At 64.4% G+C, this 41,868-nt stretch carries 34 protein-coding genes, 4 pseudogenes and 1 riboswitch; of the genes and pseudogenes, 20 read left to right on the top strand and 18 right to left on the bottom strand.

The window, feature by feature from the left end:
- Window positions 1-111 precede the first annotated feature (111 nt).
- Together ACREBX_RS11560 and ACREBX_RS11555 are read right to left on the bottom strand one after the other, a co-directional pair.
- Complete coding sequence (locus ACREBX_RS11560) at window positions 112-816, bottom strand: glutathione S-transferase family protein (RefSeq protein WP_431561893.1); 705 nt, start codon at window positions 814-816, stop codon at window positions 112-114.
- Window positions 813-1,985, bottom strand: a complete 1,173-nt coding sequence (locus tag ACREBX_RS11555) for a CaiB/BaiF CoA transferase family protein (RefSeq protein ID WP_431561892.1) — start codon at window positions 1,983-1,985, stop codon at window positions 813-815. The genes ACREBX_RS11560 and ACREBX_RS11555 overlap by 4 nt, the downstream gene beginning before the upstream one ends.
- A gap of 119 nt (window positions 1,986-2,104) precedes the next feature.
- Between ACREBX_RS11555 and ACREBX_RS11550 the strand changes: the two genes are divergently transcribed.
- The gene (locus tag ACREBX_RS11550) at window positions 2,105-3,007 is read left to right on the top strand and encodes a hydroxymethylglutaryl-CoA lyase (RefSeq protein ID WP_431561891.1); all 903 of its coding nucleotides are present in this window, start codon (window positions 2,105-2,107) and stop codon (window positions 3,005-3,007) included.
- On the opposite strand, the gene ACREBX_RS11545 is transcribed toward ACREBX_RS11550, so the two are convergent.
- Window positions 3,004-3,915, bottom strand: coding sequence for an EamA family transporter (locus ACREBX_RS11545; RefSeq protein WP_431561890.1), 912 nt, complete (start codon window positions 3,913-3,915; stop codon window positions 3,004-3,006). The two genes, ACREBX_RS11550 and ACREBX_RS11545, sit on opposite strands and share 4 nt — an antisense overlap.
- A 258-nt stretch (window positions 3,916-4,173) precedes the next feature.
- Between ACREBX_RS11545 and ACREBX_RS11540 the strand changes: the two genes are divergently transcribed.
- Window positions 4,174-5,196 carry an acyl-CoA dehydrogenase family protein gene (locus ACREBX_RS11540; RefSeq protein ID WP_431561889.1) on the top strand — a complete coding sequence of 341 codons (1,023 nt, stop codon included), beginning with the start codon at window positions 4,174-4,176 and terminating at the stop codon, window positions 5,194-5,196.
- On the opposite strand, the gene ACREBX_RS11535 is transcribed toward ACREBX_RS11540, so the two are convergent.
- Both ACREBX_RS11535 and ACREBX_RS11530 read right to left on the bottom strand, forming a co-directional pair.
- On the bottom strand, window positions 5,193-6,323 hold the full coding sequence (locus ACREBX_RS11535) for an acyl-CoA dehydrogenase family protein (RefSeq protein ID WP_431561888.1): 1,131 nt from the start codon (window positions 6,321-6,323) through the stop codon (window positions 5,193-5,195). The genes ACREBX_RS11540 and ACREBX_RS11535 overlap by 4 nt on opposite strands.
- Window positions 6,324-6,372: 49 nt before the next feature.
- Window positions 6,373-7,119, bottom strand: coding sequence for a helix-turn-helix transcriptional regulator (locus tag ACREBX_RS11530; protein ID WP_431561887.1), 747 nt, complete (start codon window positions 7,117-7,119; stop codon window positions 6,373-6,375).
- A gap of 142 nt (window positions 7,120-7,261) precedes the next feature.
- Here ACREBX_RS11530 and ACREBX_RS11525 point away from each other — a divergent pair, with 142 nt between their 5' ends.
- The gene (locus ACREBX_RS11525; protein ID WP_431561886.1) at window positions 7,262-9,712 is read left to right on the top strand and encodes a TonB-dependent receptor; all 2,451 of its coding nucleotides are present in this window, start codon (window positions 7,262-7,264) and stop codon (window positions 9,710-9,712) included.
- A 14-nt stretch (window positions 9,713-9,726) separates the two neighbouring features.
- The gene (locus ACREBX_RS11520; protein ID WP_431561885.1) at window positions 9,727-10,623 is read left to right on the top strand and encodes an oxygenase MpaB family protein; all 897 of its coding nucleotides are present in this window, start codon (window positions 9,727-9,729) and stop codon (window positions 10,621-10,623) included.
- On the opposite strand, the gene ACREBX_RS11515 is transcribed toward ACREBX_RS11520, so the two are convergent.
- Together ACREBX_RS11515 and ACREBX_RS11510 are read right to left on the bottom strand one after the other, a co-directional pair.
- Window positions 10,620-12,314: an N-acyl-D-amino-acid deacylase family protein gene (locus tag ACREBX_RS11515; protein ID WP_431561884.1), complete on the bottom strand. Its 1,695-nt coding sequence runs from the start codon at window positions 12,312-12,314 to the stop codon at window positions 10,620-10,622. The genes ACREBX_RS11520 and ACREBX_RS11515 overlap by 4 nt on opposite strands.
- A 22-nt stretch (window positions 12,315-12,336) precedes the next feature.
- Window positions 12,337-12,960, bottom strand: coding sequence for a helix-turn-helix domain-containing protein (locus tag ACREBX_RS11510; protein ID WP_431561883.1), 624 nt, complete (start codon window positions 12,958-12,960; stop codon window positions 12,337-12,339).
- A 142-nt stretch (window positions 12,961-13,102) separates the two neighbouring features.
- Here ACREBX_RS11510 and ACREBX_RS11505 point away from each other — a divergent pair, with 142 nt between their 5' ends.
- From ACREBX_RS11505 to ACREBX_RS11475, 7 genes are all read left to right on the top strand, one after another.
- Window positions 13,103-15,082: a serine hydrolase domain-containing protein gene (locus tag ACREBX_RS11505; RefSeq protein ID WP_431561882.1), complete on the top strand. Its 1,980-nt coding sequence runs from the start codon at window positions 13,103-13,105 to the stop codon at window positions 15,080-15,082.
- Window positions 15,083-15,405: 323 nt separating this feature from the next.
- Window positions 15,406-16,548: a dipeptidase gene (locus ACREBX_RS11500; RefSeq protein WP_431561881.1), complete on the top strand. Its 1,143-nt coding sequence runs from the start codon at window positions 15,406-15,408 to the stop codon at window positions 16,546-16,548.
- A 34-nt stretch (window positions 16,549-16,582) separates the two neighbouring features.
- Complete coding sequence (locus tag ACREBX_RS11495; RefSeq protein WP_431561880.1) at window positions 16,583-18,727, top strand: TonB-dependent receptor; 2,145 nt, start codon at window positions 16,583-16,585, stop codon at window positions 18,725-18,727.
- Between the two features lie 20 nt (window positions 18,728-18,747).
- Complete coding sequence (locus ACREBX_RS11490; RefSeq protein ID WP_431561879.1) at window positions 18,748-19,788, top strand: DUF1611 domain-containing protein; 1,041 nt, start codon at window positions 18,748-18,750, stop codon at window positions 19,786-19,788.
- Window positions 19,785-20,924 (top strand): YkvI family membrane protein, encoded by a 1,140-nt coding sequence (locus ACREBX_RS11485; protein ID WP_431561878.1) that lies wholly within the window; start codon window positions 19,785-19,787, stop codon window positions 20,922-20,924. Before ACREBX_RS11490 ends, ACREBX_RS11485 begins: the two co-directional genes overlap by 4 nt.
- Window positions 20,921-22,498 carry a serine hydrolase gene (locus ACREBX_RS11480; RefSeq protein WP_431561877.1) on the top strand — a complete coding sequence of 526 codons (1,578 nt, stop codon included), beginning with the start codon at window positions 20,921-20,923 and terminating at the stop codon, window positions 22,496-22,498. The genes ACREBX_RS11485 and ACREBX_RS11480 overlap by 4 nt, the downstream gene beginning before the upstream one ends.
- Window positions 22,495-23,685, top strand: a complete 1,191-nt coding sequence (locus ACREBX_RS11475) for a dipeptidase (RefSeq protein WP_431561876.1) — start codon at window positions 22,495-22,497, stop codon at window positions 23,683-23,685. The genes ACREBX_RS11480 and ACREBX_RS11475 overlap by 4 nt, the downstream gene beginning before the upstream one ends.
- A 12-nt stretch (window positions 23,686-23,697) precedes the next feature.
- Here ACREBX_RS11475 and ACREBX_RS11470 read toward each other — a convergent pair.
- A protein-coding gene (locus ACREBX_RS11470) for an IS630 family transposase (RefSeq protein WP_431561875.1) occupies window positions 23,698-24,640 on the bottom strand; the annotation gives its coding sequence in 2 pieces (ribosomal slippage) (window positions 23,698-24,303 and window positions 24,305-24,640; 942 coding nt in all).
- Window positions 24,641-24,730: 90 nt separating this feature from the next.
- Window positions 24,731-25,714, bottom strand: coding sequence for an NAD(P)H-dependent flavin oxidoreductase (locus ACREBX_RS11465; RefSeq protein WP_431561874.1), 984 nt, complete (start codon window positions 25,712-25,714; stop codon window positions 24,731-24,733).
- A 355-nt stretch (window positions 25,715-26,069) separates the two neighbouring features.
- On the opposite strand from ACREBX_RS11465, the gene ACREBX_RS11460 reads away from it, so the two are divergent.
- Window positions 26,070-26,948, top strand: a complete 879-nt coding sequence (locus ACREBX_RS11460) for an OmpA family protein (protein ID WP_431561873.1) — start codon at window positions 26,070-26,072, stop codon at window positions 26,946-26,948.
- 100 nt (window positions 26,949-27,048) lie between these two features.
- Here the strand turns inward: ACREBX_RS11460 and ACREBX_RS11455 are convergent, their stop codons facing one another.
- Window positions 27,049-27,543, bottom strand: a complete 495-nt coding sequence (locus tag ACREBX_RS11455) for a hypothetical protein (RefSeq protein ID WP_431561872.1) — start codon at window positions 27,541-27,543, stop codon at window positions 27,049-27,051.
- A gap of 56 nt (window positions 27,544-27,599) precedes the next feature.
- The gene (locus tag ACREBX_RS11450) at window positions 27,600-28,427 is read right to left on the bottom strand and encodes an alpha/beta fold hydrolase (protein ID WP_431561871.1); all 828 of its coding nucleotides are present in this window, start codon (window positions 28,425-28,427) and stop codon (window positions 27,600-27,602) included.
- 127 nt (window positions 28,428-28,554) lie between these two features.
- Here ACREBX_RS11450 and ACREBX_RS11445 point away from each other — a divergent pair.
- From ACREBX_RS11445 to ACREBX_RS11420, 6 genes and pseudogenes are all read left to right on the top strand, one after another.
- Window positions 28,555-29,052 (top strand): annotated as a pseudogene (locus tag ACREBX_RS11445) (GlxA family transcriptional regulator); the annotation flags it as partial.
- A 296-nt stretch (window positions 29,053-29,348) separates the two neighbouring features.
- A pseudogene (locus tag ACREBX_RS11440) lies at window positions 29,349-29,564 on the top strand (helix-turn-helix domain-containing protein); the annotation flags it as partial.
- A gap of 89 nt (window positions 29,565-29,653) precedes the next feature.
- Window positions 29,654-30,004, top strand: a pseudogene (locus ACREBX_RS11435) (YciI family protein); the annotation flags it as partial.
- Window positions 30,005-30,100: 96 nt separating this feature from the next.
- Entirely contained in the window at window positions 30,101-31,402 is a 1,302-nt protein-coding gene (locus tag ACREBX_RS11430; protein ID WP_431561870.1) for an RNA polymerase sigma factor, read from the top strand.
- A complete protein-coding gene (locus tag ACREBX_RS11425; protein ID WP_431561869.1) occupies window positions 31,390-32,070 on the top strand; it encodes a DUF6445 family protein in 681 nt (226 codons plus the stop codon). The genes ACREBX_RS11430 and ACREBX_RS11425 overlap by 13 nt, the downstream gene beginning before the upstream one ends.
- Window positions 32,071-32,223: 153 nt before the next feature.
- Window positions 32,224-33,285: a choice-of-anchor A family protein gene (locus ACREBX_RS11420; protein ID WP_431561868.1), complete on the top strand. Its 1,062-nt coding sequence runs from the start codon at window positions 32,224-32,226 to the stop codon at window positions 33,283-33,285.
- On the opposite strand, the gene ACREBX_RS11415 is transcribed toward ACREBX_RS11420, so the two are convergent.
- The 4 genes and pseudogenes from ACREBX_RS11415 to metE form a co-directional block, all read right to left on the bottom strand.
- Window positions 33,282-33,503, bottom strand: coding sequence for a hypothetical protein (locus ACREBX_RS11415; RefSeq protein ID WP_431561867.1), 222 nt, complete (start codon window positions 33,501-33,503; stop codon window positions 33,282-33,284). The two genes, ACREBX_RS11420 and ACREBX_RS11415, sit on opposite strands and share 4 nt — an antisense overlap.
- A gap of 8 nt (window positions 33,504-33,511) precedes the next feature.
- Window positions 33,512-33,823 carry a hypothetical protein gene (locus ACREBX_RS11410; protein ID WP_431561866.1) on the bottom strand — a complete coding sequence of 104 codons (312 nt, stop codon included), beginning with the start codon at window positions 33,821-33,823 and terminating at the stop codon, window positions 33,512-33,514.
- Between the two features lie 151 nt (window positions 33,824-33,974).
- Window positions 33,975-34,379 (bottom strand): acyl-CoA thioesterase, encoded by a 405-nt coding sequence (locus ACREBX_RS11405; RefSeq protein WP_431561865.1) that lies wholly within the window; start codon window positions 34,377-34,379, stop codon window positions 33,975-33,977.
- A pseudogene (gene metE, locus ACREBX_RS11400) lies at window positions 34,369-36,669 on the bottom strand (5-methyltetrahydropteroyltriglutamate--homocysteine S-methyltransferase). The gene ACREBX_RS11405 and the pseudogene metE overlap by 11 nt, the downstream one beginning before the upstream one ends.
- A 119-nt stretch (window positions 36,670-36,788) precedes the next feature.
- Window positions 36,789-36,992: riboswitch (cobalamin riboswitch) on the bottom strand.
- Between the two features lie 346 nt (window positions 36,993-37,338).
- Here metE and ACREBX_RS11395 point away from each other — a divergent pair.
- A complete protein-coding gene (locus tag ACREBX_RS11395; RefSeq protein ID WP_431561864.1) occupies window positions 37,339-37,635 on the top strand; it encodes a hypothetical protein in 297 nt (98 codons plus the stop codon).
- Window positions 37,636-37,687: 52 nt separating this feature from the next.
- Here the strand turns inward: ACREBX_RS11395 and ACREBX_RS11390 are convergent, their stop codons facing one another.
- The gene (locus tag ACREBX_RS11390; RefSeq protein WP_431561863.1) at window positions 37,688-38,650 is read right to left on the bottom strand and encodes an SDR family NAD(P)-dependent oxidoreductase; all 963 of its coding nucleotides are present in this window, start codon (window positions 38,648-38,650) and stop codon (window positions 37,688-37,690) included.
- A gap of 248 nt (window positions 38,651-38,898) precedes the next feature.
- Here ACREBX_RS11390 and ACREBX_RS11385 point away from each other — a divergent pair, with 248 nt between their 5' ends.
- The gene (locus ACREBX_RS11385) at window positions 38,899-39,735 is read left to right on the top strand and encodes an AraC family transcriptional regulator N-terminal domain-containing protein (protein WP_431561862.1); all 837 of its coding nucleotides are present in this window, start codon (window positions 38,899-38,901) and stop codon (window positions 39,733-39,735) included.
- Window positions 39,736-39,906: 171 nt separating this feature from the next.
- Here ACREBX_RS11385 and ACREBX_RS11380 read toward each other — a convergent pair whose 3' ends face one another.
- A complete protein-coding gene (locus tag ACREBX_RS11380) occupies window positions 39,907-40,854 on the bottom strand; it encodes a hypothetical protein (protein ID WP_431561861.1) in 948 nt (315 codons plus the stop codon).
- A gap of 73 nt (window positions 40,855-40,927) precedes the next feature.
- A partial coding sequence (locus tag ACREBX_RS11375) for a hypothetical protein (RefSeq protein WP_431561860.1) occupies window positions 40,928-41,868 on the bottom strand: 941 nt, incomplete at its 5' end.

Here is a 41,868-nt window from a genome sequence, read left to right as displayed (position 1 = left end):
GCCTGTCTTGAAGAAAAAGGCGGGTCCCGGGTCAAGCCCGGGATGACGGAAAGCAACGGCAGCTTCCCACCCCAAAGCTGCCACGCATACGCGCCACTTTGGCGGCAAGCATCAGCGCGCGGCGTGCTGGCGATCGCCCCACAGGATCGCGCGATGTTCGTCGGTGAAGCCGGTGAGTCCGCCTTCGATCGTCTCGGCGCGCGCGACGCCGACCTGCATCCCTTCGGCGACCGCGGGGCGTTCGAGCATCGCGGCGCCCCAGCGATCGACGTTCGGGAAGCGTCCCGCCTTTTCGATCAGTTGGCGGCGCAGATAGGGCAGGGTGGCCATGTCGGCGATCGTATAATCGTCGCCCGCGAGCCACGCGGCCTCGCCGAGGCGCTTGTCGATCACCATCATCAACCGGTCGACCTCGCGCGAATAGCGCTCGATCGCATAATCGTGCCGATCCTTGGCATAATGGGTGAAATGCGCTTCCTGCCCGAACATCGGGCCGACGCCCGACACCTGAAACATCAGCCATTGCCAGCAGATCGCGCGCTTGGCCGGGTCGATCGGCAAGAAGCGCCCGGTCTTTTCGGCGAGATAGAGCAGGATCGCGCCGGTTTCCCACAGAATGAATCCGGGCCCATCCGGCCCCTCGTCATCGACGATCACCGGGGTCTTGTTGTTCGGGTTAAGCGCGAGGAATTCGGGCGTCAGCTGATCGCCCGCAAGGATGTCGATATATTCGAGCCGCCATTCGAGCCCCATTTCGAGCAGCGCGATCGCGATCTTGCGCGCGTTGGGGGTGGGACCGCCGTAGAGCGTGATCATGCCGCGTCTCCGGTCCGGCCCAGCCAGCGTTCGAGCACTTCGGCACCATCCTGCCCGACCGTCAGCGGAGCGGGGCGACGGACGCTTCCCGGCGTTGCCGACAGCTTGGGGAAGACGCCCTGCATCGTGACTTCGCCGAATTCCTCATCGGGGACCGTCACTAGCGCCTCACGCGCGGCGAAATGCGGATCGGCCAGCATATCCTCGGCATCGAAAACACGGCCCGCCGGAACCCCCGCCTCGACCATCTTTGCCTCGAGTTCGGCGATCGTCAGCGTCGCCGTCCATTCGCCGATCAGCGCATCGAGTTCCTCCTGCCGCAACCCGCGCGCGCGATGCGTAGCATAACGCTCGTCGCTCGCGAGTTCGGGGCGCCCCATTGCGACCGCGAGGCGCGCGAAGACACCGTCCTGATTGGCGCCAATCAGATATTCGCCGTCGCGGCACGGATAGACATTCGACGGCGCAATAGCGGGCAGCGTCGATCCGGTCCGCCGACGCTTCGTGCCGCTCGCCGAATAGTCGGACACGGTCGATTCCATCACCTGCAGCACCGCCTCATAGAGCGCGGAATCGACGATCTGGCCTTCGCCGGTCTTGCTGCGATGGTGAAGCGCGGCGAGCGCGCCCATGCAGCCGTACGTCGCGGCGAGCGTGTCGCCGATCGATACGCCCATGCGCGCCGGCGGCAAATCGGGATAGCCGACGATGCCGCGCCAGCCGCCCATTGCCTCGCCGATGCCGCCAAAACCGGCGCGCGCGGAGTAAGGACCGGTCTGGCCGTAACCCGAGACACGCACGACGATCAGCCCGGGGTTGGTTCTGCGCAGCTCCGCGGGGTCGAGGTTCCATTTCTCGAGCGTGCCGGGACGGAAATTCTCGATCAATATGTCGGCCTTCGCGATCAGCTCGCGTGCCAACTGCTGCCCCTCCGCCGAACGCAAATCGGCGGCCACCGAATATTTGTTGCGCGCGATCACGCGCCACCAGCTGGGCTTGTCGCCCTGACCCCAGTTGCGCATCTGGTCGCCGGTCTCCGGCGGTTCGAGCTTGACGATCTCGGCGCCCATGTCACCGAGCAGCTGGCCGCAGAAGGGCCCCGCGATCAGCTGTCCCATCTCGACGACCCTGATGCCTTCCAGCGCGCCCCCGCTGCCCGTCTCGCTCATATCATTCCTTTCGCGGCCGACTCTGATAGAGACGACCTGCCTCGCCCATGGCCTTTGTATACTTAGAATGCTATGTAATTTTCAACCTGCTAAATGACTCGGAAAATTCAGGACGCAAGATGTTGAAAAATCGTGCCGTGGAAATTGTCGACGTCGGCCCGCGCGACGGGCTGCAGAATGAAGCGGCGATCGTGTCGACCGCCGACAAGCTCATGCTTGTCCGCCGCGCGATTGACTATGGCGTCCGCCGTATCGAGGTGACGAGCTTCGTCAATCCGAAGAAGGTGCCGCAACTCGCCGACGCTGAGAAACTGGTGGCGATGCTGCCCGAATGCAACGATGTGACCTATATCGGCCTCGTCCTCAATCGCCGCGGCGCCGAGCGCGCGCTTGCCGCCGGCCGGATCGACGAACTTGGCGCGGTGTGCGTGACGAGTGATACGTTCGGCATCCGCAATCAAGGCCAAACCTCGGATGAATCGCTTGCCGCCGCGATGGAGATCGTCGCGTTGGCAAAGACGGCGGGGTGCAACGGCCAGATCACGATCGCAACGGCCTTCGGTTGCCCGTTCGAGGGCAGGGTGGTGATCGACCGCGTCGTCGAAATGGCGAAGCGCGCTGCAGACGCCGCTCCGCGCGAAATAGCGCTCGCCGATACGATCGGTGTCGGTGTCCCGGCACAAGTGTCCGAGATGGTCGGGCGCGTGCGCGAGGCGGTGGGCGACCTGCCGGTGCGTGTCCATTTCCACAACACGCGCGGCACCGGCATCGCCAACGTCTGGGCGGCGGTGAACGAAGGCGCGGCGACGGTCGACGCATCGCTTGGCGGGCTCGGCGGCTGCCCCTTCGCTCCCGGCGCCGCGGGCAATGTCGCGATCGAGGACGTGATCTACATGCTCGAACGCAGCGGCGTAAAAACCGGCCTGATGTTGCCGCAGGTTGTGGAGGCGGCCGAGTGGCTTACCGGCGTCATGGGCCGCCCGTTGCCGGCAATGGTCAGCAAGGCGCCCGCCTTTCCCTAGAAAGTTGCGAGCAGCGCCATCATCACACCGCCGACAACGAGGAGCAGTCCGACGATTTCGTGCCAGCGCACCGGCTCGTGCAGATAGAAATGCGCAAAGCCGATTGTGAAGACGACCTCGACCTGTCCGACGATCCGGACCAATGCCGCCGGCGCCGCCGCGAAGCCGATGTACCAGCAGGCCGAACCCAGCGCGGACAGCAGCCCGACCTGGCTCGAGTTGCGCCATGTGCGGCAAACTGCGCGCGCGGTATCGCGGTCGCGCAGCAAGACCCACGCGAGGTGCAGCCCGGTCTGGATCGCCATCACGACGACGAGTGTGACGAGCGCCGACCCGATCAGGTCGACATCTTCGAGTTCAGCGGTCGCGAGCTTGACCGCAATTGCCGCGAACGCGAACATCGACCCCGCGCCGAGCCCGCAAAGCGCGGCGGGTTGACCCAGCGCACGCCATATCTCGCGGGCCGAAACGCCACGGCCAGCCAGCGCGAGCACCAGCACTCCGACAACGCCCGCAACGATCCCGATCCACGCGAGCAGCGGCAGCCGCTCGCCGAGGAACAGCGCGGTGACGAGCGCCGCCTGCACCGCTTCGGTCTTCGAAAAGGCGGTGCCGACCACGAACCCGCGATGCCCGAACGCCATGATGAGCAGGATCGTCCCCGCCATCTGCGTGATAGCCCCGGCAACCGCGAACCCGGCGAAGGCCATCCCGAAAACCGGGAACGCATCGCTTTGGATCGTCAGCCAGATCGCGGCGAAACAGAGCGCAAAGGGCACGCCATAAAGATAGCGCACCAACCCGGCACCGCTGACGCTGAGCTCCGCCCTCAGGCGTTGCTGCAACGCGGTCCGCCATGCCTGGAACAAGCCGCCGAACAGCGAGGCGGGAAGCCAGATTGGATTCATGCCGTCCTCCGCCCGCGCATTTGATTTTCGAGTCGTATCGCACTCTGCATGCGGCCCCATGCAATAGTTTTATTACTAAGTATATGGAGCCTCATCGGCCGCCGTTGCGATGTCCGCTTTCGACCTGACACACCAATCAGCTAGACCCCAGGAAAGGGATGCCGCAGGAAAGGTGCGGGAGAGCCGAAGTGACCTATGATTTTCCAGAACCGGGATGGAGCGTGCCGATGCGTCCGGCCCGCGCGTTGGTGAACCGGCATGGCTGAACTGGACCTGCCGCTTCGCGAAGAACAACGGATGCTGCGCGACAGCGTGCAGCGTTTCCTCGTCGACAACACACGTCCGGGCTGGCGCGACCTCTCGGAGTCGCTCGGTCTTGCGGGCATCGCATTGCCGGAGAGTGTCGGTGGTTTCGGCGGCGGCGCGATCGACATCGCGCTTGTCATGGCCGAACTCGGACCTGCGCTAGCCGGCGCCGACTGGCTCTCGCACGCCGCAGCTACGACGCTGCTTGCGCGCGTGGCGCTCGACCATCCTGCCCTGCGAGACCTCGCCGCGGGCAGCAAGCGCATCGCGATCGTCTGCGCCGCATCGACGGCGGCAATGCCGATCATCGATGCCGGGACGGTGCACGGCAGCGCGGCACTGGTGGCGGGGGGCGCCGAAGCCGACCTGTTCCTGCTCGCAGACCGCGATCTGCTGGTCCTCTTTGCCGCCGATGGCGCAAAGGTCGAGCAACGCCATCGCATCATGCACGACGGCAGCGTGTCGGCCGACCTCGGCTTCACCTTGAAAGCGGGCGATGGCGAGGTGCTGGCGATGGGGGGCGAAGCGCGCGGATACGCCGGCTATGCGAACGACCTGATCCTCGCGGGGCGCTGCGTCGAAGCGGTCGGCCTGATGCAGCGCATGATCGCCGACAGCATCGACTATCTTGGCCAGCGCAAGCAGTTCGGTACGGCGATCGGCCGTTTCCAATCACTGCGCCACCGCGCCGCCGACATGCAGCTCGCGGCGATGAAGGCGGCGGTGCTCACCGAAGCCGCGATCCTTGCGGTCGATGAGGGGCGCGCGGACCGCGCGCAGGCGGTCAGCGCCGCCTGCATCGAAGTCGGCGACGCGGTGCGCCTCGTCGGCGAGAGCGCAGTGCAGATCCACGGCGCGATGGGGCTGACCGAGGAGCTCAGCCTTGGCGGGCATTTCAAGCGCGCACTGGCGATCGCCGCAGCATTCGGACCGCGCGCCGATCATCTCGCGCGTTTTGCCGAGGCGGCCGCTTAACCCAGCATCATGCGCGCGATCAGGTCGCGCTGGATCTCGTTCGATCCCGCATAAATAGTCGCCGCGCGGTCGTTGAGATACCGCGGCACTGCGACCGCGAGGTCGGCGGGCGTCTGACCGTCGGCGTCGGCCCATGCGGCGTGACCCGCGACCTCGCACGCCAGCGTGTCGATGCGTTGCGCGGTTTCGGTCCCCAATACCTTCAGCGCCGACGCATATAGTGCGGCGCTGCCGCCGACGCCGCGCATCGCCTTGAGCTCGAGCGCCTGCAACGCCTTCAGCGTCACCGCCTCACGGTCGAGCTGCGCGCGCAGCACCGGTTCGATGTCATCTCGGGCGCGCAGCCGTTCGAGCCGCCCGATCAGCGTCGGCGCATATTTCCCGCCGCGCTCGAAGGTCAGCAGATGCTTTGCGACCGACCAGCCTCCGTTTTCATCGCCGAGCCGGTTCGCCTGCGGCACGCGAACATCGTCGAAAAACACCTGGTTGAATTCATGGTCGCCCGCGAGCGTGCGGATCGGCTCGACGCTGATGCCGGGAGTCGCCATGTCGAGCAGCAGGAAGCTGATCCCAGCCTGCGGCTTTCCTTCGTTCGACGTGCGGACAAGCGCGAACATGCGGTTGGCAAAATGGGCATGGGTGGTCCAGATCTTCGATCCGTTGAGCACATAATCGTCGCTGTCGGGAACAGCGCGAAGTTGCAGCGCGGCAAGGTCGGACCCGGCGCCGGGCTCCGAAAAGCCCTGGCACCAATAATCCTCGCCCGACAAAATCCGCGGCAGATAATGCGCGCGTTGTTCGGAGCTGCCATAATGCATGATAACCGGCGCGACCATCTTGAGACCCATCGGCGCCAGGTTGGGCGCGCCGGCCTGCGCGCATTCGGCGGCAAAGATATAGCGTTCGATCTCGCTCCATCCCGGCCCGCCAAATTCGGCCGGCCAGTCGGGCGCCGCCCAGCCTTGGGCATGGAGAATGCGCTGCCAAGGAAGCGACACATCGGGATCGATAAAGACACTCGTCGCGCGCGCTGCGGCGCGGCGAATGTCGCCGGGCAGATGCGCGGTCAGGAAGGCGCGAATCTCTTCGCGAAAGGCGGTGAGCGCCGGATCGTTCAGCATGTCCATGCGTCGGATTTGTACGTCGCCGCTGTGCAAGGCCAAGCTGGCACCTGCATCAGGCCGCGCGCGCACCGACGAAACCGAGCCCCGCCGCGATCTGGATCGACTGCGCGCGCCCCGTCGCACCGAGCTTCGCCGACGCGTTGCGCAGGTGAAAGCGCACCGTCGACACCGACAGCGACAGGATGATCCCGATCTCGCCATCGGTCTTGCCTGCGGCCGCCCAGCGCAGGCACTGCACCTCGCGGCGGGTCAGCGTCTGCGGCACGGTGGCGTTGCGCGGACGCCCGCGTGCTTCATTGTGCGTCGCGATCAGCCTGACCGCGAGGTTGTGCAGATGGCCAGCTTGCTCGGCGAAAATCGCCTCGACGCCGACGGGCTCGCGCGAACACCAGAAGACCGCGCCGACCAGCCCCCGCGGCAGGTGAACCGGCGCAATGATCGCCTCGCCGAAATTGGCGGTGTTCCGCGCCTGCGAACAGTCCACCTCGTCCAGCAGATGCGTCGAGCGCCATGTGCCGAGCCGTCCGTCGCTATAATAGAAGGGCTCGGCGACGAGCCGCGCGGCGGTCAGGAAAGCGAGTTGCAGCGCGAGTTTGCGGTCGCGCCAGTAAGCATAGCTGGGATCGACCCAGTGAAAGCTGGTTTCGGCATAGGGACGGCCCGCCTCGTCGCTCATCGGTTCGGGGTCGCCAAGGTCGCCTTGCGCCGCGACATAGGGCAGGCCGATCTTGTCGCCCATTGCCTGCACGGCTGCGATCAGCGCCGGCATTTCGGTCCAAGATTCGCGCTGATGATCCATCGCCGGCTTTTTTCTCCGCTATCCTGACACAGGTGTCAGCTTGTTCGCCCGCCCAATATTCTCTGTTCTGGCACGGTCCAGCTTCGCGCGATGCTCGCACAAAGACGAGCCCGGCGACAAGCTGTTTGAGGGAGGATGAGTGATGAAGGCAATGCGTATTTTCCTGGGCACGGGTTCCGCGATGGGTCTCGCCCTGGCGGCGCCGGCGTTCGCCGCCGAGGAAGCGCCGGCCGATGCGGTTGCCGCCGAAGGCGACATCATCGTCACCGCGCAGCGCCGCGCCGAATCGATGAACGACGTCGGCATGGCGATCCAGGCGGTCGACGGCGCGACGCTTGAAAATCTGCGCGTCACCGACATGCGCGACCTGACCACGGTGGCGCCGAGTTTCACGGTCTCGCAAAGCTATCAGGGCGTGCCGACCTATACGCTGCGCGGGATCGGCTTCAACACGATCAACCTCTCCTCGACCTCGACCGTCGGCACCTATGTCGATGAGGTCGCCTATGCCTATCCGATTATGAACACCGGGCCGGTGATGGATCTGGAGCGTGTCGAGGTGCTCAAGGGGCCGCAGGGCACGCTCTACGGCCGCAACACGACCGCGGGCCTGATCAACTTCATCACCGCCAAACCGACCGACAGTTTCGAGGGCAGTATCAAGGCCGACCTCGGCAATTATCAGACCTACAATATCGGCGGCCATATCTCGGGCCCGCTCGGCGAAGGCATCGCGGCGCGCATCGCGTTCCGCAGCGAGAATAGCGACAAGGGCTGGCAGGCCAGCAATACCCGCGACGAACGGCTCGGCGAGGTCGAGAAATATAGCGTGCGCGGGGCGCTCGCGATCGATCCCGCGCCTGGCACGCATTTCGACCTGTCCGTCACCTATTGGCGCAACAAGTCGGACACGGTGGCGGGGCAGGGGATCGGCTTCACGCCGGCGACCAACCCGGCAACGGGCACGAGCAATTCGCGCTTCTTCAACGCGCCGGGACTCGCGACCTATCTTGCGAACAATTTTCCGACCAAGGCGAACCAGGCCGATTGGGCGCCCGAGGCGAACCGTTCGGCCGATATCGGCACGGGCCTCGGCCTCGAGGGCCCGCTCGCCGAAGACAATCGCTTCTGGGGCCTGAAACTGCGCTGGGATCAGGACCTCGGCGATACGATGAAGCTCGTCTCGCTGACCAGCTACAACGACTTCAAGCGCAACGCGCTCTCCGACTGGAGCGGTGCGCCCTTTGAAATCCTGCTCCAGAACACCGTCGGGCGGATCAAGAGCTTTGCGCAGGAACTGCATGTCGAGGGCGAGGCGGGCGCGGTGAACTGGCTCGTCGGCGCTTACTACGCGAACGACCGGATCATTGATTCCAACCGCACTTTGCTCGGCCAGAACGCCAACGTCGGCCTGATCCGCGCGGCGGGGGCGCCGCTGCTCGCGAGTCCGATCTTCAATTCGGGCGGCTACACTCCGCTTCAGCTTTCGCAGGCTTTCCGTACCTATGAGGATTTCGGCCGCATCCGCACCAAGACGTGGAGCGTCTTCGCCAACGCCGATGCCGAACTCACCGACCAGCTCAAGCTGACCGCCGGCGTACGCTACACCGAGGACAAGCAGCGTTACAATGGCTGCTCGCGCGACTTCAACGGCAATATGCTGCCTAACGTCAACGTCGTGAACCGCGCGCTCTACCTGCAAACCTATGGCGTGCTCGCACCGCAGATTTCGCAGGGGCAGTGCAACACGTTCGACCCCGCGACGGGCACATTCGGGGAGGTGCAGGCGCTTCTCAAGGAAGACAATGTCGCCTGGCGTGTCGCGCTCGACTGGTCGCCGAACGATGACACCCTGCTCTACGCCTCGGTCTCGCGCGGCTATAAATCGGGGACGACGCCGATCAACGCCGCGAACCTCGCGCGTCAGAATGCGCCGGTGAAACAGGAAAAGCTCACCGCTTACGAAATCGGCGTGAAAGCGACGCTCGCCGACCGGCTGGTGCAGGCCAATCTCTCGGCCTTCTACTACGACTATCGTGACAAGCAGATCAGCACCTATTTCGCCGATCCGATCTACACCGCGCTCTCGCGCCTCGATAACGTCCCCGACAGCGAAGCCTATGGCGTCGAGGGCGAACTTACGATCCGGCCGGCGACGGGGTTCACGATCGCCGCCAACGCGCTCTACCTGAAAACGCGGATCAACGATTACAATGGCACCAACGCCGCGGGGCAGCCCGAGAATTTCGACGGCGCCGAATTCATCTATAGCCCGAAATTCCAGGGCAGTTTGACGCTCGCCTATGACACGCCGGTGAGTGACACGATCAACCTGACGGGCGCGGTCAGCGCGCGTTACCAGAGCAAGTCGAACACGATTTTCGAGGATCTCGATCTCTACAAGGTCGATGCCTATGGCACGGTCAACGCAAGCCTCGGCCTGAAGGACGAAAGCGGCTGGTCGGTCTCGTTGTGGGCGAAAAACCTGTTCGACAAATATTATTGGTCGGCGGTCGCGAGCAATGCCAACGTCGTCGTGCGTTTCGCCAACCAGCCGCGAACCTATGGCCTGACCGTGGGTTACGACTTCTGAAGGAGGCAGCCAGCGTGGTGCGCCCGCCGATGCAGGATGAATATCTGGGGACGGCGATCGATTTCGCCGCGCCCCTCGGCGAGCCCGCGCTGCTCGCGCCCGACAGCGTCCAGTGGCGCGTCTACAAGAACCCGATCGCGCTCGGCATTGGCGGGATCGCCGCGGTGCTGCTCGAATTCGCCGAGCCGCGCATCCGGTCGGGGGTATGGGATCACTCGACCTACAAGGCCGACCCGATCGGCCGCTCGCGCCGCACCGGGCTCGTCGCGATGCTTGCCTGCTATGGCCCGGCGAGCAGCGCGAAAGCGGTCATCGGTCAGGTCAACCGGATGCACGGCAAGGTAAAGGGTGAAACTCCCGGCGGCACCAAATATCGTGCCCTCGATCCCGTGCTGCTCGATTGGGTCGCGGCGACCGCATCCTACGGTTTCCTGATGGCGTACGACCGCTTCGTCCATCGGCTCAGCGTAGCCGACAAGGACCGCTTCATGGCCGACGGCGACGCGATCGGGCGCGAGTTCGGGGCGCGGCATACGCCGCCGACGGTAGACGCCTTCATGGCGATGATGGACGAACTCGAACCGCGTTTCGAGCCACACCCGATCATCTTCGAATTCCTCGACATTATCCAGTCGGGTCGCGCTGCGCCCGGCGTGCCGCGCTTCCTCCACCGTGCGATTGCGCGCGCGTCGGTGTCGCTGCTTCCGGCTCATATCCGGCGCAAGCTGGAGCTTGGCTCCCGCCACGACCTGACTCGGCTCGACCGCACCGCGCTACGCATCGCCGGCCGACTTGCCGACCGCCATATCGACCGCGCGGCGCCGCATTGTCGGGCCAGCGTCCGGCTCGGACTTCCGCATGATTTCCTGTTCAAATCACCAGCCGAGCAGCAACGCTTGCTCGCCGCCTAGTTGCAACGATTAAAGCCCGCGCCGCGCACGGCGCGTCCCGGCGTTGCGCCGCTATGCTCGCCGTTCCGCAACACGCCAACGCCGTTGACGAAAACGTCGCGCATCCCGACCGAATATTGATGCGGCTTTTCGAACGTCGAGCGGTCGCCGATCGTTGCGGGGTCGAAAACGACCACATCGGCATAATAGCCGGGCCTCAGCGCCCCGCGGTCCTTGATACCAAGGTTGGTCGCGGGCAGGGTGGTGAGCCGGTAGACTGCCTGTTCGAGCGGAATCAGCTTCTCGTCGCGGACATAGCGGCCGAGCAGTCGCGCGAAATTGCCATAGGTGCGCGGATGTGCGCCCGATTTCAGAAAGACGCCCTCGGCCGCCTGCGACGCGGCGTCCGAACCGAAGCTCATCCACGGCAACTGGACCTGCTTGCGGACATTGTCCTCGGACATCAGGAAATAGACGGTGCCGACGCGCGAGCCGTCCTCGACGACGAGGTCCATCGCGGTTTCCTCGGGTGACTTGCCGCGCATCGCTGCGACCTCGGCGAGCGTCTTGCCGGTCAGCGGTTTGAGCGCGTCATTCTTGAATCCCGAGAGGATCATCTTGTCGGCACCCGCACCGAAATAGAGATTTTCCCAGTCTCCGCCCGGCTTCTTCATTTCTTCGGCGACACGCGCGCGGATCGCGGGGTCCTTCAGCCGCTCCATCCATTCCTCGAGCCCGCCGGCCTGCACCCACGTCGGCATCGCGGCGTCGAGCCCGGTCGCGCCTGCGGTATAGGTGTACATGTCGGTCGTGATCTTCAGCCCCTCGGCGCGCGCATCCTCGATCTTCTTCACGATCGTGTCGAGCTTTCCCCAGTTGCTGCGCCCCGCCATTTTGAGGTGATAGATTTCGGCCGGCGCGCCCGATCGGCGCGATATGTCGATCAGTTCGTCGACGGCTTCCTCGATCCGGTCGCCTTCGGACCGCATATGGCTGATGTACATGCCGCCGCATGTCGCGGCCTCGCTCGTCAGCGCGACCAGTTCGTCGGTCTCTGCATAGGAGCCGGGCGCGTAGATGATCGAACTGCCGACCCCCATCGCGCCTTCGTTCATCGCCTGCTTCACCAGCATACGCATGCGGGTAAGCTGATCGGACGTCGGATCGACGTCGCCTTCGCCCAGTTCATGGACGCGCACGGTCGCCGCGCCGACAAAGCTCGCGACATTGGTCGAGACGCCGCGCTTTTCGAGCCAGCCGAGATAGTCGCCGAGGCTCGTCCACTCGATCGGATATTTGATGTCGCCCTGGCGCTCGGTTTCCCGTGCCTTCATCGTGGCGTTCATCGGCCCCATCGACCAGCCTTCGCCCATCACCTCCAGCGTCACACCTTGCCTTATGTCGCTCTGGCTCTTGCGATCGGCGATCAGTGACTCGGTCGCCCAGCTCAGCATGTTTATGAAGCCCGGCGCGACCGCCATGCCCTTTGCCGACACCTCGGTCTTCGCGGTGCCGTCGACCTTGCCGACCGCGACGATGAGGTCGTCCTTGATTGCGACATCGCCGACGACCGGCGCCTTGCCCGACCCGTCGTAGATCGTCCCGCCGCGGATGATCAGATCGTAGGCAGGCTCCTGTGCGGCCGCCGGCACGGGTGCCAGCATCGAACTGCAAAGCAGCATGAGGCAAGGTGCGAAGCGCCGGTGGGCCATCTGTTTCTCCGTGATCGGGGGGTCAGCCGTGCAAGCTCATCAATGAGTCCATCAGCCCGTCATCGGCGCTCGAACAGACGCCGAGCACCAGCGCCTCGTCAAATCCGTCGGCGACGACATAGGCGTGGCCCATCGACGAATCGATGTAGATGCCCTGGCCGACCTCAAGCGTGACGGGGTCGTAAAATTCGCTGTGCACCTCGATCCGGCCTTCGAGGACATAGATGAACTCTTCGCCCTGATGGTGGACGAGTTCACCGAACTCGCGCGCGCTATGGGCACGGATGCGCGTGATGATCGGGATCATCCGTTTCTGGCGCAAATCGGTGCAGAGATAATGATAGTCGTAATTGTCGGTCGTCACGCGCGCGGCGCGTTCGATCGTCGCGATGCTCCGGCGCCCCGTCACGCGCGGCGTCGTATCTTCCTCGTCCTCGGCGAACAGGTCGGACATGCGGATGTTCAGCCGCTGGCTGAGCTGCTGCAATTTGTCATAGCTCAGCGTCAGCCTGTCATGTTCGACCTTCGACAGCGTCGATACCGGGATCCCCGATTTCGCGCTCATTTCCTTGAGCGTCCAGCCGTTGCGGCCCCTAATGCCCTTCATCACCGCGCCTAGCGTCGGCGGGGTTGCCCCATCCGCCATCAATTTTTCCATTCCATGTTTGACAATTTTCTAATCAGGATCATTATGTCCCTATCGGGCCAACAGATGTTGGTCCCTTGGTAAGGGGTCGCGCGGCTTGCTGCAAGGTGCGACAGACCGCGAAATGGAAAAGGGGAAAGCGATGCGTTTCATCCGCAAGGCGATGATCGGGCTGGCGGCTTTTGCCGCGCTGCCGCTGGCGGCGCAGGGGCCGGTGCCGGCGCCCACCGTGAAGAAAGTCGAAACTGCCGCCGTTCCGGCTGCAAAAACCGCCGCAGCGCCGGTCGCGCTCGACGCCAGGGATCTCGAAGCCTGGCTCGACGGCTATCTACCCTATGCGCTCGAACGCGCGCGCATCCCGGGCGCGGTGGTCGTCGTCGTGCGCGGCGATCAGGTCGTGCTCGAAAAGGGCTATGGCTTTTCGGACGTCGCCAGGCGCGCGCCCGTCCTGCCCGAAACCACGCTGTTCCGGCCGGGATCGGTGTCCAAGCTCTTCACCTGGACCGCGGTGATGCAGCAGGTCGAAGCGGGCAAGATCGACCTCGACAAGGACGTCAACGCCTACCTCGATTTCAAGATTCCGGCTTATCAGGGCAAGCCGATCACGATGCGCAACATCATGACGCACACCGCGGGCTTTCAGGAATCGATCCGCTATCTGATCAGCAGCGACCCCAAGGCCGTGATGACGCTGAAGAAGCAGATGCCGCTCGCGCTGCCCGACCGCGTCTTCGCGCCGGGTACGACGCCCGCCTATTCGAACTACGCTACCGCGCTGGCGGGTTACATTATCGAGCGGGTCAGCGGCGAGTCGTTTGACAATTATATCGAAAATCACATTTTCACGCCGCTCGGCATGGCGCACTCGTCATTCCGCCAGCCGCTTCCCGCCAATCTCGCGCCGCACATGTCGAAGGGCTATCCCAACGTCATGCAAAAGGCCAAGCCGTTCGAGATCGTCCTTCCCGCTCCCGCGGGCAGTTTGTCGGCAAGCGGCGCCGACATGGGCAAGTTCATGATGGCGCACCTCAGCGATGGGGGCCTATTGCTCAAGCCCGAAACCGCGAAGCAGATGCATGATTTCAAGGCGCCCGGCGTCGGGCCGCTCAACAGCATGGCGCTCGGTTTCTACGAACAATGGGTCAACGGCCATCGCGCCATCGCGCATGGCGGCGACACCGTGTGGTTCCATTCCTATCTGTGGCTGTTCCCCGATGCCGACATCGGCGTCTACATCTCGATGAACAGCGCCGGGAAACAGGGCGACGCGGGCGCGATCCGCAGTGCGCTGTTCCACAAATTCGCCGACCGCTACCTGCCGGGCGAAGAAAAGCCGGGCACCGTCGATGTCAAAACCGCTGCTGAACATGCGCAGATGATGGTCGGCAATTATGTCAGCAGCCGCGGTTCCTTCACCAATTTCGCGAGCCTGTTCGGGCTGTTGGGGCAAGCGACCATCTCGCTCACTGCGGATGGCAAGATTGCCTTGGCTGCGATGGAAGGGTCGAGCGCCATCGCGCCTGACTGGGTCGAGGTTGAGCCTTTCGTATGGCGCGACAAGGGGACGGGCGAACGCCTTGCCGCCGAGGTCAAGGACGGCCGTGTCACGCGTTGGAGCCTTGACGCCGGCTCGCCCTTCATGGTGTTCGAGCCGGCTCCTGCCAGCGTGAATGCCGCCTTGCTCAATCCGGCGCTGATCTTCGCTTTCGGCATCAGCATACTGACGGCGCTGGCGTGGCCGGTGCGTGCGCTGGTCCGGCGGAGCTTCAAGGCGGACTTCGCGCTTGAGGGCAAGGCGCGGCGTGCGTATCGCCTGTCGCGTATCTTCGCCTGGGCAGCGATTGCGGCACTGGCCGGCTGGATCGGTCTGATCGCGACCTTCTCGGCCGATATCGGAGCGCTTGGCGGTCCGCTCGACTGGCTGATCTACCCGCTGCGCATCCTAACGCCGGTCGCCGCGTTCGGTTTGCTCGCCACGGCAGGCTGGCACCTGTGGCTCAGCATCAAGGACAAGCGCCGCTGGACGATGAAGCTCGGCGCGGTGCTGCTGATCCTCGCTGCCTTGGTGCTGGTCTGGGTGACGCTCGCCTTCCATCTCTATGGCTTCGGGATGGTCTATTGATGGCGACGCAGCGCATGCGGGAATTGACGCTCGACCTTCGGGTCGAGCGTTTTCCCTATCACCAGCCATTTCGCATTTCGGGGCACCAGCCTGTCGATGGCACCCTCCTTCATCCTGGGCCAGCTTTGCGACATCGTTGATCTCGATGGGCCGACCTTTCTCGCGCGCGATCGCGACCCGGGCGTCGGCTATCGCGGCGGGAGGATCCACTGTCCGGCGGAGATTTGGGGATAGTTACAAATACATGTCCTAAATGGGTTGACAATTTTCTGATTAGGACAATAGTCTTCAAATCGGGAGTTCAATAATAAAGGGAGGATGGGATGACCAAGTCATACCCAATGACGCGCCGCGCGGCTATCGCGGGTGCGATCGGGACTGCATTGTCTGCACCAATGATCGTCAAGGGCAGCTATGCCTTTGCCGCGGCCCCCGGCAAAAACTATTCGCGCCGTGCGGTCGATCTCGTCGCCTCGTCGCTCGTCATCGACATGCTCGCGCCGCTCAAGATCACGATGTCCGAGGATTATGTCGCGCACCGGCTGACCGACGCCGAAGCCGCGGAATTCCGGGCATCGGGCATCACCGGCTTCCATAACGCATACGGCCTCGGCGGTCCCGATGCGAAGGAGCAGGCGCTCGCCTTCCTCGCCGGCTGGCAGGGCTTTGCCGGGCGCAACAGCCATGTCTTCGCGCTCGTCGACGGCGTCGCCGATCTCGACCGCGCCAAGGCCGACAAGAAATGCGCAGTCATCATGGGCATCCAGAATGCCGAGCATTTCGAAAAGATCGAGGATGTCGCGCTGTTCCGCCGCCTTGGGCTGCGCTGCGCACAGCTCACCTATAATAGCCAGAATATGATCGGATCGGGCAGCACCGAACGCGTCGACGGCGGCGTCAGCGACTATGGCGCCGCGATCATCGCCGAGATGGAAAAGCAGCGCATGCTCGTCGATGTCTCACACTGCGGCGACAAGACGACACTCGATGCGATCGAGATCGCCAAGGGTCCGATCGCGATCACGCACAGCAACGCGCGCGCGTTGGTCGACCACCCGCGCGTCAAGACCGATGCGGCGATCAAGGCACTCGCGGCGAAGGGCGGCGTGATGGGCATCACCGGGGTACGCATGTTCGTGCGCACGACCGATCCGACCAATGTCGGGCATATGGCCGACCATATCGACCATGTCGCCAAGCTGGTCGGCATCGACCACGTCGGCATTGGCTCGGACGCCGACCTGCACGGTTATGACGATATGAAGCCCGACGAATATGCCGCGCTCAAGAACAGCTACAAGGGCAGCTACGCCTTCCGCGACAAGATCGACATCGACGGCTTCGACCATCCGCTCAAGACCTTCGATCTCACCGAAGAACTCATTCGCCGGGGCTATTCCAACGAAAACATCCGGGCCGTGCTCGGTGGCAATTTCCGCCGCCTGCTCGCCCAAGTCTGGGGGTAAGACGATGAAACAGGGACTCTTTATTGCAGCAAGCATGGCCGCGTTGATGGCCGCGATGCCGGCACAGGCGCAGGAAGCCGTAATCGAGTCGGAGGGAGAGATTGTCGTCACGGCGCAAAAGCGCGTCGAGGCGCTTCAGGACGTTCCGATCTCGATCACCGTGGTCAATGGCGACGCCCTGCGCGAGCAGGGCGCCGGCTCCTTGGTCGATTATGCCGGCTATGTCCCTGGAATGACCGTGATCAGCACGCAGCCGGGTACGTCGATCATTTCGCTTCGCGGTATCGCGCCGGTCGGATCGGCGCAGGCTGTCGGCATCTACCTGGATGACGCACCGGTGGGATCGAGCAGCCTGTACGCCCGCAGCGCGACCTATTCGCTCGACCTGATGCCCTATGACATCGCAGGGCTCGAAATTCTGCGCGGACCGCAGGGGACGCTTTACGGCGCAAGCTCGATCGGGGGCTTGCTGAAGTACCGGACCGTCGCGCCGAGCACGACGAATTTCAGCGTCAAGGCGGGCGGCGAATTGTTCACGATCGACGAGGCGGGCAATCCGGGCTGGGCCGCGCAGGTCATGGTCAATGCGCCGATCATTCAGGACAAGCTTGGCATCACCGGCAGCTTCGCATGGCGCAAAACGCCGGGCTATGTGAGTTCGGTGAACAACCCGGCGCTGAACGACGCGAATGACGTCGAGCAACGGGGCGGGCGGGTGAGCCTGTTGTGGAATGCGACAGAGGATTTCACGGTGCGCCTCGGCGGCATCTGGCAGACGATCGACGCCAACGGCACCAATGGCGTCGTCTCGACCGCGGCGGGCGTCCCGCTCGATGACGGCTGGTCTTACAACGCCTTTCTGCCCGAGCCCTTCCGCAAGAGCATCGACTATTATTCGGCGGTGCTGGATTATGATCTCGGCTTTGCAACGCTGACGTCGGTCTCAACCTATAGCGAGACCAGCACGGTCAGCGTGCAGGATGCGTCGCTGATCTTCGGGATTGCGTTCCCGGCGCTGACCGGCGGCGCGGTGCCCGCGGGACTCGCTCCCTTCAGCGTGGCGCTCGACCTGCAGAAGTTCACCCAGGAAGTCCGTCTCGCTTCGCCCAACAACGATCGCTTCGAGTGGTTGGTCGGCGCCTTCTATACGAAGGAAGAGAGCGAGAATCATCAGCTGGTGCGCACATTCGACTTCTCCGGTCAGCCAAACGCGCTCGACCCCGGCGCCGTCGTCTCCCTGCCTTCGACGTTCAAGGAAATGGCGGTATTCGCCAACGCGACAGCCTATTTCGGCGACATGTTCGCCTTGTCCGGCGGCGTTCGCTACGCGAAGAACAAGCAGAACTTCCAGCAGATCAGCAGCGGCCCGTTCATCGGCGTCGCCAACTTCACCGGGAAGTCGGACGAGGATGTGTTCATCTACAGCATCAGCCCGCAATTCCACATCAGCGAGGACGCGATGCTCTATGCCCGCGTCGCCAACGGTTACCGTCCCGGTGGCCCGAACGTGGTGTTCCCTGGGGTCCCGCCGCAGGTCAAGGCGGATACGCTGGTCAATTACGAAGTCGGCTTCAAGGGCAATCTGGGCCGTGCGCTCGCGGTCGAAGTGTCCGGTTTCTACATGGACTGGACCGACATCCAGGTCATCCAGCCATTCGGCGGCGTGACGGGCCAGGCCAATGGTCCGTCCGCGGTCAGCAAGGGCGTCGAAGGCAGCGTGACATGGCGCCCCGTGCCCGGACTGTCGTTGGTCGCGGGCGCGGCCTATGCCGATGCGAAACTAACCGCCGATGCCCCGGAAATCTCCGGCGTCGACGGGGCACGCCTGCCCAGCGTTCCCAAGTTTACCGGATCGTTGCAGGCCGACTACAGCTTCGCGATCGGCGGCAATTCGACCGGGAAAGTCGGCGTCGGTGTGCGACATTCGTCGAAGCTGGCGTCGTTGCCCTCGAGCAGCCCGGATAATTTGTGGTCCGACGCCTATACGGCTGTCGACGCCAACGCCGCCGTTACCTTCGACGATCATTGGACCGTCCGCGTCTATGCCCGTAACCTGACGAACGAGCGGGCGTCGACGCAGCGGTCCTATACCCTCGACGCGTTCGGCACGCAGGCTTATCAGTCGAACATTCCGCTGCAACCCCGGACCATCGGCGTCGCACTCGACATGGCCTTCTGAGCACGTTGGAGTTGAAAAAGATGAACGCGCCCATCGGCAGGCTAGAAGGCAGCCTGACCCTGCCGCAGCCCTATTTGCTGTTCCTCGGCGACACGACCAATGCGGCCTATGCCAAGACCGCCTTCGGTCTCGCCGACTGGGCGGGTGATCGCTGCGCGGGTGAATGGGCGATCGACGGCTGTACCGTTTCGACCGGCCTGCCGCGCCTGTCGCCCGCCGACGCGCGGGCGGCGGGCGCGCGGTCGCTGGTGATCGGCGTCGCCAATCAGGGCGGCATCATCGGCGCAGCCTGGGTCGCGGTGCTTGTCGAAGCGATGGAGGCGGGGCTCGACATCGTCAGCGGGCTCCATACCAGGCTGACGAGCGTTCCCGCGCTCGTCGAGGCGGCTGCGCGCACGGGGCAGCGGTTGATCGACATCCGCACCCCGCCGCCCGCGATCCCGGTAGGCACCGGGCGCAAGCGCACCGGCAAACGGCTGCTCACCGTCGGCACCGACTGCGCGCTCGGCAAGAAATATACCGCGCTCGCGCTGCACCGCGACTTCGTGGCGCGCGGCCTCGATGCCGATTTTCGCGCGACCGGCCAGACCGGCATCATGATCGCGGGCGGCGGCATGCCGATGGATGCGGTGGTTTCGGACTTCGAGGCGGGGGCGGCGGAAATGCTGAGCCCCGACGCCGCCGATACGCATTGGGATGTGGTCGAGGGACAGGGGTCGATCTTCAACCCCGCCTACGCCCCAGTGTCGCTCGGTCTGCTTCACGGTAGCCAGCCCGACGTCTTCGTCGTCTGTCACGACCCGACGCGCACGGTGATTCTCGGCATGGAAAGCTTCGCCTTGCCGTCGGTCGAGGAGGTTATCGACATGACGATCCGCCTCGGCAGCCGGACCAATCCGGCGATCCGCTGCGGCGGGGTGAGCTTCAACACGTCGAGCTATGATGCCGATGAAGCCGAAGCGGTGATGGCGGCCGAACGGCAGCGATTAGGGCTTCCGGTCGCCGATCCGATCCGCGGCGGCGCCGGCTTCGACGCGCTCGTCGAAAAGTGTCTCGCGTGAGTGTGGGCGAGACGGGCGGCAGGTCGAGCTGGTTCCAGCGCTTCCTGCTGCCCGGATTTGCGCTGAAGGCCGTGATCATCGGCGGCGGCTATGCGACGGGGCGCGAACTGGCCGAATATTTCGTGCCGTCGGGGCCGTGGGGCGGGCTGGCCGCGATGCTGCTCGCGACGCTGATCTGGAGCGTCGTCGCGGCGCTGACCTTTGCGCTGGCGCGCGCGATGCGTGCCTATGACTATCGCAGCTTTTTCGAGGGGTTGCTCGGACCGGCGTGGATCGCCTTCGAAATTGCCTATCTGATCTTTGTCATCCTGATCCTCGCGGTATTCGGCGCCGCTGCCGGGGCCATCGGCGCGGCGACTTTCGGCTGGCCCGAACTGGCGGGATCGGTGTTGCTTGCGGTCAGTATCGTCGCTTTTACCGCCTTCGGCACCCGCATCGTCGAGCAATTGTTCAAATATGCCTCGATGCTGATCTATGCCGTCTATGCGCTGTTCCTCGTCTTTGCGTTGACAAGCTTTGGCGACCTGATCGCGCAGGGTTTCGCCGCGGCGCCGCCGCCTTCGGGCAATTGGATCGCGGGCGGCATTACCTATGCCAGTTATAATATCGTCGGCGCGGTCGTCATCCTGCCGATCCTGCGCCATCTGACCAGCCAGCGCGACGCGGTGATCGCGGGAGTGATCGCTGGGCCGCTGACGATGCTGCCGGCAATCCTCTTCTTCGTCGCGATGATGGCATTCTACCCGGCAATCGGGACCGAAACCCTGCCTTCCGACTTCCTGCTGCGACAGATGGCGGTTCCGGGCTTTCACGTCCTTTTCCAGATGATGATCTTTGCCGCCCTGCTCGAAAGCGGTGTCGGCGCGATCCATGCCATCAATGAACGTGTTTCGGGCGTCGTCGAGGCTCGCGGGCGGCCGCCGCTCGGCACCGGCCCGCGGGCTCTGATCGGTGCCGTCGTGCTCACAGGATGCATGTTCGTCGCGGCGCACATCGGTCTCGTCGACTTGATCGCCAGCGGATACCGCTTCCTCGCCTGGCTGTTCCTTGCGGTGTTCGTCGTGCCGCTCCTCACCATCGGTGTTTACCGGCTGCTGCGAACAGCCCCCATTGCTCAAACGGAGACCGCGCCATGAAATCGGTTCGCTTGCTCGCCCTGTCGTTGATGCTTTCTGTCGCCGTGCCGGCGTGGGCCGAACCGCCCGCCGATATTGGCGAAAGCGTCGAGGCGCTGCGCAAGAAGGTCGGCGCGGCTGGCGTGTCGATCGCGATCGTCGAGGATGGCAAGACCACACTTTCGCGCGGCTGGGGCGTGCGCAAGCTTGGCGAACGCGCGCCGGTCGATGGACAGACGATTTTCCAGACCGGATCGACCGGCAAGGCGATGACCGCCGCCGCGCTCGCGATCCTCGTCGACGAGGGCAAGATCGCGTGGGACGATCCCGTCATCAAGCATATGCCCTGGTTCCGCATGTACGACGCATGGGTCACGCGCGAAATCACGATCCGCGACCTGCTCGTCCACCGCAGCGGGCTTGGGCTGGGGCAGGGCGACCTGATGTTCGTGCCGCGCACCCATCTGACGCGCAAGCAGACGGTCGAGCGCGTCGCCTGGCTCAAGCCCGTGACCAGTTTCCGCTCGGCCTATGCCTATGACAATATCCTCTACGCCGTCGCCGGCCAGTTGATCGAAGAAGTCACCGGGCAGACGTGGGAGGATTTCATCCGTGCGCGCGTGCTGCGCGCGGGCGGCATGAAGAATGCGACGAGCGACAGCGAAGACCGCTTCCGCATTCCTAACCGTAGCTGGCCGCACGCGCGGCTGTCGGGCGCGCTGCGCGGTCTCGGTCCGCAGGCGGCGCTCAACGAGCGCGACGAACTCGGACGCAATGGTGCGCCGGCGGGCGGGCTCGCGCTCAGCGCCGATGACATGGCGGCGTGGCTGAATATCCAGCTCGCACACGGCGCTCTTCCGAACGGCAAGCGCCTGTTCAGCGAAGCCCAGGCGGCCGAGATGTGGAAGCAGGTCACCCCGATGCCGATCACCCCGCTTCCCGACCAGCTCAAGCCCGCGCAGCCAACCCAGCAAGCTTATGCGCTCGGCTGGCAGGTGCAGGATTATCGCGGCCACCGCATCATCCAGCATGGCGGCGGGGTCTTCGGCTCGATCACACGCGTCGTAATGATTCCCGACAAGAATGTCGGCTTCGCGATCATGATGAACAGCGAGGACAGCGGCATGCTGCTTGGCCTCACCTATGACCTGCTCGACCATTATCTTGATCAGCCGGATTATGGCTGGATCGCGAAATGGGAGGATTGGTATCAGGCGCGGCTCGCGGGCGGCGAGGCGTTCCTGAAACAGGCAAAGGCGTCGCCGACGCAGAGCGGTCCCTCGCTCGCGCTGGCGGGCTATGCGGGCCGCTACCGCGATCCCTGGTATGGCGATATCGTGATCGGGCAGGCAGCGATCGGCCTGACGATCGATTTCACCTCGACACCGCGGATGGCGGGGCGGCTCAAACATTGGCAATATGACAGCTTCGTCACCGATTTCGACGACCCGGCGATCGAACCCGCCCATGTGACCTTCGCGCTCGACGCCGAGGGCAAGATAACCGGCGTGACGATGAAGGCGGTGAGCAAGATTGCCGACTTCAGCTGGGACTATCATGATCTCGACCTGAAGCCCGTGGAGGACAAGAAGTGAAGCGTTTCGCCATCCTGCTGACCGCAACCGCGCTCACCGCCTGTTCGCCGGGCGCCGACAAGCCGAAGGCGCCCGAAGCGCCGCTGCACAGCCGGATGCTCGTGCTCGACACCCACCTCGACACGCCGCTCCATTTCGAGCGCACGGGCTGGAGCTTTGCCGATCGCCACGCGCTCGCCGACGACATGGCACAGCTCGACATTCCGCGGATGAAGGACGGCCATCTCGATGGCGGCTTCTTCGCCATCTATACCGACCAGGGGCCGCTGACGCCGAAAGGCTATGCCGATGCGCTCGCCTTCGCACGCAAGCGATCGGACCTGATCGACAAGACCATCGCCGCCAATTCGGGCACGATCGCGCCCGCGCTGACCGCGGCCGATGCGCTGCGGTTGAACAAGGAAGGCAAGCTGATCGCCTTCAAGTCGATGGAGAACAGCTATCCGCTGGGTGAAGACCTGTCGCTTCTGCAGTTATTCTACAACAAGGGCCTCCGTCTCGCCGGGCCGGTCCATTCGAAGGACAACCAGTTCGCCGACAGCGCGACGGGCGAGGGGCGCTGGAAGGGGCTGAGCCCGCTCGGCAAGCAATGGGTGGCCGAGATGAACCGCCTCGGCATTGTCATCGACGCGAGCCATTCGTCCGACGCGGCGTTCGACCAGATCCTCGCACAGTCAAAATATCCGATCCTGCTCTCGCACTCGAGCCTGCGCTCGGCATATGATCATCCGCGCAATCTCGACGAGGGACGATTGAAGACGCTCGCCGCCAAGGGCGGGGCGATGTGCATCTCGACGATCTTCATGTCGGAGATGAACATGTCGCCCGCGCGCGCCGAACTGTTCGGCAAATATGAGCATATCGGCGGCATGGCGGCCGCCGATCAGGCCGACCTCAACCGCCGCTGGCGCGAACTCGACAAGACCGAGAAGCTATGGGCCGCCGATTTCGACGCCTATATGAAGATGGTGCTGCGCGCGATCGAGGTTGGCGGCGTCGACCATATCTGCTTTGGCGCCGACTGGGACGGCGGCGGCGGATTGCCGGGCATCGAGGATATTTCGGCGCTGCCCAAGGTCACCGAGCGGCTGAAGGCCGCGGGTTATTCGGACGCCGATATCGAAAAGATGTGGAGCGGCAATATCCTGCGCGTCCTCGCGGCGCAGGGAAAGCCGGCGGCGCGCTAGAGCGTGATCGTCTTAGATTGAAGCATAGCCGGAGTTTCTGAGGTAATTTGCGCACTCAAAGGGTTGGAAGGCGTCGAGGAGGGTGCCGATGCGTTTCCATGTTGCTTCGACGGATCGCTCGCCGGCTCGGCGCAGCAGTGTTTTGAGCTTGGCGAAGACCTGCTCGATGGGATTGAGGTCTGGACTGTAGGGCGGAAGGAACAGGAGCTTTGCGCCTGCGGCGCGGATGGCTTGGCGCACGGCCTGGCCTTTATGGCTGCCGAGGTTGTTCATGATGACGATGTCGCCGGGTGCGAGGGTGGGGACGAGGAACTGCTCGACATAGGCGGTGAAGAGTTGGCCGTTGATGGGGCCGTCGAGCACGCAGGGCGCGTCGATCCGGTCATGACGCAGAGCGGCGAGGAAGGTCAGCGTATGCCACTTGCCGAACGGCGCCTTGGCATGGAGCCGCTCGCCTCGCCGGGCCCGGCCGTGGGTGCGCGTCATATTGGTCTTGGCCCAGGTTTCGTCGATGAAGACGAGGCGCTTGGGATCAAGTCGGCCCTGATATTTCTTCCACTGCGCCCGCCGTCTGGCGATCTGGGGCCGATCCTGCTCGCTGGCGAACAGGCTTTTTTTTGAACGACAGTCCCTCGCGTGCGAGGAACAGCCACAGCGCGCCATAGCTCGCCCTGACCCCGCGCTCGGCCAGTTCGGCCAGCAACCCGCGCAAGGTCAGGTCCGGCTCGGCGGCGACACGCGCCAAAAGCCACGCGCGTTCCGGCAACAGCACCGGCTTCCTGTGACCACCAAGCTTGCCCGGCGCGACCCCGCCCGTCCGCCTCTGACGCTGCGACCAGCGCACCGCGCTCGCCACGCTCACACCAAAGCGCGCCGCCGCAGACCGCGACGAAAGACCCCCCGCCATCGCCGCAACCACCCGCTCTCGCAAATCTATCGAATAGGCTCGGCTCATCCCTGCTGACCTCCGTACCAGCCAGCAGCTTGAATCAGAAAATCGCCCGCGCGGGAATCCCCTTTCGATTCATTCAAACAAGATCACGCTCTAGGCACTTGGATTAAGCCGTACCTTGGCTTCGAGTTCGCGGCGCGCGGCGAGATATTGCGCTTCGAGCTCGGTGACATATTCGGCGACCGGGCGGACCGCGGTGACCGGGCCGATGCCTTGGCCCGAGCCCCAGATGTCCTTCCACGCCTTGACCTTGGTGTTGCCGCCCGAGCCGAAGTTCATCGTCTTGAGATCGCCTTCGGGGAGATTGTCGGGGTCCATGCCCGCGGAGACGATCGACTGGCGAAGGTAATTGCCATGCACGCCGGTGAAGAGGTTCGAATAGACGATGTCGCCGGCCCGGCCCTCGACGATGCCGTCCTTGTACCCATCGGGCGCATTGGCTTCTTCGGTCGCGATGAAGGCGCTGCCGATATAGGCAAGGTCGGCGCCGCACGCCTGCGCGGCGAGAACCGAGCGGCCATGGCCGATGGCACCCGACAGCGCGATCGGGCCGTCGAACCATTCGCGAATTTCCTGAACCAGCGCGAAAGGCGACTGGACGCCGGCATGGCCGCCGGCACCCGCGGCGACAGGAATCAGACCGTCGGCACCCTTCTCGATCGCCTTGCGCGCAAAGCGGTCGTTGATGATGTCGTGGAGCGTGATTCCGCCCCAGCCGTGGACCGCTTGGTTGAGTTCCTCGCGCGCGCCGAGCGAGGTGATCGTGATCGGCACTTTCCATTTCTCGCACGTCGCAATGTCGTCGAGCAGCCGGTCGTTCGACTTATGGACGATCTGGTTGACGGCGTAAGGCGCCGACAGCCGGTCGGGATTGGCGCGGTCCCACGCGGCAAGTTCTTCGGTAATCTGGTGCAACCACTCGTCAAGCACGGACTGCGGGCGAGCGTTGAGTGCCGGGAAGCTGCCGACGACGCCCGCCTTGCACTGCGCGATGACAAGTTCGGGTCCCGACACGATAAACAACGGCGAGCCGATCACGGGCAGGCGCAGGCGGTCGAAAATCGGGGGAAGGGCCATGAATCACTCTCCGGTTGCAGTTTGAAACTAACCTTAACGTAAACGGAAAGCTGCGCAAGCCGGTATCAGGCTAGGCGGGCGTGGCGGATGATCGTCGTGCGGAACGGGCATTCGATCGCGTCCGTAAGCGCCGCTTTCCAGAATGCCGACTGTTGGCGATTACAGCTGAATTTCTACCTCGTAAATTTACGAACGAAAAAAATTACGCTTTTGCGACACGGCCTTATCGGCCCGCCGCCCCATATGCCCGATGACCTGCGCAACCTTCGCCTCTGTCACGAGTAATCTTGTCCCAGAACGGACCACGCGAACACGCGGGACCATCTGCGCGGGCGGCTGTTTAAAGGAGAAGTATATGGGCGCCGTTTCCAAGAGTCCGAGAATTTTATTGGCGCTGGCCTTACTGGCCGGCACCGCAACGGGGAGCCTCGCTGCGCAGGAGCAGGATGCGAACGATGGCGAAGTCATGGCGACCGTCGTCGGCACGCTGCCTTCGCCCGACCAGATGACCAAGGGACCCAAGGTCGAGGGCATCATCGCCGCGCGCACCGATGGCCGGATCAAGGTCGTGACCGCCGATGGCAGCAGCACGAGCGTCGCGATCGCCGACTACACCAAGATCAAGAGCAGCGGTGGCTTCCTGGGCCTAAACCGCGACAAGCTTGGCGCGACTCAGCTGCTCAACGGCCTGCCTGTCACCATCGACACGTTGCAGTGGGACGGCGGGCTGGTGGCAAGCCAGGTCGAGCTGAAGAGCAAGGACCTGCGGACCGCATCGATGATCCACACCGGCACCGACCAGCGCTTTGCCGAACAGACGGCGGCGACCGAAGCGCTGCGCAGCCGCGTGGGCGATATCGACCAATATAATGTCAAGGGCACGACCAACGTGAACTTCGACACCGGCAAGGCCGTGCTGTCCGAGCAGGGGAAAGCCGACCTCTGCAGCGCGGCAAGCCAGGCCGGTGGGATGGACAATGCCCTGCTGCTCGTCGTCGGTTATACCGATTCGACGGGAAGCCAGGAGTTGAACCAGGAGCTCAGCGAAAAGCGCGCAAGCCGTGTCGTCAATCATCTTCAGCAGGCGTGCGGCTGGAAGCCCTATCGTATGCTGACCCCCACCGGGATGGCTGAAGCCGACCCGGCGGCAGACAATGGCACAGTTGAAGGCAAGGCACAGAATCGCCGCGTTGCGGTGAATATTCTGGTCAGCAAGGGCCTCGACGGTATGTAAGATGCGCGGGGTGGGCGGCGCCCACCCCGGCATTCCCGACCGGGAAATGCGAGCGAGACAAGGGCGGCCGTGAGGCCGCCCTTCGTCGTTTCCGGGTGGGTCAGGTTGCGATCGGGCGGCGGCTGGCCTTGACGGCAAGATAGCCGAACAGGATCGCGGTAAGGAGGAGTGCGCCTTGTGCCGCGACGAAGGGGCCTTCGGTTCCGTTCGGGGCGAGCGCGTTGAGCGCGGGGACCTTCAGGAAGGACTGCACGACCAGTACGAAAAGGTTGAGGTAGAGCGCCGCTGTCGCGGTGATCGCATAAAGCGTGACGGCACGGCCGGCGAGCTTGCGGCCGTACCAGGCCCAGAAGGCGGCCGCGAGCACCAGCGTCGAGACGATCCCCGTGCCGAGTGCCGGGGTGAAAGCAAGGATCGGGAAGAGAAAGCCCGTCAGGCTGGTGAGCAAGGTCGTCCAGAGGAAGACGCCATTCGTGCGGGGCAGGATGCGGCCGCGGGCGAAGGCGGGAAGGGCGATGAGACCGGCACCGATGCCGACGAAGCTGATCGCGACATGGAGGGCGGTGAACTGCGGGATGGTCAAACCGAGGATCATGACACGTCTCCTTAAAAAGCGAGGAGGCGCGGTCGGGGGCCCGCGCCTCTTCCTTATCAGCTGTTGATGAAGTCGAGAAGGTCCGTGTTGAAGCGGTCCTGCTCGGTGATCGTCAGGCCGTGCGCGCCGCCTTCATAGACCTTGAGCACCGCCTGCTTGACGATCTTGACCGTCGAGAGCGCCGCGGCGCCGATCGGCACGATCTGGTCGTCGTCGCCGTGGAGGACAAGCGTCGGCTTGTCGAATTTCTTCAAATCTTCGTTGAAGTCGCTTTCCGAAAAGGCGCGAATGCTGTCGAGCAGGCCCTTGAGGCCGCCGTTCATGCCCTGGCGGACAAATTCGTCGCGCACCCCTTCGCTGACCACCGCCCCGTCGCGGTTATAGCCGTAGAAGGGCAGAGTCAGATCCTTGAAGAATTGCGGGCGGTTGTCGAAGGTGCCCTTGCGGATGCCGTCGAAGACGTCGAGCGGCAGGCCGCCGGGATTGGCTTCGGTTTTGAGCATCAGCGGGGGAACCGCGCCGATCAGGGCGACCTTGGCGACGCGGCTGGTGCCGTGACGGCCGATATAGCGGGTGACTTCGCCGCCGCCGGTCGAGTGGCCGACGAGGATGACGTCTTTGAGGCCCAGCTGTTCGATCAGTTCGGCGAGGTCGTCGGCATACTGGTCCATATTGTTATTGTCCCAGACCTGATCCGAGCGGCCGTGGCTGCGGCGGTCGTGGGCGATGGTGCGGAAGCCGTGATTGGCGAAGAAGACCATCTGGGCGTCCCAGGCGTCGGCGCTGAGCGGCCAGCCGTGCGAGAAGACGATCGGCTGCGCGTCCTTCGGACCCCAATCCTTGAAGAAGATGTTCGTACCGTCCTTGGTGGTGATCGTGGTCATGATATGGTTCCTTTCCGTTCGAAGGGCGGGGTGTCCGTCCCGGTGAAACAACAGATACGGCGATGCGCGCTTGATCGGGATTGGCGGACGCGACATTATCCGGGCCGATTCCGACAAAGGAGCCGATATGGCCAAGCTGAAGGTGCCGGACGCTACCAACCTGCCGCTCGTCGAGGTCGGGATGATGACCTATCCCGACTGTCAGATGGGCATGGTGCATGGGATTACCGACTTGTTCGATGTCGCGGGGCGCTTTGCGGTGGATCACGGCCGGCGCCCGATCCGGGTCAGCCATTGGCGGCTGCAGGAGGCCGGCGGCTTCGCGCGCTGGTACGACAGCCATCCGGCCGAGGCGGCGGGCAATTCGCCCGCGGTGCTGATCGCGCCGGGGAGCCTGCACAAATTGCTCGAGCCGGGAGAGGTTGAGCCCTATGCGCGCTGGCTGCTCGACCGGCATGCGCAAGGCACGGTGCTGGCATCAAATTGCGGTGGGGCGTTCGCGCTGGCGGCGACGGGATTGCTCGCGGGGCGGCCGGCGACGACGCACTGGTTCTTCGCCGAGGAGTTCCGGAACCGCTTTCCCGACGTGCGGATGGAAGCCGACCGGATGGTGATCGACGATGGCGACATCGTCACCGCCGGCGGATTGATGGCGTGGACCGATCTCGGGCTGCGCATCGTCGAACGCTTGCTGGGGCCGACGGTGATGATGGAGACCGCGCGCTTCCTGCTGATCGACCCGTCGGGGCGCGAGCAGAAACATTATGCGAGTTTCGCACCGAAGCTGACGCACGGCGATGAAGCGATCCTGAAGGTGCAGCACTGCAGGCGCGCGGCGCTGGGCCGGTCGCCGTCGCGGAGATGGCGGGCGAAGCGGGGATGGAGGAGCGGACCTTCCAGCGCCGCTTCAAGGCGGCGACGGGGATGACGCCCGTCGAATATGTCCAGCATATCCGCGTCGGCAAGGCGCGCGAGCTGCTCGAATTTACCAAGCGGACGGTCGATCAGATCGCATGGTCGGTGGGCTATGAAGATGCGGCGGCGTTCCGCAAATTGTTCCACCGCCTGATCGGCCTGTCACCGAACGAATATCGGCAGCGTTTTTCGACGCCGCAGTCGCTGGCGGAGGTCGCCTGAAATTTTTTCGCGCTCGTGTCGATTTGGCGACGGCTCGTTCGTCGTCTGGGTAGGAGCCGCTGTTGGCCCGATGAAAAAGGAGATGGACGATGCGTGTAATGGTCTTTGTCAAAGCGACCGAGGACAGCGAAAAGGGCCTGCTGCCGACCGAGGACATGACCGAAATGTTCGAGGCGATGGGCAAGTTCAACGAAGAGCTGGTGAACGCCGGGGTGATGGTCGACGGCGATGGGTTGAAACCCTCGTCGGCCGGCAAGCGCATCGCGTTCGATGGCGCGAGCCGGACGGTGATCGACGGACCCTTCGCCGAGACGCGCGAACTCGTCGCGGGCTATTGGGTCTGGGAGGTCAAGGATATGGACGAAGCGGTCGCGTGGGCGAAGCGCTGCCCGAACCCGATGCCGGGGCCGAGCGAACTCGAAATCCGCCCTTTTTATGAAATGGAGGATTTCGGCGAAGCGATGACGCCCGAGTTTGCCGAACGCGAACAGCGTCTCCGCGAAAAGCTGGGCGGCGATTAAGTCGTGCAGGCCGCCATGCTTGCCTCTCCGGCCGCGTTGGTCGAGAAGGCCGGCATGGCAGCCGAGGAAACCCACCGTGCGATCGAAGCGGTGTTCCGGATCGAGCGGGCGCGGCTCATCGCCGCGCTCGCGCGGATGACGCGCGACGTCGACCGGGCCGAGGAACTGGCGCAGGAGGCGCTGCTGATCGCGTTGACCGAATGGCCGAAGTCGGGAGTGCCCGATAATCCGGGCGCCTGGCTGACCGCGACGGCGAAACGGCGGGTGATCGATGGCGCCCGGCACCATATGATGCGGGAGCGGAAACATGCCGAAATCGCCCGCGAACTCGATGAGGAGCGCGATATGAGCGTGGAGGCCGTCGAGGCGGCACTCGACGATCCGCTCGGCGACGAGCTGCTCGGGCTGATCTTCGCCGCCTGTCATCCGGTGATTTCGCCCGAGGCGCGCGCTGCGCTGACGTTGCGGCTCGTCGGCGGGCTCACTGTCGAAGAGATTGGGCGCGCGTTCCTGTCTAACGAAGCCACGATCGCGGCGCGGATCACGCGCGCCAAGAAGGCGATCGGCAAGGCGGGGGTGGCGTTCGAGGTGCCGCGCGGGTCGGAACTGACGGCCCGGCTGGGGTCGGTGCTCGAGGTCGTGTATCTGATCTTCAACGAAGGCTATGCGGCCACCACGGGGCCATCCCTCGTCCGACCGCCGCTGTGCGGCGAGGCGCAGCGATTAGGGCGCATTTTGGCTGGGTTGATGCCCGAACAGCCCGAGGTTCTGGGGTTGCTCGCGCTGATGGAAATTCAGGCGTCGCGGCTGACGGCGCGGGCGGGGCCGGGTGGACGGTTTGTCCCGCTGACCGAGCAGAACCGGGCACGGTGGGACCAGTTGTTGATCCGCCGTGGGCTCAATGCGCTCGATCGGGCCGAGGCGCTTGGCGGGGCTGATGGGCCTTATGCGCTGCAGGCTGCGCTTGCGGCATGCCATGCCCGGGCGCGTTCGGCGGAGGCAACCGACTGGCAGCGTATTGCGGGCCTCTACGACCGGCTGGGGCAGGTGACGCCGTCGCCGGTGGTCGAACTCAATCGCGCGGTCGCATACAGCATGGCGTTCGGCCCCGAGGCCGGATTGCGGCTGGTCGACGAAATCGCCGGGGAGGCGGCGCTGCGCAATTATGCGCCCCTGCCCGCCGCCCGCGGCGATTTCCTGTTCCGCGCAGGACGGACGGGCGAAGCCAGGACGCAGTTCGAAGCAGCGGCGGCTCTGTCGACTAACGAGCGCGAACGCGAATTCCTGCTGGCGCGCGCCGCGGCATGCGCCGAATGACCTTGGTGCGCATCGAAAGCATCGGCGCCGAGGCGCAGCCGCTTGTCATCCTCGACGATTTCGCACGCGATCCCGATGGCTTGCGGAGCTTTGCACAGGCGGTCGATTTTACCCCGGCGCTCAACCATTTTCCGGGCGTGCGTGCGGTACTCCCCGCTGACTATCTCGCGATGCAGCTCCCCATCATCGCCGCCGCCGCCGCCGAAGCGTTTGGACGGACCGGGCCGATCACCGTCGTCGATGCGAGCTTTTCGATCGTCTCGACCCCGGCGGGCGAGTTGGCCATCCCGCAGCGCCTGCCGCATATCGACGCCTTTACCGAGGATCGCATTGCGCTCGTCCATTATCTGTCGCCCGGAGACGGCGATGGCACCGCATTTTTCCGTCACCGCTCGACAGGGTTCGAAATGGTTGATGAAATGCGGCGCGACCTGTTCTTCCGGCATCTCGATATGGAAATGCGCCACGGCGGCGTACCGCTGCCCGAATATGTTCTGGGCGATACGCCGCTGTTCGAATGCATCCGCACCGAGCCGGCGCGCTATAATCGTGCGCTTCTTTATCGCAGCTGGAACCTGCACAGCGGCGCGATCTCGCCAGATAATGCGCTGTCGGCGGACCCCGGGGCGGGGCGTCTGACGGTGACTGCCTTCCTCTCCATCGGTTAGGGTCGCGTCCGCCGCGATTTTGGCACGGCTGCGCGATGGTTTCGGGCCGCTGTTCCGGAACGGGACAACGGCCAGCCGCACTTCGGTGTAAGTCGGACGACGAACGCCCTATGGGCGCCCGCGCCTTCCCATTGAAAACTGGACGTTAATCCTGTGGCCTTTCCGACCCATATCCTGTTTCCCGTCGCGATCGTAGCAACCGCGCTGACGCTGCCCGCTCTAGCGCAAAGCAAGGCGATCACCGGCATCGATGCGCTGCGTGAGTGGAACCTCGTCGTGCTCGGCAACCTCGAATCCTCGTCCGAAGTCGAAGGGCGCACCTTTGTCGGTGGCAACCTTAGCGGCAATTCGTCGAACTATGGCATCCGCGCGACGACCTCGCCGAGCGGCCAGCCAGGACTGACCGTCGTCGGCAATGTCACGGGCAATCACAAGAATCTGAACAATGGATCGGGCGCCGTGATCGGCGGCAACGTGTCGAGCGGCTTCAATCTCAACGGCCCGAACCAGACGGTTAAGGTCGGCGGGACGATCAGCAACACCAACGTCAACCAGAATACGGTGATTTCGAACCTCGATGCGAGCAATCCGGCGTTCGGGCTGGGGCTGCAACAGAGCAAGGCCGAATTGAAGAGCAGCATGGGTAGCCTGTCGTTCGAGATGGGCACGCTCAAGTCGAACAGCCAGCTGACGGTGCTGGGAAATCGCGGTGCCTTTACCGCGCAGCCGAATGCGCAGGGGCTGGCGGTGTTCAACATCACCGCGGCCGATCTCGACAAGATCGGCGAGATCCAGTTCAACCTGAACGGCGCCGACACCGCGATCGTCAATGTCAGCGGCCGGTCGATCAACCTCAACGACAATTTCCTGGGGGGCACGAACAATCTGGGCGAACGGGTGATCTGGAATTTCCCCGAAGCCGAGGATCTGAAGCTGACCACCGCATGGGGTGGATCGGTGCTCGCGCCGCTCGCCGATGCCGAAACGCGCAATTACATCCAAGGATCGGCGGTGTTCGGCAATCTCAAGCAGAATGGCGAGATGCATATCGGCACCTTCAAGGGCGGTTATGCGACCTCGCCTTCGGGTGGCGGTTCGAGCGGCAGCGACAGTTCGACGGGCGGCGGCGCGGTGCCGGTGCCCGAACCGGGGATGGTCGGCCTGTTCGGGCTGGGAGTTGCGGGGCTGATGCTGCGGCGGAGGCGTCGGGGCTAATAACCCCCCTGCGCGCCTGGTGGGCGGTAGAAGCGATGGCGGGAGACCACGCCATCGATGATGTGGCCGCGCAGGCGCAGGCGCATTTCTTCTGCGCCGGCGGGGGTGGTGCAGACGAGACGGGTGCCGCCCGATTGCAGCGGCTCGATCGCGCTGATGCTGACACCTTGCGACAGGCAGATTTGCTTGACCTCGCTCTCGGAGAGCGCGAGGTTCATCGCGCGGCTCATTCGAAGCCCGGATCGCGGGTCCAGGCGCGGATTGCGGTGGCGACCTGTTCATAGCCGGTGTCGCTGGCGGTCGCGACGGCGAGCGGGCGGCCGCCGAGTTCGGCATTCTCGGTGTTGAGAAAGGCTATCGCGGGATCGCGCCCGCCCATCGTCAGGAAGGCGAGCTGGCTGATATCGCCCTGTCGCCGCGCGTCGTCGCTGGGGAGCGGAGTGCGCTTTTTGCGGAAGAAGCTGTTCGATCGCGTCTTGACGGGGGCCGCGGTCTCGTCGGTGACGGTCGGGTCGGCGGGGCTCGTTTCGGAATTCATGGGGCGCGGCTCCTCCTTGTAAGCGGGAGCGCGCAAGTCTCTCAGTCGCGGCGGCCTACGAAGAACGCGTGCCGCGATAGTTTCTATATGGGGACACCGCGGGGACATTGTAAGGCACCGCCGGGAATGGCTTCCCGGCGGTGCCTTTTGTCTAGGCGATCTCCCCGGTGAGCGGGCGGACGGCGCGCGGACGGCGGTCGGGGCCAACCGCGACGAAGATAAAGACCGCCTGCGTTACCTTGTTGTCCTCGTCGGCGTGGCGGTCGCGCGCCCAGGTCTCGACCTCGACGTGCATCGATGTGCGGCCGACCTTGACGAGGCGGCCGAACACCGAGACCTCGTCGCCGACAAAGACGGGGCGGTGAAAGGACATGCCTTCCACCGAGATCGTCACCGCGCGGCCGCGGGCGTGGCGCGAGGCCACCGACGACGCCGCGAGGTCCATCTGCGCCATCAGCCAGCCACCGAAGATGTCGCCATAGACATTGGCGTTGGCGGGCATGGCGGTGACGCGAACGGCGGGTTGGCCGGCCGGCATGGTGGGCTCAGTCTGCATTATAGGCGCCCCGGATGCGCATCGCCTGCGCGGCGGCGACCATGGCGACCAGTGCGGGGCGAACCTCGCCCCATTTGCGCGTCTTGAGCCCGCAGTCGGGGTTCACCCAGATTTGCTGCGGCGGCAGATGCTTGCCCGCCAGCGTCAGCAGGTCGGTCATCTCGCGCTCCGCCGGGATGCGGGGGCTGTGGATGTCGTAGACGCCGGGGCCGACCTCGTTCGGATAGGCATAGGTTTCGAAGGCGCCCAGCAGCTCCATCTGCGACCGCGCGGTCTCGATCGAGATGACGTCGGCGTCCATCGCGCCGATCGCGCGGATGATGTCGTTGAACTCCGAATAGCACATATGCGTGTGGATCTGGGTATCGTCGCGGACGCCCGACGATGTGATGCGGAAGCTGTCGACCGCCCAGTCGAGATAATGCTGCCACTCGCTGCGACGGAGGGGGAGACCTTCGCGCAGCGCGGCTTCGTCGATCTGGATGATCGCGGCGCCGGCCGCCTCGAGGTCCTGCACCTCATCGCGGATCGCGAGCGCGATCTGGCGGCAGCTGGTCTCGCGCGGCTGATCGTCGCGGACGAACGACCAGTTGAGGATGGTCACGGGGCCGGTGAGCATGCCCTTCATCGGGCGGTCGGTCTGGTCCTGCGCATAGCGCCACCAGCCGACGGTCATGGGCTCGGGGCGCGAGACGTCGCCGTACAGGATCGGCGGGCGGACGCAGCGCGAGCCATAGCTTTGCACCCAGCCGGCACGAGTGAAGGCGAAGCCGGCGAGCTGCTCGCCGAAATATTGCACCATGTCGTTGCGTTCGAACTCGCCGTGGACGAGGACGTCGAGGCCGATTTCCTCCTGCCATTTGACCGCTGCGCGCGTTTCGACGCGGAGATACTGGTCATAGGTCGCGTCGTCGATCTCGCCCTTGATATGCGCAGCGCGCGCCTTGCGGACCTCGGGGGTTTGCGGGAAGCTGCCGATCGTCGTGGTGGGGTAGGCGGGGAGTGCGAGGCGCGCCTGCTGCGCTTCGCGGCGCGTGGTGAAGGGAGAGGCGCGGTTGGTGGCGCTGTCATCAAGGGCAGCAAGGCGCTGGGCGACCTGCGGGGCGTGGATTTTCGGCGAGGTCTGGCGTGCGACCGCGGCGATGCGCGAGGCGGAGAAGGCGGCGAAGCTGGCGTCCTCGCCTTCGTTCAGTGCTTTGGCGAGCGCGGCGAGCTCCTCGATCTTTTGCACCGCGAAGCTCAGCCACTGGGCGATTTCAGGGTCGAGCGACGTTTCGAGCGCAAGATCGACGGGAGTATGGAGGAGCGAGCAGGAGGGCGCGAGGATGAGGTCGCGTTTGCCGGCAAGGTCCTTGAGGCGCCAATAGAGGGCGGGGAGATTGGCGCGCCAGACGTTGCGGCCGTCGATGACGCCGAGCGAGAGGAGCACGTGCGGCTGGAGTTTCGTGAGTGCGGGTTCGAGCTGATCGGGCGCGCGGACGAGGTCGAGGTGGAGGCCGTGAACCGGAAGGTCGGCGACGAGATCGAGATTGTCACCGAGACCGCCGAAGTAAGTGGTGAGCATGAGCTTCGGTCCGCAGGTAGCGAGGCGGGCGTAGGCGCGTTCGAATGCGGTGCGCTGTTCGGTGTCGAGGTCGAGGACGAGGCACGGCTCGTCGATCTGGATCCACTCGGCGCCCGCCTTGGCGAGACGCGCGAGGATTTCGGCGTAGGTGTCGAGGAGCTGCGGCAGGAGCGCTAGCGGTTCGACCGCTTTGCCCTTGGCGAGCATCAGGTAGGAGACGGGGCCGAGGAGAACGGGGCGGGTGGAGTAGCCAAGCGCCTTGGCTTCCTCAAATTCGTCGAAGATCTTGGTCGAGGCGATGCGGAAACGCTGGCCCGCGGCGAGCTCGGGGACGAGGAAATGATAGTTGGTGTCGAACCATTTGGTCATTTCCTGGGCGGTGGTGTCATGGCTGTGGCCGCAGGCAGAAGGCCCCTGTGCGCCGCGCGCCATGGCGAAATAGAGGTCGGAGTCGACCGTCTCGCCGCTCCAGTCATAGCGCGCGGGAACGGCACCGATCAGTGAGCTGGTATCGAGGACATGGTCGTAGAGCGAGAAGTCGTTCGAGGGCAGAACGTCGGCGCCGAGTGCCTATTGCCGAGTCCAATGGAGGGCGCGGAGGCCCGATGCGGCGGTCTGCAGTTCGGCGAGGGTGGACTTGCCCGCCCAATAGCTTTCGAGCGCGAATTTGAGCTCGCGGCGGAGGCCGATGCGGGGGAAGCCGAGGGTGGCGACGCTGACAGTCATTTCTTCAAGCACCTTGCAAGGGGGCAAGGCGCCGGACAGACGCGAACGCACAGTGATCCGCGCCCGCAAAGCAAGGGTCGGGCGCAGCCATGCATGCGGCCTGACCGGACACCCCGCCGGAGGACGTATCTGACGAGGCAGGTCTCCTGGCTCACGGATCGACGCGGCGGTCTGGCCTTCCCGGCCCCTTGCCGGACCAGTGACACGTATCGACCGCCGCTCACCGCTTACAGTTGCGGGGGCAGCGCCGGCTTTGAACCGGCTTCCCGTCTTAGCTCCGTGCCGTGCAAACGGTGCGGAGAACCTCGACAGCTTGAAACATAGCGAAATGGTGGGCTCTGTCAACACGCATATAAAGAATTCTTTATATCGTATTTCTGGGGCGCGGATCGGACGGCGTCCCAGCCTCTCGCGCCATGCCATCGTCAAGTCGTTTGTCGATTCGAAATGGCGGCCCGTCGAACGGGGCGGCAGCGGTGGCAGCGTGTATGGCAATGATATGGCACATAATTTCGGACGCTTCGCGCCGCCGTTCGTGGCGCCGTCCGCACGCCCATGGGGCACAGGAGACGCAACGCCGACCAATATCCTTTCGCCCCGGCGGCGGTCACGGCCAAGCAGGCCGACGGGACTGCCCCCTTCGTTTCCCCCACCGAAGGCTCTCCCCCAATGAAGTTCCCCCAGCAAAATCCCAGCGGCTCCAACGACGGCGAATGCGACTGTCTGCCGCGCCCGGAAATCCCGGCCGACTCTCCCGTGCTGAAGACCTATGTCCTGCGATACCAGGATGCATGGTTCGGGATGGAAAAGCGCGTCGCGTTCGAGGCCGAGGATGTCGCCGCGGCGCTGGTGATGATGGAGCGCGAACCGATCGGCGCGTGGGCGGAACTGACGAGCGAGGGCGAAGTGATTTGCCGTCGCGGGTTCGAGCCTGGCGGCGCCGCCGACTATTGGGTCGTCGGCTAGGACGCAGGGCGAGCGACCAGATGGCCGCCCGCCCTTTCTCGTCATCGAGGCGTCAGAAACGCTCGCCGACCATCTCCTCACTCTTGGCCCACAGCGCCTTGGCGTTGTCGGGGTCGAGCGCATAGGCGCGGACCCCGGCGCGCAGGCCATCGTCGTCGGCGAGTTCGGCGATGTGGCAATCCTCGAGATAGCGACCGCCGACTTCGGCCGGATCGGCGACCGCCGCGGCCCAGACCGAGGTTGCCGCACCCTGCGGGATCGACTTGAACTCGAACTCCTCGCCGCCCGATTCGCGCGCCGACGCGTTGATCTGCTCGAGCAGCGCTTCGATCGCGCCTTCGTCGAGGTGACGGCCGAGTTCGGTGTGGATGCCGCCCGGGTGGAGCGCGATGCCGCGCACGCCGCGGTCCTTGTGGCGGCGGTCGAACTCGACGGCGAAGAGGATGTTCGCGGTCTTCGAACGGCCATAGGCGGCCCAAGGCTCATAATCGCCGTTGTCGAAGTTCGGATCTTCGAGGTTTACGTCGGAGAAGCGGTGCCCCGACGAGGCGAGGCTGACGAGGCGGCCGCCGTCCTTGATCAAGGGCGCGATGCGGTTGGCGAAGGTGAAGTGGCCCAAATGATTGGTGCCGAACTGGGTTTCGAAGCCGTCGGCGGTCTTGCCGAAGGGCGCGGCCATCACCCCGGCATTGTTGATGACGACGTCGAACTTGCGGCCGTCGGCAACGAGCTTGTCGGCGGCGGCGCGGACGCTGGCGAGCGAGGCGAGGTCGAGCGTGATCAGCTCGAAGCTGCCGCCGCTGGCCTTCGCTGCCTCGCGGACGGTGCCGGTCGCGCCTTCGGCCTTGGTCAGGTCGCGGGCGGCGCCGACGACATCGGCGCCATGGGCGACGAGCGCGCGCGCGGTTTCGACGCCGAGCCCGGCCGATACGCCGGTGACGAGGAAGCGCTGGCCCGACAGGTCGACCCCGGCAAGGACGTCGTCGGTGGTCGATTTCGCGTTGAACTTGGTCATGCTAAGCTCCTTGGATGGTGCAGGGCGGAGGGGAGTGCCCTGCTGTTATCCAGATGGGGTGCCCGCCCGCCGCATCGCTGCCCGATCATGGCATCCACTTGCCCGATTCTCTCAAAACCTAAGCGGGCGAGCCGGCGCTTCTTGCGCGCGGGCGCGCGGTGTCCGATGTTGGGACCATGCAGGACAGGCTCGACTCGATATGCGCTCAGGTGCTGCGGCACGCGGTTTCTCCTTATTATGAGTCGCCGGTGCCGCGGCTGGTCGTTGCGACGCAATGCGCGCCGACGAACGGTGTCGCGACCGTCTATGAACCCGTCACCTGCCTGATCCTGCAAGGAACGAAGCAGGTCGTGATCGGCGACGCGGTGCTGCGATACGACGCGTCGAGCTATTTCGTCGCCTCGCTCGACCTGCCCGCGGTCGGCCGCGTGGTCGAGGCGACCCCCGACAAACCCTATGTCGCCGCGGCGCTGCGGCTCGACCGTGCGGTGCTTGCGGACCTGATCGCCAGCATGGACCCGGCGGCGATCGGCAACGAACCGCCGCGCGGCGAGCTGACCGGCTTTGCGGTCTCCGCAGTCACCCCCGAGATGCTCGAAGCCTGGGCGGGGCTGCTCGCGTTGCTCGACCGGCCGGACGATATTTCGATGCTGGCGCCGATGCGCGAGCGCGAGATCCTCTATCGCCTGCTCCAGGGGCCGCTCGGCGGGCAGCTTTGCGCGATTGCGCAGGAGGACAGCCGCCTGTCGCGGGTGCGCCGCGCGATCCTGTGGATGCACGATCATTATGAGGAGATGCTGCGCACATCGGCGCTGGCGGAGATTGCGGGGATGAGCGTTGCCTCCTTCCATCGGCATTTCAAGGCCGCGACCGCGATGAGCCCGCTGCAGTTCCAGAAGACGCTGCGGCTCCACGCGGCGCGGCGGTTGCTGGCAAGCGGCAGCGAGGCAAGCCGCGCGGCCTATTCGGTCGGATACGAGAGCGCATCGCAGTTCAGCCGCGAATATGCCCGCGCGTTCGGCCTGCCGCCGTCGCGCGATGCCGAACGGCTGCGCGCTATGGTGCAGGTGGGGGCGGCGGTTTAGCTTCTATCGATATCCGGCCCATGGCGGCCTGCAAATGGTGATTTCCCGCGCTTCCGGTGCTCACGTACAGAAGTACGCTGCGCTCCGGGTCGCGAGAAATCACCATTTTCGGCTCACCCTGAACCGGATCTCGATAGAAGCTACGGCTCCCATTTTTCTTCCCGCCATGGATCAGCCGCTCGCTGATTTCCGCGCTTTGCCGCCCTCGGGTTCGGGATCGTTCGCGGGATCGGGGAGGGCGAAGAAGGCGCGGCGGGCGGCTTCGCCGGCCTGGCGCAGCGGCGCGAACGCTTCGGCGCGGGCGCTTTCCCACGCGTCTTCCTCGGCGGCGTCGAGCGTGCGTTCATAATTCTCGTCGCCGAACACGCCTTCTTCGATGCCGATAAAGCCGTCGGGCGGCGGGAAGTTCGTGCGCCATTCGCCGGTTTCCTCGTCGTGCCAGATGGTCATTTGGGCGGCCTGTTCCTCGGGGGTCGGTTCGGCTTCGTCTTGGGCTTCGGAAGTGGCGGAAAACTGCGCAACTTCATTCGCGATCGCGGTTCCGCGCCACAGGGTTGCGAGCGGGTTGGCGCGGTTGTCGCGCGCGGCGAGCCAGAGGGCGAGGGCGGCCGAATGGCCGTCGGCACCGGCGTTTTCGAGATCGATGTCGAAGAGCGACAGGAAGCCGGGCCAGTCGCCGGCGATGATCTGCGCGAGCATCTCTTCCCCGGCCCATCCTCCTTTTTGGGTGGCGCGGGTTTCGACCATCTTGTCGAGCCGCGCGAGCATCGCGAGGCCGAGGCGCGAATCGATGCGGCGGCGCCTGGCGAAGCTGCGGCCCTCCTCGCGCATCAGTTCGGTCGTCTCCTCATGCCCCCAGATCGCGCGGTCGAGCAGTTCGTCGGCAAGCCGCGAGCGCGCGATCAGCACCGCCGCCGCCCAGCCAAGCCGGAACGCCGCGCCCTCGGGCCGCTGTTTGAGCTGATAGGCGGCGCCGGGCGACATGCCGACCCGGGCCGCCGAAATCTTCACCGACCCGGTGGTGGCGACGCTTTCGAGGAAGTCGCGCTGGAGCTTGGGGGTCCAGTGATAGCTGCCGGGGGCGGGGATATGCGCGGGATTGTGCGGGGAGTCGTCCATCGATTCGTCCTTTTCGGTTAGGTGAAACCGATAGAAGGAACCATATGGGTGAAATGTAGGAAAGGGGATTCTACTATTCGGTAGAATTCGACTTCGCTGCCTTCGCTGCTTTTCGGCGCAGCGATCCCTCGGCCTTTTTCAACACGTTCTTGGCCGCCGTTGCGCCATCGCCATCCAGTGCATCGCGCTTGACGACTTCGTTGGCCAATATGACTCGGAGATCTGCATCGGTAACTTTGAGGCCATCGAAGAGTCGCCGAAACTCTTTTCTCAACGCGCCAATAACACCATCCGAAAGCAGCGTAGCTGCGATCACATAGCGATTCACGATTTGCGCCTGCCGGTGAAATGCGTCCAAAGTTTCGCTGTTGATGCTCTCCCGGCACAGCATGAAAAGCTTTGCGATATCGTCAGCCGATCTCGTGATCTGCGAGAAATCGAAGCAAAGCACTTCTTCCCATTCGATGGGCTGGGCGAATTTGATCCTGTAGATTTTCCAAACGATGGCGTTCGACAGGATTACCCATTCGATGCCTTGGTGGGCGCCGTAGTTCACTGCTTGTCGAAGATGATTGTCGTTGAGCGTCGTTCCCGCCGATTTCACTTCGCACAGATACTGGATTTTGCCTTCGATCTTGATTGCTAGGTCGCAGAAGGTGCCTCTGATCTGCTGTTCGCTGGTGACTTCGGCATATTTGTCATAGCCGAATATGTCGTTGAGCATGTCTTTGATTACGGTGACGGTGTCCGCCTCCGAAATATCGCGCGCGACCAGCTTGCGGACGATTGGCTGGTATTTCTTTATTCCGGCGAGAAGGCGATCCTGAATCTTCTTCGGAATTTTTACTGCGACCGACATAGCCCCCCCCAACTTCGACGTGCAGAATTGGGAGGCTATGACGTCGAGTAGTTTCAGTCCAGCTAATGTTTCGCCGTTGTTGCTGCGTTGCCTTCGCCCCTCCACCACTCGCTGCGCGAGCGGTCCCCCTCCCCATCGCTTCGCGACAGGGAGGA

Source organism: Sphingopyxis sp., assembly GCF_050725655.1.
Taxonomy (GTDB): Bacteria; Pseudomonadota; Alphaproteobacteria; order Sphingomonadales; family Sphingomonadaceae; genus Sphingopyxis.
Note: the sequence above shows the minus strand (reverse complement) of the source record. Positions and strands in the feature narration are given on the sequence as shown.

Coding starts and splice junctions, on each gene's coding strand:
- ACREBX_RS11560 (WP_431561893.1), bottom strand. CDS start 816: ATGATCACGCTCTACGGCGGTCCCACCCCCAACGCGCGCAAGATCGCG.
- ACREBX_RS11555 (WP_431561892.1), bottom strand. CDS start 1,985: ATGAGCGAGACGGGCAGCGGGGGCGCGCTGGAAGGCATCAGGGTCGTC.
- ACREBX_RS11550 (WP_431561891.1), top strand. CDS start 2,105: ATGTTGAAAAATCGTGCCGTGGAAATTGTCGACGTCGGCCCGCGCGAC.
- ACREBX_RS11545 (WP_431561890.1), bottom strand. CDS start 3,915: ATGAATCCAATCTGGCTTCCCGCCTCGCTGTTCGGCGGCTTGTTCCAG.
- ACREBX_RS11540 (WP_431561889.1), top strand. CDS start 4,174: ATGGCTGAACTGGACCTGCCGCTTCGCGAAGAACAACGGATGCTGCGC.
- ACREBX_RS11535 (WP_431561888.1), bottom strand. CDS start 6,323: ATGGACATGCTGAACGATCCGGCGCTCACCGCCTTTCGCGAAGAGATT.
- ACREBX_RS11530 (WP_431561887.1), bottom strand. CDS start 7,119: ATGGATCATCAGCGCGAATCTTGGACCGAAATGCCGGCGCTGATCGCA.
- ACREBX_RS11525 (WP_431561886.1), top strand. CDS start 7,262: ATGAAGGCAATGCGTATTTTCCTGGGCACGGGTTCCGCGATGGGTCTC.
- ACREBX_RS11515 (WP_431561884.1), bottom strand. CDS start 12,314: ATGGCCCACCGGCGCTTCGCACCTTGCCTCATGCTGCTTTGCAGTTCG.
- ACREBX_RS11510 (WP_431561883.1), bottom strand. CDS start 12,960: ATGGCGGATGGGGCAACCCCGCCGACGCTAGGCGCGGTGATGAAGGGC.
- ACREBX_RS11505 (WP_431561882.1), top strand. CDS start 13,103: ATGCGTTTCATCCGCAAGGCGATGATCGGGCTGGCGGCTTTTGCCGCG.
- ACREBX_RS11500 (WP_431561881.1), top strand. CDS start 15,406: ATGACCAAGTCATACCCAATGACGCGCCGCGCGGCTATCGCGGGTGCG.
- ACREBX_RS11495 (WP_431561880.1), top strand. CDS start 16,583: ATGGCCGCGTTGATGGCCGCGATGCCGGCACAGGCGCAGGAAGCCGTA.
- ACREBX_RS11490 (WP_431561879.1), top strand. CDS start 18,748: ATGAACGCGCCCATCGGCAGGCTAGAAGGCAGCCTGACCCTGCCGCAG.
- ACREBX_RS11480 (WP_431561877.1), top strand. CDS start 20,921: ATGAAATCGGTTCGCTTGCTCGCCCTGTCGTTGATGCTTTCTGTCGCC.
- ACREBX_RS11465 (WP_431561874.1), bottom strand. CDS start 25,714: ATGGCCCTTCCCCCGATTTTCGACCGCCTGCGCCTGCCCGTGATCGGC.
- ACREBX_RS11460 (WP_431561873.1), top strand. CDS start 26,070: ATGGGCGCCGTTTCCAAGAGTCCGAGAATTTTATTGGCGCTGGCCTTA.
- ACREBX_RS11455 (WP_431561872.1), bottom strand. CDS start 27,543: ATGATCCTCGGTTTGACCATCCCGCAGTTCACCGCCCTCCATGTCGCG.
- ACREBX_RS11450 (WP_431561871.1), bottom strand. CDS start 28,427: ATGACCACGATCACCACCAAGGACGGTACGAACATCTTCTTCAAGGAT.
- ACREBX_RS11430 (WP_431561870.1), top strand. CDS start 30,101: ATGCTTGCCTCTCCGGCCGCGTTGGTCGAGAAGGCCGGCATGGCAGCC.
- ACREBX_RS11425 (WP_431561869.1), top strand. CDS start 31,390: ATGCGCCGAATGACCTTGGTGCGCATCGAAAGCATCGGCGCCGAGGCG.
- ACREBX_RS11415 (WP_431561867.1), bottom strand. CDS start 33,503: ATGAACCTCGCGCTCTCCGAGAGCGAGGTCAAGCAAATCTGCCTGTCG.
- ACREBX_RS11410 (WP_431561866.1), bottom strand. CDS start 33,823: ATGAATTCCGAAACGAGCCCCGCCGACCCGACCGTCACCGACGAGACC.
- ACREBX_RS11405 (WP_431561865.1), bottom strand. CDS start 34,379: ATGCAGACTGAGCCCACCATGCCGGCCGGCCAACCCGCCGTTCGCGTC.
- ACREBX_RS11395 (WP_431561864.1), top strand. CDS start 37,339: ATGAAGTTCCCCCAGCAAAATCCCAGCGGCTCCAACGACGGCGAATGC.
- ACREBX_RS11390 (WP_431561863.1), bottom strand. CDS start 38,650: ATGACCAAGTTCAACGCGAAATCGACCACCGACGACGTCCTTGCCGGG.
- ACREBX_RS11380 (WP_431561861.1), bottom strand. CDS start 40,854: ATGGACGACTCCCCGCACAATCCCGCGCATATCCCCGCCCCCGGCAGC.